This is a genomic window from Variovorax sp. P2_H12 (assembly GCF_056403395.1).
Window position 1 is genome coordinate 57173 of the sequence record NZ_JBFUFO010000019.1, and the last position, 56431, is coordinate 113603.

Genomic DNA, 56431 nt, shown 5'->3' on the forward strand with positions numbered 1-56431 from the left:
CACGCGTCGACCTCAATGAAGTGGCCGAACGCGCCATTCTCTGGGTGTCCAAAGGCTCATCGCGGCCCCTGCAAGTCGACTGGCAGCCCATCTCTCCGTGTGTGGTCGAAGGAAGCCCCGGACAACTGCAGCAGGTCGTGATGAACCTGATCCAGAACGCCGTGGATGCGGCCAGCACGTCCCAGCCGCCGCGCCCGCCGCATCTGTGGATCCAGGCCCGGGCAGGGCCGAAGGGCAACGTCCTCACCGTGCGCGACAACGGACCTGGCATCGCGCCGGAACTTCTGTCGCGCATCTTCGATCCGTTCTTCACCACCAAGCCGGTCGGCAAGGGCACCGGTCTCGGCCTGTCCATCAGCTACGGGATCATCGAGCAGCATGGCGGAAAGTTGAGCGTTCGCAATCATCCGGAAGGCGGCGCGGAGTTCACTGTCGAACTGCCCGCCGCGAACTGACGGCGCTGAAGCCTTTCCGCCAGGCGCGGTTCGCCCACCTGGGGTCGCGATGTTGCCGCCCTTCGTCCCTGCACTGCGGACCTCGGTGGCGCAATCGTGCTGTAATCTCAGGACTTGCGAAAGTCAAGGCAGACCGGGTAGCCCAAGCGCAAATGGCGCAGGTGGCGAGGCACATGGCGCCAGCCCGGACTGCAAAACGGAATGCGAATCCCAGGTCAAACTCTCTTGTTGAAGGCAAAGCTCGCACTCCCGCCTGTTCAGCCGATGAGCTTGTCGCGTCCGCGGCTGCTTGATTTGATGTCCGGATCACTGAAGCGGCCGTTGACGCTTCTCTGCGCTCCAGCGGGATTCGGCAAGACCACGTTGCTCTCGGCCTGGGTCAACGAGACCGTGGATCGACCTGCCGTGGCGTGGCTGGGCTTGGACGAAGACGACAGCGACCCGGTGCGCTTCTTCGACTACCTGCGAAGTGCCTTGCAAGGTGCCGATCTCGACGTGGGAGGCACAGCGACGGCCCCCCTCTCCGGGGCAGGGTCGCCCAGCCCGAAGGACCGAATGGCATCGTTGCTGGACGATCTCACCGAACTGGACCACCCAGTGGTACTGGTGCTAGACGACTACCAAGCGATCGACAACCCGGAACTCGATGCGGCGCTGACCTTTCTCGTCGAGCACCTGCCAGAGCATCTGCGCCTGATCGTCGCGACCCGCAAGGATCCGCAGTGGCCGCTTTCCCGATGGCGTGCTCGGCAATGGGTCGCCGAGGTCGGAATCGACCAGCTGCGATTCACGCCAGACGAAGCAATGGCCTTCCTCGTGCGGAGCATGGGGCTGGCACTCGACACCGAATCGGCTCGGACGCTTGCAGCCCGCACCGAAGGCTGGGTGGCAGGGCTTCAGATCGCTGCGCTCTCGCTGCAGCGGCACGTGCAGTTGCAGGGAGAGGCGAACCTGGCACAGGTCGCCGCTGCATTCAGTGGTGAGCACAGGCACGTGATCGACTACCTGGCAACCGAGGTCATGCGCCAGCAACCTCAGATGCTGCAGGACTTCCTGCGGAAAACCTGCATCCTCGATCGCTTCTCTGCTGATCTTTGCGACGCGGTCACCGGGCGCACCGACAGCCGGCACATGCTGGTCCAGGTGGAGCGCGCCAACCTCTTCTTGCGGCGGCTGGATGACCAGGGCCGCTGGTTCCGGTATCACCAGCTGTTGGCGGATTTTCTTCGCGAAAGCCTTGCCGAGTCGGAGAAGATCGAGTTGCATCGTCGAGCCAGCGCTTGGTTCGAATCTCACGGGATGGGAAAGGACGCGATCAAGCACGCGCTCGCGGCCCGCAGCGACGTGGATGCAGTGCGGCTCTTTCGCAGTCTCGTGGAGGACATGCTCGCCCGTGGCGAACTGCCCACGCTGCTGGCATGGCTCGACATGCTGCCGACGTCCCTTGTGCGTCGACATCAGGACCTTGCGGGGTATCAAGCGTGGCTTCTGTTCATGAGTGGCCGCACCGTGGAAGCCGAGGAGTACTACGCTTTGACCAGCGCGCCGAATGTGGCGGAAAGCTCCCAGGAACACAAGGGCATCCTGTTTGCACTCCAGGCCTTTTTCGCGATCACGTCGGACAATCCGGCCCGTGCGATCGAGCTGTCGCGCCAGGCGCTGGATCAGCTGGGAAACAGCACCTCGTTCTTCCGGGTTTGGGCTCTTTTCTACCAGGGGCTGGGTCTGCTGCGCACCGGCCTTCCGAAGCCGGCCACCGAAATGCTGCGGCAGGCTCTCGAGCTGGGATGGGCCTTCGGGCATCGCATGACCGCGCTCGACGCGCTAGCCCATCTTGCACCGTTGATGAGCGCTCAGGGCCAATTGCGCGAGGCGCAGTTGCTCTGTCACGCGTCGCTGGAGCGTTGTTCGCCTTCTGACGAAGCGCAGGCGCCGATCAGCGGCCTCATCTTGGTACCGATGGGCATGCTGGCATTTGAACGCAACGAACTTCAGGGGGCGGTTGAATCGCTCGAAACAGGTGTCGCGCTATGCAGGCAGCTTGGCAATCTGTACCACACGCTGGCCGGAGAATGTTCCCTCGCCAAGGTCCACCATGCACGCGGTGCGCGTGAGCAGGCGTGGAACGCATTGGCGGCGGCCCAGGATCTGGCAGATCGCTCGCGCAACCCACGGCGCCAGCGCATGGTGAGCATCGCTATCGCGGACCTCCAGCTTCGCGAGGGCAACGTCGCCGCAGCGAAACAGACCTTCGAGGAGATTCGCACCGCTGTCGAATCATCTGTCGAGGGTCAACTCCTTCACGCTCGCCTGCTGCTCGCAAGCAACCATGCGCTTGCCGCGCTTCGCATGCTCGGCGCGGTCGAGGTGTCATGTCGAAGCCAGGGGCAAGCCGGCATGCTCGTCACGGTCCATGTGCTACAGGCGCTGGGGCATCGCGCCAACGGCGGCCGAGCTGCAACGCTCGAACATCTCGAGAAGGCCGTGTCATTGGCAGCTTCGGGCGGCTATGTTCGCCCGTTCCTCGACGGGGATGCGGCGTTGGCCGGACTGCTGCGCCAAGTGAGCAGCGCCGCTCCGGCATTCGTCAACGGCCTGCTCGAACAATTTCGTCTTCCCTCGGAAGAAAACGTTGTCGTGGCGAACACGGCAGGGCTCACCGCGACTCAACTCGAGGTGCTGCGCCTGGTCAACCAAGGGCTTGCCAACCAGCAAATCGCGACGCAACTCGTGATCACGTTGGGTACGGCCAAGTGGCACGTCAGCCAGATCTTCGAGAAGCTCGGCGTGCGCAATCGCGCGCAGGCGATCACCAAGGCGCGCCAGTTGAAGCTCTTGTAGGTGTTTACCCTGGGACGGGCGTCCAACCTATCTTTCGACAGGTGGCGGATAGGCGAAATTTCGCTGCCGGATCACTAAATTCTGCTCTCGCGGCGACGGTGGGTCGTTGCAAGAACAGGAGATACGGATGTCAGAGCCCAGGGCCAGCGACACGCGCGGCGATGCCGAGTCGCTGAAGTGCGACTTGCTCGTGGTCGGCTCCGGTGCCTCAGGCCTGGCGGCCGCCGTGACGGCCGCGTGGCATGGCCTCAAGGTCGTGGTGGTGGAAAAGGAAGCCGTCTTCGGCGGTGCCACGGCCTGGTCGGGCGGTTGGATGTGGGTTCCTGGCAATCCACTCGCCAAGCGCGCAGGTATCCATGAAGACCCGCAGCAGCCGCGAACCTATCTTCGAAATGAACTGGGCGCGCGATATGACGCCGCGCGGATCGATGCATTCCTCGACAACTGCCCGCGCATGGTCGCCTTTTTCGAGGAACATACCGCCCTGCAGTTCGTCGATGGGAACGGAATTCCCGACATCCACGGGAACGTGGCAGGCGCCGGCACACAAGGCCACCAGGTCATCGCCGCGCCATACGACGGCCGCGAACTCGGTCCGTTGGTCGAGCGCTTGCGCAAGACAATGCGCGAAACCTCGTTCCTGGGCATGCCGATCATGGCGGGCGCCGATCTCGCGGCCTTCCTGAACATGACGCGTTCGCTGAAGTCGCTGCTGCACGTGAGCAGACGCTTCATCCGGCACCTGATGGACCTGGCGCTGTATGGGCGCGCGATGCAATTGGTCAATGGCGTCGCGCTCATCGGCCGGCTGGCGAAGTCGGCCGAGAAATTGGGCGTGACACTCATCGAATCGGCCCCTGCAAAAGGCTTGATCGTGGAGGACCGCGCAGTGCGCGGTGCCATCGTAGCCGCGGCACGAGGCGATATCGAAATTCGCGCGGCCAAAGGCGTGGTACTCGCGGCAGGGGGATTCCCCCATGACGCGCACCGCCGCAAGGCGCTGTTCCCTCGCACACCGACCGGCGAAGAGCATCTCGCGCTGCCGCCCACCGCATGCTCTGGTGACGGTATCAGCCTCGGCGAATCGGCAGGCGGTTGCCTGGTGACGGATCTCGCGTCACCTGTGGCATGGGCGCCGGTGTCGCGGGTTCGACACGTCGACGGCAGCGTCGGGCACTTCCCACACATCATTGATCGCGCCAAGCCTGGGCTGATTGGAGTGCTGTCCGATGGCAAGCGATTCGTGAACGAAGCCGATGGCTACTACGACTACACCGCCGCTATGGTCGCGAGAGTGCCCGAAGGTCAGGAGGTGGCGTCGTGGCTGATATGCGATCACCGCTTTCAGAGGCGCTATGGCCTCGGCCATGCGCGGCCATTTCCGATTCCCGTGGGACCTTCCATCCGCAACGGCTATCTGCAGCGAGCCGACGCCCTCGAAGACCTTGCAAAGCTCTGCGGCATCGACGCCACGGGCCTGGTCGAGACCGTCAGGCGCTACAACACGCACGCACGCCGGGGCGAGGACCCCGAGTTTGGCCGTGGCTCTACACCCTACAACCGCAAGCAGGGCGACCTGGAACACGAGGGGCCGAATCCGTGCGTCGCACCGATCGAGCAAAGACCGTTCTATGCCGTGAAAGTGCTCCCCGGCAGTTTCGGAACATTCGCCGGCCTGAAGACGAACGGGACGGCGCAGGTGCTCGACCGCAGCGACATGCCGATCGCCGGCCTGTACGCAGTCGGGACCGATATGGCCAGCGTGATGGGCGGCCACTACCCATCGGGCGGCATCAATCTTGGGCCCGCCATGACGTTCGGATACATCGCAGGCCGCCACGCGGCAGGCTTCGAACATTCACAACACAGCATGAGGAACAGCCAGTGACCACGACAGAACTTCCCATTCAGACCGCCATCGTCACCGGTGGCGCCCGCGGCCTGGGGCTCGGCATCGCAAAGCGGTTGGCCTCTGAAGGACGCAGGATCATTTTGTGGGATCTGGACTTCGAGAACTTCGCCACATCCCAAGCTGGCTTCGAACCGTTGTTGATGCAGCAGGTCGATGTGGCCGATCTCGAATCCGTAGTGAAGGCCTTCAATGAGGCCTTGTCGACGGCCGGACGTGTCGACATCCTGGTCAACAATGCGGGCATCAACGGCCCCATCGCTGCGACCTGGGAGTACCCCGTCGACCAGTGGCAGCGCGTGCTCGACATCGACCTGACCGGTGTCTTCAACTGCTGCCGAACGGCCATCCCGCATCTGATCGCGAACGGCTACGGTCGCATCGTCAACGTGGCATCGATCGCCGGCAAGGAAGGCAATCCGAACGGAAGCGCCTATGCCGCAGCCAAGGCCGGGGTGATCGCGTACACGAAATCGATTTCGAAAGAACTCGCGCAATCCGGTGTGCTAGTCAACTGCGTGGCACCGACGATGGCGGAGACCGACCTGCTCAAGCAAATGACGCCCGAGTTCATCGCATCGATCAAGGCGAAGATTCCGATGCGGCGATTCATGGAGATCGAGGAACTCGCGGCAATGGTCGCGTGGATCGCGAGCGCGGATTGCAGCTTCACGACCGGCTTCACCTTCGATCTGACGGGTGGGCGGGCAACATACTGACAGGCATGGCTGGCACGTCGAGCGGACAAAGCCTGCGCAATTGTTTGCTCAAGCGCCTGAACTCCGCGCTGCCACCCGAACTCTCGCATCAACCATGACCAAAGAAATCAAACTTCAGCACATCTCTCTGGCCAACCTCACAGTAGGTCGCACGGCGCAGACCGAATTGATTCGGGCGGCAGCCGGGGCGGGATTCGGCAAGGTCGGCTTGTCGATCATGACCGCGACCGCACAGCCGCTGCAGCATGAAGTCATCGGCCGGCCCGATGTGATCCGGGAGATCAAGGCCGCATCCAAGGACACAGGTGTCGGCGTCTTCGACGTGGAGGCCTTCGTCCTGTCCCCGCAAACCGATATCGAGCGATTCAGGCCTGCGCTGGAGCTCGGGGCCGAACTTGGCGCAACGCACATCTCTTCGATCGGTACGGAGTTTGCGGGCGGCGCGACCTTCTTGTCGAGGGAAAAGCGCATCGACCTGTTCGGACGCCTGTGCGACGAGGCCGCCCAGTTCGGACTCACTGTCGGCGTCGAGTTCATGATGTATCGCGACATTCAGACCTGGCAAGACGCCCTGCAGATGATCGTCGCGGCGGGCCGCGCGAATGCCGGCCTGATCCTGGATGTCTTGCACTTCTTCCGCGCCGGTGCGGCGCCGTCCGATCTGCTGCAGGTGCCGGCGGAGAGAATCGCCTACGCGCAGCTGTCCGACTGCGTCGCAGCGCCCTTGCCGGTGGAGAAGCTGGCCACGGAAGCGCGTTCCTCCCGGCTGCACCTTGGCGAAGGCGCGATACCGCTGCAACAGATACTCGATCTGCTCCCGGCCGGCCTTCAATTGGTCATCGAGACACCCGTAGGGGCCGAAGCCAATTCCTCGACGTTTCAGCGGGCCAAGTCGGCCGCTAAGCACACGACGGACTTCTTCCACGCGTATGCCTGCGCGCCACGTCACCTGACCGCACCACATCCCTAAGTCAATTCAAGAACCTCAACGCACCGGAGACAACAATGGTCATTCGCACACCACACAGTTCAATGCAGTCGATCCTCAGAGGGGTCGCAGCCACGCTTGCCTGCGGGCTGGCCCTGCTGGGGAGCCCTGCGCAAGCCCAGATCAGGGACCACAAGGTCAAGCTGGCATTCGTCACGGCCGCTGACACCGGTGCTCTCAACGGCGTCGACAAGTTCGTGGAACTCGTGAAGCAAAGGAGCAACGGCAAGATCGATATCAAGGTGTTCCCCAACGGCACACTCGGAGGCGATGTCCAGATGATCTCGTCAATGCAGGGCGGCACCATCGACATGGGCGTGATGGGTACCAATGCGCTTGTCGGCGTCGTCAAGGAATTCGGACTTCTCGACTTCCCGTTTCTGTTCGACAACGAGAAAGAAGCCTCCGGCCTCATCGATGGGCCCGTGGGCAAGCAGATGTTCGACAAGCTCGCGGCCAAGGGCGTGGTGGGCATGCCGATCTCGGCCTTCGGATTCCGGCATCTTCACAACAGCAAGCGGCCCATCAACAAGGCGGAAGATGTCCAGGGATTGAAGCTGCGCGTTATCCAGAGCCCTGTGTACGTCGATCTGATGGGTGCGCTTGGAGCCAATCCGGTGGCCATGTCTTTCACGGAGGTCTACAACGCGATGGAGCAGAAGGCCATCGACGGAATGACCAACACCGCGCTGATCGCGTCGAGCATGAAGGCGTACGAAGTGCAGAAATACATGTCGCTGACAGCACATATGTACAACTACATCGTTCTGCTTGTCAGCGGCAAGACCTGGGATCGGTTCAACGACGACGAAAAGGCGCTGATCATCCAGGCCGCGACGGAAACGAAGGAGTTTCAGCGCAAGAAGATTCCCGAATACACCTCCCAGGCATTGGCGGAGCTTGCGAAAAACGGCATGGTCGTGAACGAGGTGCCGAGTGCCGAACGCACCAGGCTGCGCGAGAGAGCCAAGCCGGTCGTCGACAAGTACGCCGGCGTCGTGGGCGAAGCGCTGGTCAGGGAGGCCAACGCCGAACTGGCAAAGATGCGCAAGTAATCGACTGGACCTCCATCGTGAACAGACTCATCGACGCCTTTTGCCGTCTCCTCGAAGCACTGCTGGTCATCTTGCTTGCACTGATGGTAATCCTGGTGTTCGGCAACGTGGTCCTGCGATACGCGCTGAACTCGGGCATCGCAGTGAGCGAAGAAGTCTCCAGATGGCTGTTCGTCTGGATGGTCTTCCTGGGCGCCATCGTCGCCCTGAAGGACCACGGACATCTGGGGACCGACATGCTGACTTCGCGCCTGCCACTGGCGGGGAAGAAGGTGCTCGCGGTGGTTGCCCACGTGATGATGCTTTATGCCACATGGCTGCTGCTCTCGGGCAGCTGGGCCCAGGTCGTCATCAATCGCGAGGTACTTGCACCTGTCTCAGGCGCCTCGATGGCGATCTTCTACGGATCCGGTCTGGTCTTCGCCGCCTGCAGTGCGATCTTGCTGCTTCTGCAGCTGTGGCTGATCGTCTCGGGAACTGCCACTGAAGCCGACCTGAGCTTGAGCCAGGAAAGCGAAGACATGGCCCAGGTTGAAGCGCTGCACCTCGATCAGAGCCAAACCTTCAAGAAGCATTGAGCGCGCGGAGACAGACGACATGACTATATTCATCTTCATCGGCTCACTGCTGGGCGTGATGGCACTGGGCGTTCCGATCGCGTATGCCTTGCTCCTTTCCGGCGTGGCTTTGATGTGGCACCTGGACATCTTCGATGCTCAGATCCTGGCCCAGAACGTCATCAATGGCGCCGATTCGTTCCCGCTGCTGGCCGTCCCGTTCTTCATGCTCGCTGGCGAAATCATGAACGTAGGGGGTCTTTCACGACGCATCGTCAACCTGGCGCTCCAACTCGTCGGTCATCGACGCGGCGGCCTTGGCTACGTGGCCATTGTGGCAGCCTGCATCATGGCGGCGCTGTCGGGCTCGGCCGTGGCAGACACGGCGGCGCTGGCTGCGCTTTTATTGCCGATGATGATACGGGCGGGTCATGACAAGGGCCGCGCGGGCGGGCTCATCGCATCCGCGGGCATCATCGCGCCAATCATTCCGCCGTCCATTGGCTTTGTGATTTTCGGCGTTGCGGCCAATGTTTCGATCTCCAAACTGTTCCTGGCCGGAATTGTGCCGGGGCTGCTGATGGGATTGGGCATCGCCGTCACGTGGTACCTGGTGGCCAACAAGGAGGACATTGTTCCGCCGCCCAGGGCAACCTGGCCAGAGCGCATCCAAGCGCTGAGGGAGTCCACTTGGGCGCTGGTCCTGCCGGTCATCGTCATCGTGGGCTTGAAGTTCGGCGTATTCACGCCGACCGAAGCAGCAGTAGTTGCCGCCGTGTATGCGCTGCTGGTGTCTACATTGGTGTACCGAGAACTCTCACTGACGCAGCTGTATGGGGTGTTCGTGAGCGCCGCCAAAACGACGGCGGTGATCATGTTCCTGACCGCAGCCGCGATGGTGTCGGCCTGGCTCATCACCGTCGCCGATATCCCGGCGCAAACGGTGGATCTGCTGAAGCCATTCATGAACAATCAGACGATGCTGCTGATCGCCATCATGGTGCTTGTCATGATGGTCGGCACGGCGATGGACATGATCCCGACAGTACTCATTCTGACGCCCGTGTTGATGCCCGTCATCAAGGCCGCGGGCATAGACCCGATCTACTTCGGTGTTCTCTTCATCATGAACAACGCCATTGGCCTGATCACGCCCCCAGTGGGTACGGTTCTGAACGTGGTGGCTGGAGTCGGCCGGATGAAGCTGGACGAGGTCACTAGAGGTGTGCTTCCCTTCATGCTGGCGGAGTTCGTCGTGATGTTTGTGCTGGTATTTTTTCCGTGGCTGGTAACAGGCCCCGCGAGGTGGCTCGGCGGTTGACCCGGCGAAATGGCTCTCAAGGGCCTTGTCACGTGGCGATGGTGGATTGAAAGAGGCTGGAGACGGATCTCTCAGAAGGCGGCGTACGAGTCTCGGGCGACGTCGGTGAAAAGGCGCCATGCGTCGAAGCGCATGGCCAGTTGCTTGTGGCAAAGCGATGCGCACAGCGGATGGCGAACGCCGACGAAGGCATCCTTTATGCAGACGCTGGCGTATAGACATCCCCGCATTCGATCGCATTGACTTCATCGCCCGGTCCGACGAGATGGCATTGAGCCCCTACTTCGAACAACTCGTGCTGCAGCGTCGCCGCACTCCGGGCGTCGACCTCGTGAGCCGGTTGCTGCGAACAAATTGCGGTGCTGCGGCTTCGCTAGGGGCGAACCAAGCGCGCTTGGGGCGGTAGGCGTGGTGCAGCCAGGCAGATCCCTTCGCAAGCCTCTTGCATCCGTGTTTCGAGGAGTTTCTGACTCGCGGCGCGTGGGCATCGTGGCCCTGGCCAGGCGGCTGCTCATCGCGCTGTGGCGCTATCTGGACCGCGGCGAAATCCCGACTGGGGCCGAACTCAGGCCGCCTGCCGTTTGAGCCTCGCACCACTCGGCACGGATTGAATCGTCATGATCGAAGGTCGGCGCGCCCACAGTATCGTTGGGTCACCTCAGCGTGACCGCCAGCATGCGGTGCGGGGATATTGCACGACCCGCACAGATAGAAGGTCGTCCGAGCACACTGGCTCGAACGCCGATCACACCCCCACCTCGAATCAAGACAAATCGAAACCGTGCCGCGCAGCGGAGAGGGGGTCGACATGAAATCCTTCTAACCGACGCCATCGAAGGTGTCTTGACCATTTGGTTCACATAGAAGCGATAGTGCGCCCACTCGGCTGTCCGCAGTGGCACGCTGAGTACCGTGCATCTCAGCCTTCTCCGGGCTTTGGACCTACACCACGGAATGGGACGCGACCGCCAGCCGCCCTTTTCGAGTTTCACTTAGGATCGAGCTTCTAAGGCAGGCCGTCATGCACCTCCACGTCAACGAAGAGATCACATTCCGCAGGCTCGAGATCCTCTTGGTCTTCATGGAGACCGGCAATCTCTCGCGCGCGGCCGAGATCCTCGAGATCAGCCCTGTCAGCGTCCACCGCGCCTTGCATGCGCTCGAAACAGGGCTGCGCTGCGCCCTGTTTCGGCACGAAGGCCGCAACCTGCACCCGACCGAGGCCGCGCAAGCCTTGGCGGAGGTTGCCCGGGACGTGCTGCGCGCGATGGCCGAGGGCGTGCGTTCGACGCGCGAAGTGGCGGGCTATTCGGCCGATCGCATCCGCATCGGGTCGCTGTATTCCCTGACCAATCGCACGGTGCCGACGCTGGTCATGGCGATGAAACTGCGCAAGCCCGACATCCAGACCGAACTCGTCCTGGGCTCCAACGCCGACCTGCTGCAGAAGCTGCGTGACGGCGCCATCGATGCGGCGCTGATGGGCACGCCCGACGCGGCCCCAGACCTCGAGTCCGAACCCCTGTTCGAGGACGACATCTACTTCGCCGCGCCTTTGGGTTCGCGCTATGCGTCGATGGAACAGGTGGACCTGGCCGCCTGCGCCCATGAGCGTTTTGTCACCCTGAGCGAAGGCTTCGTCACCTACAGCGGCTTCGTGGACTCGTTTCGCGTGGCTGGCTTTACGCCCCACGTGGTCATGAAGACCGGCGACATCTTCTCCCTGATGAACCTGGTGGACGGTGGCGTCGGCTGCACTCTGCTGCCGGGGCGCGTGCGCTCGGTGATGCCGCAAAGGGTGCAACTGATTCCGCTGCAGTCCCGGTACCTGATGCGCCAGACCATCTCGCTCAATTTCCTGCGCACGCGCGAACGCGATCCCAACCTGCTCGCGCTGCTCTCGGTCTGCCGCATGGCGAAGGCGGACCTGGGCTGAGCATCCACGAGATCGATGCTCGGGTTAACCCTCGATCGTTTCAGTTCGCGTAAAGGTCAGCCACGCCGCTTAGTTGATCGTTCCGTAGGGGGTGCGTACTGTTCGTACCCAGACGTGCTGGCACCGCGTGTCGAACCCAAACACCTCCCGGAGACGCATTGATGAGTTCTCATTGGATTTCGATTTACGCCCTGATCGGCATGTTCGTGCTCGCCACCGTGCTGCCGATCAACATGGGCGTGATCGCCTTCGTCGGCGCGTTCCTGGTCGGCACGCTGGTCGCCGGCATGAACGCCAAGGCCATCATGGGCGGCTTTCCCGCCGACCTGTTCCTGACACTGGTCGGCATCACCTACCTCTTTGCGCTCGCGCAAAACAACGGCACGATCGACTGGCTCGTCAAACTCGCAGTGCGCGCGGTGCGCGGGCGCATCGCGGCCATTCCGTGGATCATGTTCTTCATCGCCGCGTTGCTCACCGCGGTGGGCGCGGTCAGCCCGGCGGCGGTGGCGATCATCGCGCCGATCGCGCTGGGATTCGCGGCCAAGTACGGCATCAACCCGCTGCTCATGGGCCTGATGGTGGTGCACGGCGCGCAGGGCGGCGGCTTCTCCCCGATCAGCATCTATGGCGGCATCACCAACAAGATCGTGGCCCGGGCCGGCTTGCCGCTCAGCGAGATGGCGACGATGATGGCCAGCCTCGGTGTCAACCTGGCGGTCGCGCTCCTGCTGTTCTTCCTGTTCGGCGGGATGAGGCTAGTTCGGCAGAAGGCCGACCACACAGGCGCCATGCCGACCGTGCGCCGCGTCGCCCATGGACAGGGCGGTGCGCAGGTGTACGGGGATGCGGAAAGCGAGTCGTTCGCGGAAGAGCGGCGCACCGCCAACCCTGACAACGATTCGCTGATGGACGCGTCGCCGGCAATCCCTGCCGAGCAGGGCTCGCGCCTCTACCAGATCGCCACCGTGCTGGGCCTGCTGGCACTGGCCGTGCTGACGCTGTTCTTCAAGCTTGACATCGGCTTCGTCTCGATCACCATCGGCCTGCTGCTCACGCTGATGGCGCCCAATCTGCAGAAGCGTGCGCTGGGACAGGTGTCGTGGCCGGAGATCATGCTGATCGTCGGCGTCAGCACCTATGTCGGCGTCATGGAAAAAATGGGGACGATCGATTTCGTCGGCCACAGCGTGGCGGGCCTCACCTCCCCGCTGATGGCAGCACTGCTGCTGTGCTTCGTCGGCGCGGTGGTGTCCGCATTCGCCTCATCGACCGCCGTGCTCGGCTCGTTGATTCCGCTGGCGGTGCCCTTCCTGCAAGGGGACACCGGTGTCAGTGCGATCGGCTTCATCGCGGCGATGGCCGTGTCCTCCACCATCGTCGACGTCAGCCCGTTCTCGACCAACGGCGCGCTGGTGTTGGCCAACGCGAAGGGCGTGGACCGCGATGTGTTCTTCCGCCAATTGATGATGTATGGCGCCCTCGTGACGGTGGTGGCCCCCGTGGTGGTGTGGCTTCTCTTCGTGGTGCTGTAAGGCGCCGCTTTCAATGACTTCACTCAACCCATTCAACCCATGAACTCCAGCTCCTGGACCACCAGGGCCGATGACCGCGCCGCCCGGCTGGCGCGCGCGGCCGCCGCACTCGGCACGCGGCTCGCCGGCAAGCAAGTCGCAACAGAGGCCATCGGCACGCTGCTCGAAGCGGTGCTTGCGCCCGGCGACCGCGTCTGCCTCGAAGGTAACAACCAGAAGCAGGCCAATTTCCTCGCGCAGGCCCTCGTGCAGGTCGATCCGCAGCGCGTGCACGGCCTGCACATGGTGCAGTCGGTGCTAGCATTGCCGGAACATCTCGACGTGTTCGAGAACGGTGTGGCCTCGCGCCTGGACTTCAGCTTCTCGGGGCCGCAGGGCGCGCGCCTGGCCAAGCTGGTCTCGGGCGGGCGCATCGAGATTGGCGCGATCCACACCTACCTCGAGCTGTTCGCGCGCTACTTCGTGGACCTCACGCCCAAGGTGGCGCTGGTCGCCGCGCATGCGGCCGACGCCGAAGGCAACCTCTACACCGGCCCCAACACCGAAGACACGCCGGCCATCGTCGAGGCCACGGCGTTCTCGGGTGGCATCGTGATCGCGCAGGTGAACGAGCTGGTGGACGGCCAGCGCACGACCTTGCCGCGCGTCGACATCCCGTCCGATTGGGTCAGCTTCGTGGTGAAGGCGCCGCGGCCGAATTTCATCGAGCCGCTGTTCACGCGCGACCCGGCGCAGATCAGCGAAGTGCAGATCCTGATGGCAATGATGGCGATCAAGGGCATCTATGCCGAATACGGCGTGCAGCGCCTGAACCATGGCATCGGCTTCGATACCGCGGCGATCGAGCTGCTGCTGCCGACCTACGCCGAGTCGCTTGGGCTCAAGGGCCAGATCGCGAAGCATTGGGCGCTCAACCCGCATCCGGCCCTGATCCCGGCGATCGAGGCCGGCTGGGTCGAGTCGGTGCACTCCTTCGGTTCCGAACTCGGCATGGAGGACTACATCCGGGCCCGCTCCGATGTCTTCTTCACCGGGCCCGACGGCAGCCTGCGCAGCAACCGGGCCTTCTGCCAGGCAGCCGGCCACTACGCCTGCGACCTATTCATCGGCTCGACCCTGCAGATCGACCTCGACGGCAACAGCTCGACCGCCACGCTCGGGCGCATCGCCGGCTTCGGCGGCGCGCCCAACATGGGCGCCGACGCGCGCGGCCGTCGCCATGGCAGCCCGGCCTGGCTCAAGGCCGGGCGCGAGGCGCGCGAGGGCCGCCGCGGCGCCGCGGGCACGCCGCGCGGCCAGAAGCTGGTGGTGCAGATGGTCGAGACTTTCCGCGAACACATGCAGCCGGCTTTCGTCGACCGCCTCGATGCCTGGACCTTGCAGGAGCAGGCCGGCATGGACCTGCCGCCCATCATGATCTACGGCGACGACGTGACCCACATCCTGACCGAGGAAGGCATCGCCAACCTGCTTTTGTGCCGCACCGACGCGGAGCGCGAGCAGGCCATCCGCGGCGTGGCCGGCTACACGGCGGTGGGCCTGGCGCGCGACCGGCGGGCGGTCGAGAACCTGCGCGACCGAGGCGTGATCCGCCGGCCGGAGGACCTGGGCATCGACCCCCGACAGGCCACGCGCAACCTGCTGGCCGCACGCAGCATGCGCGACCTCGTGCGCGCCTCGGGCGGGCTGTACCAGCCGCCCAAGCGCTTCAGAAACTGGTAGCAGGAGATTCAACGATGAGCGACGTTCCCGCAGGGCTCGAAACCCTGGACTTTTTCTTTGCCGGTGTCCGGCCCGCGGGCGCTTTTGCGCCGGTGCTGGTCGGCGTCGTCGGGTCCGGCAACCTCGAGGTGATGCTCGAGGCGACCGACGACAATGGTTGCGCAGTGCGCGTCGAGACCTCCGCGCGCGGCTTCGGGCCGATCTGGCAGGCCGTGATGAACGACTTCCACGCGCGCCATCCACTGGGCGGCGTGCGCGTCTCGATCAACGACATGGGCGCCACACCTGCGGTGGTGAGCCTGCGGCTCGACCAGGCAGTGGCCGAGATCAGCGGAGGCCGACCATGATCAGCTATGCGGAATGCTCGGCGCGCGAGCGTCTTGCCCTGCTGCTCGACCCAGGCAGCTTTCACGAATGGCTGCCGCCGAGCGAACGGGTGACAAGCCCGCACCTAGCGCAGCTTGGCGTGCCTTCGGCCTTCGATGATGGCGTGGCGGTCGGTCGCGCGACGCTCGATGGGCGCAGCGTGTTCGTGGCGGCCCAGGAAGGTGCGTTCATGGGAGGTGGCGTCGGCGAGGTGCACGGGGCCAAGCTGGTCGGCCTGCTGCAGCGCGCGCTGCGTGACCGGCCTGATGCCGTGCTGCTGCTGGCCGAGTCGGGTGGCGTGCGCCTGCACGAGGCCAACGCCGGGCTGATCGCCGTGTCGGAAGTTATGCGCGCGCTGCTCGACGTGCGCGCCGCTGCCATCCCGGTGATCGTGCTGATCGGCGGCGCCAACGGCTGCTTCGGCGGCATGGGCATCGTCGCACGCTGCGCCGATCACATCGTGATGAGCGATGTCGGACGGCTCGCCATGTCGGGCCCCGAGGTCATCGAAGCGTCGCACGGCGTCGAGGAATTCGATTCGCGCGACCGGGCGCTGGTCTGGCGCACCACCGGAGGCAAGCATCGCTGGCTCATCGGCGACTGCGACAACCTGGTCGAAGACGATGTTGCCGCCTTTCGCGAGGCGGCCATCGCCGCTATCGGCCAAGCGAAGCCATTGACCCTGGCAGCACTCGAAGACGAGCACGCATTGCTCACCAGTCGACTGCTCGCCCTGCCGGCCGGGGACACCGGCGGCGATGACGCGGTGCTGCTGTGGCGCGCACTTGGTGTCGTCGATGCTGAGCAGGTGCCGGATTTGTCGGTCAACGCCGTGCGTTCCCTGCGCGTCATCTAACCCAGGAGTACTCCATGCAGTGGAATTCCCTTGTCACCCAGCTCTTTGGCTCCTACCACGGCATGCGCGCCGCGGGCGACTTCCTCCAGGGCGAAGTGATGTTCGATGGTGCGCCGCTCACGGTGATCGGCACCACGAACCATGCGCCGATCGGCGTCAGGCTAGCGCTCGCCCAGGCGCGCGTGGTGCTCGATACGATCACGCAGCATCCCGGCCGAGCGATCCTGCTGCTCATCGACACCCAAGGCCAGCAGCTGCGTCGACGCGACGAGTTGCTCGGCATCAACCGGGCGATGGCGCATCTTGGCGCAACCATCGACCTGGCGCGACGACGCGGCCATTGCGTGATCGGGCTGGTGTATGACCAGGCCCTGTCCGGCGGCTTCATCACCTCGGGGCTGATCGCCGATGCTTGCTATGCCTTGCCGGACGCCGAGATCCGGGTGATGCGCATACCCGCGATGGCGCGCGTGACAAAGCTGCCCGAGGAGAAACTCGCCGCGCTGTCGCAGTCCAACCCGGTGTTCGCGCCCGGCGTGCAGAACTACGTGGCGATGGGCGGCGTGCGTGCGCTCTGGCAGGGGGACCTGCAGGCCGCGTTGCGCGACGCGCTGGCTCATACGCCGACCGAAGACCTGCGTGCGCGCGATGGCGCCAAACGCGGCGGACGCCAGCTGGCCGCCCCTGTCGTGCAGCGCGTGCTGGACGCGGCCTGAAGACCGCCGCGCGCCATGGCCCGCCTGCGACGCCATCAACTTGCCCGGCTCACCGACGCCGGCTGGCACACCCTCCTGCAACGACCCTGGGACGTGCAGGCGCGCGCGTGCCTGACGCACTGGGCGATGCAACGACTGCCGCTCGTGGTAACGCGCCAGCCGCTTGATGCCGTCCCTGACGGTTGGATCGCGTTGGGCCTTCCGGCTCCGACGCCCTGGGACCGGCGCCGGCTCGCGCTGCGAGTACCGCTCGCCGCCGTGCGTCGCTTCGACGAGTTTCCCCGCCTTGCCGCAGTGCAGGCGCTGCTGCCGCCGTCGGCGCAGCGGGGGCTGCGCGAGCTCTTGGACGCGCTCGACACCGGTGGCGCGACAGCCCACGTCTTCGGCAGCTACGGCTGGCAGACGATCAGCGGCCTCACGCACGTGCGGCCGGAGTCCGACCTCGATCTCTGGGTCGCCGTCGACGGGATCGGTCAGGCCGATGCCGTCGCGCAGGTACTCCAGTCCTTCGGCGACACACGACCTCGGCTGGACGGCGAACTCGTCTTCCGCGACGGTGCCTCGGTTGCCTGGCGCGAATGGATCGAATGGCGTGCCGGACGCGCGCGTGCCGTGATGGTCAAGCACCTGGACGGCGTGACCCTGCAGCGCGACTCCGCATGGTGCGGCCGCGCGATGTTGGCGGAACCGATGGCATGAAGACCTCCGCACTCCGCATGCGCCGGCAACCGCACCTCACGCCCGCCGCAATCGGGCGCGCCGCCACGCTCGCACTGCACGACGAACTCGCGCTAACGCCCAAGCCGGGACTTGTGACCTTGATCGACCGCGGCAGCCACGACGACATGGACGCGCACACCTTCATGCGCAGCCTGTTCTCGCTGCGCCGCTACTTTGCACAGATCGCGGAAGCCGGATCGGGGCTCGCGGCGTTCGCCGTACTGGAGCAATGCGGCATCGAAGCGGAAGCACGCATGCTCGCAGCCACCGGCGGCATCAACACGCATCGTGGGGCTGTCTTCATGTTGGGGCTGCTGTGCGCCGCGGCGGGCGCGACCCTGCGCGAGGAGGGCGGTGCATTGCGACCGGATGCACTGCGTGGTGCCTTGCGCTGTCATTGGGGCGCTGCGCTCGCCGGGCGCAGCCAACGCGCGTCGGCCTTGCCCGGCGGCATAGCCGCGAAACGTTTCGGCCTGCGCAGCGCATCCGAAGAAGCGGCACTCGCCTTCCCGGTGCTGTTCGATACGGCGCTGCCCGCGCTGACCGCGGCACTGGCCCGCGGCCTGACGACGCAGCAGGCACGACTCGACACGCTGTTCCACACCATGGCGGCCCTGGATGACAGCAATCTCGCGCACCGCGGCGGTCTCGCCGGCCTACGCTACGCGCAGCGCACGGCGCAGGCGTTCCTGGACCGGGGCGGTGTCGCCCGGCCCGACGGACTGCAGGAGGCGCACGCCATTGCGGGCGAGTTCGTGGCACGGCGCCTGTCGCCCGGCGGCGCGGCCGACACGCTCGCCGCAGCCTGCTGGATCACGCGCGTGTGTGGCGGCGCATGAGCTTCGCGCTGCTGTTTTCCGGCCAGGGCCACCAGCATCCCGCGATGCTGCCGTGGTTGGCCGCCGATTCCATCGTGCACGACATGATCGCGCGCCTCGGCGTCGAGGACTGGCGAGGCGCACTGGCCGATCCGGCCTGGGCCGAACGCAATGACCACGCGCAGACCTTGCTGACCGGCCTCGCGCTCGCCGCGTGGAACCAACTCGCACCCCTCGTGGCGCCTCCGACGGCCATCGCGGGCCACAGCGTCGGGGAACTGGCCGCTTTCAGCGCGGCCGGCGTGCTCGAAGCCGAAGCCACCCTCGCGCTGGCGCAGCAGCGTGCCGCGGCCATGGATGCCTGTGCGGCGCAAGCCCCCGGCGGGCTGCTGGCGGTCACCGGTCTTTCCCGGCCCAGGGTGCAATCGCTGTGCGTCGAAACCGGCCTCGCCCTCGCGATCCGCAACGGCCCGGACAGCGTGATCCTCGGCGGGCCGAGCGCCGCATTGGCGCAGGCGCAGCGCACCGCCTTGCTCGAGGGTGCACAGTGCACACGGCTGCGCGTCAACGTCGCTTCCCACACGCCGTGGATGCGCGAGGCGGCGGACCGCTTCGCACGGACCCTCGAAGGCGTTGCCTTTCAGGCACCGCAAGTCGCGCTGTTCAGCAATGCTGCGGACCGCATCCGCGATGCAGCGTCTGCGCGTAGTGCCTTGGCCGCGCAGATCGCCACCACTGTCCGCTGGGACGAGTGCATGGACAACGTCATGGCCCGACAGGTCCGCTGCGTGCTCGAGATCGGGCCCGGCCAGGCGCTGGCGCGCATGTGGAACCAGCGCTACCCCACCGTCCCGGCGCGCGCCTGCGACGAATTTCGCAGCGCCGCTGCGATCGCCGCCTGGTTGGTCCGCCATGACGACCCTTGACCCCCTAAGTTTCGACGCCCTAACCCCTATCCGACCCTCCAGGAGATTCACCGTGAGCTCGAACGAAGCAAAGACCCGACTGATTCCGGCCCCCGACTGGAAAGACGCTCATGTTCCCGGCATGGCGGCCTACGACCAACTCGTCGCCGAAGCAGAGGCCGACTACAGCGGCTATTGGTCGCGCCTCGCGCGCGAGTTCCTGAGTTGGAAAACGCCGTTCACCCAAGGGCTCGACGACAGCCAGGCGCCCTTCTTCAAATGGTTCGAGGATGGCACGCTGAACGTGTCCCACAACTGCCTCGACCGCCAGGTCGAGCGCGGCTTGGGCGACAAGACCGCGATCATCTTCGAAGCCGACGACGGGAAGGTCACGCAGGTCAGCTACCGCGAGTTACTCGCACGCACCTGCCGCATGGCCAATGCGCTGAGGACGCACGGCGTGAAGAAAGGCGACCGCGTCGTCATCTACATGTCGATAAGCATCGAGGGCGTGGTCGCCATGCAGGCCTGTGCGCGCATCGGCGCCACGCATTCGGTGGTGTTCGGCGGCTTCTCGGCGCAGAGCCTGCGCGACCGCATCCAGGATGCCGGCGCCGTGATGGTCATCACCGCCGACGAACAGGTGCGCGGCGGAAGGCAGCTGCCGCTCAAGGCCATCGTCGACGATGCCATCGCGCTGGGCGGCTGCGAGAGCGTGAAGAGCGTCATCGTCTACCAGCGCACCCGCGGGCCAATCGGCTGGGAGCCATCGCGCGACCGCTGGCTGCACGAAGAGACGCAAGGCCAGCCAGAGACCTGCGAACCCGAATGGGTGGGCGCCGAGCATCCCCTGTTCGTCCTCTACACCTCTGGGTCGACCGGCAATCCTAAGGGCGTTCAGCATTCCAGCGGCGGCTACCTGCTGCATGCGGTGCTGACCACCAAGTGGACCTTCGACCTGAAGCCGGACGACGTGTTCTGGTGCACCGCGGACATCGGCTGGGTCACGGGCCACACCTACATTGCCTACGGCCCGCTGGCATTGGGTGCGACCGAGGTCGTGTTCGAGGGCGTGCCCACCTACCCCGACGCGGGCCGCTTCTGGAAGATGATCCAGGACCACAAAGTGAGCGTGTTCTACACCGCGCCGACGGCCGTCCGCTCGCTGATCAAGGCAGCCGAAGGCAACGAAGCCGTGCACCCGAAGCGCTACGACATGTCGAGCTTGCGCATCCTGGGCTCGGTCGGCGAGCCGATCAATCCGGCAGCCTGGGAATGGTTCCATGAGAACGTCGGCGGCAGCCGCTGCCCGATCGTCGACACTTTTTGGCAGACGGAGACCGGCGGCCACATGATCACTCCCCTGCCGGGCGCCACGCCGCTGGTGCCGGGTTCCTGCACCCTGCCCTTCCCGGGCATCGCAGCGGCCATCGTCGACGAGACCGGCACCGACGTGCCGAATGGCCAGGGCGGCATCCTTGTGATCAAGAAGCCCTGGCCGAGCATGATCCGCACGATCTGGGGCGATTCGGAGCGCTTCAAGGCAAGCTACTACCCGCTCGAACTCAAGGGCTTCTACCTCGCGGGAGACGGCGCGATCCGCGATGCGAAGACCGGCTATTTCACGATCACCGGGCGCATCGACGATGTGCTCAACGTCTCGGGCCACCGCATGGGCACCATGGAGATCGAGTCCGCGCTGGTGTCGTACACCGCCCTCGTCGCCGAAGCCGCGGTGGTCGGGCGCCCAGACGACACCACAGGCGAGGCGATCTGCGCCTTCGTCGTGCTGAAGCGCGCTCGCCCGACAGGGGACGAAGCGAAGAAGATCGCCAACGAGCTGCGCAACTGGGTGGCCAAGGAGATCGGCCCGATCGCCAAGCCAAAGGACATCCGCTTTGGCGACAACCTGCCCAAGACGCGCAGCGGTAAGATCATGCGCAGGCTGCTGCGGTCCGTCGCCAAGGGCGAGGCCATCACGCAGGACACCTCGACCCTGGAAAATCCGGCAATTCTGGAGCAGTTGGCCCAGAGGAATTGAATCTGTCGATGTGGCCTCGGGCGCGACCGAGGATCTCTCGAAAGTATGCCGCGAGTTTTTGCTCTGTGAAAGTTCGCCTACCCATCAATCAACGACATCTCATGCCGTTTCGCAAAATATCCCCCCGGCAAAAACATCCCCGACGCCTTCAACGTCGTGATCGAAATCCCGATGAATGCCGACCCGATCAACTACGAAGTCGACAAGGAATCGGGTGCGATCTTCATCGACCGCTTCATGACCACGGCAATTTACTAACCGGCCAACTCCAGCCACATGCCGCAGACGCTTTCGGGCGACGGCGACCCCGTCGACGTGCTGGTGATCGCGCCGTATCGGCTGCTGCCGGGGGTCGTGGTGCCATGCCCCCGCTCGGCATCACGATGATGGAAGACGAAGCCGGCGTGGACGGCAGGGTGCTCGCCATGCCCACCGACAGGGTGCTGCCGATCTACAGCCACTGGAAGTCGGTCGACGGCGTGATGCGCCTGAAGGCCATCGGCCACTTCTTCGAGCACTACAAGGAACTGGCAGCCGGCAAGTGGGTCAAGGTGCTGGGCTGGGAAGGCATCGACGCCGCCAAGAAGGAAGTCGTCGACGGCATTTCGCGCAACATCCAACGCAGGCCGGAGACACCATGAGACTGATTTTGTTGGGCGCCCCCGGGGCAGGAAAAGGCACGCAAGCGGCCTTCATTTGCCAGAAATACGGCATCCCCCAAATCTCGACCGGCGACATGCTGCGCGCCGCCGTCAAGGCCGGCACGCCGCTCGGGCTGCAGGCCCAGGCCGTCATGGCATCGGGCGCGCTGGTGAGCGACGACCTGATCATCAACCTGGTCAAGGAGCGCATCGCGCTGCCTGACTGCGCCCAGGGCTTTCTCTTCGACGGCTTCCCGCGCACCATTCCGCAGGCCGAGGCCATGCGCGCGGCCGGCGTCAAGCTCGACTACGTGCTCGAGATCGACGTGCCCTTCTCCGACATCATCGAACGCATGAGCGGGCGCCGTTCACACCCGGCGTTGGGACGCACCTACCACCTGAAGTTCAATCCGCCGAAGACCGCGGGCAAGGACGACTTCACGGGCGAGGACCTGATCCAGCGCGAGGACGACAAGGAAGAAACCGTGCGCAAGCGGCTCGAGGTCTACAGCCAGCAGACGCGTCCGCTGGTCGACTACTACTCGAACTGGGCCAAGGCCGACCCGGCCGCGGCGCCCAAATACCGCGCGATCAGCGGCGTCGACACGATCGACCGGATCATGTCCTTGGTTCGGGCGGCGCTCAGCAACTGATTACGCAACAGCTCTGTCGGAACCTCACGCCCGAGTTGTATAGCCGAGCCACGTCGGCCAGCGTCACGTGGGTCTGGCGATACGGTCGACAGCGGCGCACCGCCTGACGCGTCCGCCGCAAGGCATCATCACTTTGCATCGTCTGCTGCGAGCGGCGTGGGGCACGGCTCGTCTTTGCTTGGATTGGCCTGCCGTCCTTGGCCGCGGAATTCCGAGCAGCGGTGGTTGTGATCCAAGCGCAAGGCCTGTTGGCTCCACGCCTGTGGAGTACAAAAACTTTTTGGCACAAGACTTCAAAGTGCAGGCTGAACGGGTGAAATATCTGGCGCCACACTGGACTGATCGCCCATTTGCGCGAACGCTATGTCCCGGTTGAATTTTGTGCAACAAGGGCAAGGCCCGCTGGTGGTGCTGAGCCATGCGCTGGGTTGCGACCTGACCATGTGGAACGACGTAGCCATCGCGCTGGAAGACCGCTACACCGTGCTGCGATACGACCACCGGGGCCATGGTCGCAGTCCGGCCAGCGCCGGTACGTACCCCATCGAGGACGCGGCAGACGACGCGGCCGAGTTGATCCGCACCCAAGGGGTGGGACCAGTGCATTTCGTCGGTCTTTCGATGGGCGGCATGACGGCCCAGTCGCTGGGCGCCCGACACCCGCGACTGGTACGCAGTTTGGTGATTGCCAACTCTGCCAGCAGCTACGACGATGCCGCACGCGCCATGTGGCAGGCCCGTATCACCATGGTGTTGACTCACGGTGTCCGGTCGATTGCCGCGGGTGTCGTTCAGCGCTGGTTTACGACGGAATTCCATCGACGCGACCAGGCTCTCGTGACTGCATTACGAGCCGTTCTGGAAGCCAATTCAGCTGAGTCCTACGCTGCCGCGTGCGGGGCCGTGGCCGATATCGACCTCGACGATGGCAACTGCAGCATCGTGTGTCCCACACTGGTGGTCGCCGGTAGCAGTGACGAGGCGACGCCGCCGGTGATGTCGGAGGGAATTGCCCGGCACATCCCAGGCGCGCAACTGCGCCTTCTTGACGCAGCACATTTGAGTGCAGCGGAGCAGCCCGATGCCTTCGCGAACCTGCTTACCGATTTCTGGGCAGGACTGGCTGCCTAAAGGCAGGCAAGGAGAGGATGCTTACGGTTTGCGCTTGCGTGACTACGCAGCCAACGCCCCGGCCAAGGCCTGGGCCAGATCCTCTCGTAAATCGTCAGCGCTCTCCAGGCCGATCGAAAAGCGCAACAGATGCCCGGCATAGCCCTGCTTGCCGCTGCGGATGCTTCCCATGTCGTAGGGCATGACCAGACTCATGGGCCCGCCCCAGGACAGCCCGATCCCGAACAAATGAAGACGGTCGCAGAAGGCATCGACTTGTGCGGGGGTACGGGACTCATCGATGAGCACCGAGAAGAGACCGGCGGCAGCGCTGCAGTGCGTCGCCCAGTATTCGTGCCCGAGGCATGATTCAAACGCTGGGTGCAGGACCCGGTGAACTCCATCTTGCTTGGCCAACCATGAGGCGAGTGCTCGAGCCGTGGCGTCGTGCAGGTCGTAGCGGGCCTTGATCGATGCCAAGCCCCGCAGCACCAGTTCTGCATCGTTGGCACCAACGCCCATTCCCAGATCCAGATAGGCGATGCGGAGCTTGTCATGCAAGCTGCCGTCGTTCGTGATGATCGAGCCCATCAAGACATCGGCGCCGCCTGAAGGGTACTTTGTCAGGGCGTGGACACTGATGTCCACTCCCATCTCGAAGGGGGCGAAAGCGATGCCTGCACCCCAGGTGTTGTCGAGCGCGACCAACGCGCCCGCGTTCTTGGCCGTTGCCACCAAGGTGCGAAGGTCCGGAAATTCCATGGTGATCGATCCTGGCGCCTCGACCCAAACGAGCCTGCTGCGAACGCTCAGCTTGGCCTGCAGGTCAGCGACGTCCATGGGGTCGTAGCACTGATGGGTGATGCCCAGTTGCGAGAGCGTCATTCGCGCATGGCGCAGCGAGGGCCCATAGACGTTGGTGGGCAGAAGCACCTCGTCACCGCTGGACAGCAGGCCGAGGTTGACCGCGGCAATGGCTGCCTGCCCGCTCGGGCATAGCAGGCAGTGTCGACCGCCTTCGAGCGTACACAGACGCTGTTCCACGGTGTACGTTGTAGGCGTGCCATAGAGGCCGTAACTGTACCCGTCACGGTGGCCGAATGCCTTGGAACGTTCGCGCACCGTTGCCGCGTTCGGAAACAAGACTGTAGACCCCTTGAATACGCCCGGAGGAACCGCGTGGTAGCCGGCAGGCGGGATGTAGTCGTTGTGGATCAATTTGGTGCTGATGTCTTGAGGCATGGCGAGAAGTCTTCTGCATTCAGGTGCTTCAATGTATCGGAACACAAGGCAGCCACCCATGCCCCGCCCCGGCAAAAACGCACACAGGGTTGCGCCTATGCACGCTCCATTGCCCAGCTTTACATTGCGTATGTCCCGCCACGATCTGCATACTGCAAACGCCGCCAGAATTCCGCTGTGCAGCAAATGAGCCGCTCCTTGTCGGCATCGACGAAAAAGACATGACATCAAAGCTTATCCAGAACGCGCCAGCAGAAGCCTATGGTCCGCCAGAGCGCAGGTTTCCCCTGTGCAAGCGTGAGGGCTTCGTTCCCCAAGTGCAGCGCTGGTCATTCCAGCTGCCGCCTGACTGCATGCAGATGCGCGTGGCGTTCCTGGCGGTGCAGGGAGTGGATGACGCAGAGCTTGAGCGAAGTGCGTTCTTCCGATGGGCGCCGGATGCACTGTCGCATGCCGCCGGTCCGACGAGCTTCGATCACGCCCGCTTCACCGATATGCAGGGATTGCGCAACCAAGTCATCGCCGCTGGTTGACGAGGGCCAGTTTGAACGTTGGCGCTCCGACGACGTACTGCAATCGTGGTGGGCCTCGAAAGAGCGCCTGCACGACCAGACGGGCGCGTGGCGCGAGATTCTTCGTGTGCCGCGGTAGCGCCAGGAGAGCATCTACTGGCAGGACTACCCGGCAGGGTTGACATCAAGCGAGGCAGTTGCGATCTACCCTACTCCCTACTGTGGCTACTACGGAGCGATGCACGACCGAATTCCCCTGGCTGCGCACGATCCTCTGGATGCACCGGAAGGCGCCATGCTGGTCGCGCAGTGCGGGCGTGCCGGGTACGGCGAACGCTGGCGGATCACACCACCTCACAATCTCGCCGTGATCCGATCCGCCAATACGTGGGGGCGCATGGACGAAGAGCAACTGGCCGACTACAAGAAAAATCTTCAGCAGCCGCTGCAAGACGGCATGGCATATCTGCGCAAATCACCGTTGCCAACGGGCTGTGCCTCACTGCGGATGCAGCGCAAGTTCGACGCGTGGGGACAACCGTTGCCCGAGGACCATGCGCTGGGACATTTTCTATCGCTGCGGCACATGGAGGCGTGGGCGGAAAACCACGCGACGCACGCGGCCATCTTCAATGCCGCGATTTCTCGCTACCAGCGCTACGGCAAGGACAACCAGTTGCGCACCTGGCATGAAGTCTATGTACTCCCTGCCGGCGATCAGCTCTTCGAGTACATCCATTGCGGTCCGGAGACCGGTCTGCTGCGATGGTTCGATGGTTCGATGGCGAGCGTGTGGGCTGAGCAGTCCCTTCACGTTGGGCAACCCATTTGAAATTCGACGGGGCCATTTTCCTTGTACTGTCCGACACCCCGCGGGTAGACGCGCGGCCCCTGCGGCGCTACGAGACCGCATCGAACCACTTGGCGTCACCACCAAAGAGGTCGGTCAGCTTCCGCGCCCCGGCGAAAAGCGCCTGAAGCATCGGCCCCTGATCGATGTTCTCGAAGCGATAGCGCGGCCCGGAAATTGTCAACGCGCCGACCAACTGTCGATTCACGCTCAGCACAGGCACCGACAAGGCCGCGATCTCCGCGTCGTACTCGCCGAACGAGGCACAAAACATTTCGGCACGGACGCGGTCATATTTCTTTCCGGTCTTTTTCTCACCGAAAGCCAGAAGCACCTGCGGGGCGGCGCCCTTGTCGATTGGCAAGCGGTCCCCTTCGCGGATGGCATCCCGGATCATGCGGGCCGAGTCGACCCGATGGAGACACACCGCGTGCTCACCGTCCCGGATATAGAACGATGCGCACTCGTAAGTGGCCTCGACCACTTCGCGCAGTACCTCGGGGACGTGTTCCGAGGTACGGCACTGCCGCTGGTAGATCGCGCCGAGCCGCAGTGGCGCGGCACCCAACTGAAATGAGCCGTCGGCCAGGCGCTTGAGATAGCCCATGCGCTGCAGCGACTCGGCCAACCGCAGGATCGTGCTCTTGTAGAGCCCCGTGCGGCGCGCAAGATCGGCGAGCGTCAACGCATAGTCCAATTCGTTGAAGGCGTCGAGCAGGCTCAACGCTCGTTCCACCGCGCTCACCCCGGAATCATCAGCCATCGAATGCCACCCAGAAGAAGATCGACCGAGTTTAGCGCGACCCTCCCGGACACCACGCGCGCCTTGAACACTCTCAATGCGCGTCGACGTCCAGGCCCAGGAACCTTTCGAGCACCGTGGCATCGGCATCGAGATCTTCGGTGCGGCCTTCGTAGACAACAACGCCTTCCTCGAGAATGTAGTGCCGCCGGGCAAGCGCGCGGCAGACTGCAAAGCTCTGCTCCACAAGCACGATCGAGATGCCCGATGCGCCGACGCCGCGAATGAGTTCCGTGAGCTCGTCCACGATCACGGGCGCGAGGCCTTCCGTCGGTTCGTCGAGCAGCAGCAGCCCGGGGCCCTGCACGAGCGCCCGCGCGATGGCGAGCATCTGCTGCTCGCCGCCGGAGAGCGCACCCCCGAGATTGCGGCGACGCTCGCGCAGACGCGGAAACTCGTCGTAGACGCGCTCCAACGTCCATGCCGCGTGCTTTCTCTGTGCGATCTGCAGGTTCTCCTGCACCGACAGCAAGGTGAAGATGCCACGGTGTGCGGGCACCAGCGAGATGCCGCGGCGCGCGATGTCGTCGACCGCCATGCCGACGAGGTCGAAGCCTTCGAAGCGCACCGAGCCGGCATGCGCACGCAGCAGCCCGACGATCGTGCGCATCGTCGTCGTCTTGCCCATGCCGTTGCGCCCGAGCACGCTCACGATCTCGCCCGCATTCACCTGCATCGACACGCCATGCAGCACATGGCTCTTGCCGTAGGAAGCATGCACATCCTCCAGCACAAGGATGGCTTCGCTCATGACTGGCTCCCCAGATAGACCCGTCGCACCTGAGCGTCCTCGCGGATTGCCGCCGGGGCACCTTCAGCGATGACGTTGCCCTGGAACATGACGGTGATGCGATCGCTGATCCCCATGACCACGCGCATGTTGTGCTCGACCAGCAGCACCGAATAGCGGGCCTTGAGTCGCTGCAGCAGTTCGGAAATGCGGGGCACGTCGGCAAGGCCGAGTCCGGCCAACGGCTCGTCCAGCAACAGCAGGCGCGGTCGAGCGGCAAGGCACATTCCGATCTCCACCACGCGCTGCACGCCGTGCGCGAGTGCGGCGACCGGTGTCGCAGCATGGCGCGTCAGTTCCAGCTCGCGCAGCACATCCATGGCAACGTCGAGCCTTTGCGTCTCGCGCGTCCAGTTTCTCCAGAATCTGAAGGATCTCGACGGCTCGACGCCCATCGCCGCCATCTGCAGGTTTTGCAGCACGCTGCTCTCAACGAACAGGCTCGTCACCTGGAAACTCCGCGCCATGCCGAGCCGGGCTCGCCGATGCGCTCCGGAGCGCGTGATGTCCCGCCCCTCGAAGATCAAGCTGCCGCGGCTGGCCGGCAGGCGGCCGCTCACGATGTTGAAGAACGAGGTCTTGCCCGCGCCGTTCGGGCCGATCAGCGAGTGCAGGCCGGTCGTGCCCAGCTCAAGGTCGATCTTTCCGACCGCCGTGAAGCGGCCGTAGTCGAGTCCAAGCCCGCGTGCGCTGAGGAAGGGGTTGCCCGCGGTCATGCGTGATCTCCCACGCGCGCGCTTCGTCGAGCCCGCCAATGCACCCAGACACCGCCGAGCCCGCGGGGCGCGAGCAGCACCACGGCAATCAGCACAAAGCCGACGATCATCTGCCAGCGCGGCCACCACTGAGACAACTGCTCGGCCATCAAGGTCATGGCGAGCGCGCCGAAGGCTGCGCCAAGAAGCGACCGGCGTCCGCCGAGGATCGCCATGATGAGGATAGTCTCGGACGTCATCAGGTCAATGTTGGAAAGCGGGGCCGAGCGCAGCTGCAGAGCATAGAGCGCGCCCGCCAGCGCGGTGATGCCCCCGGAGAGGCAGAAAGCCAGCAGCTTGAGCTTCTGAACGTCGTAGCCGGCGGTCTGCGCGCGCACCTCGTTCTCGCGCACCGCATCGAGTGCGCGGCCGAATGGCGAGCGCACCACGAGGCGCAAAAATGAGATTGCAAGCACGAAAACCACAGAGATCAACGCATACTGGCCAGCGCCTTCGCCGACGATGTCCTCGAGGCCCGTGGCGGGGCGCGGAATGTCTAGCAATCCGTTCTCGCCACCGGTGAGTTGGGGGAACGACAGCGCGGCAAAGTATGCGAGCTGCGCCATTGCAAGCGTGATCATCACGAAATAGATGCCGCGCTGGCGAATGCTCAGTACGCCGATGGCCAGGGCCACGATCATGCCGGCCACGATGCACACGAGCAACGCCGCCATGCCCGCGTCCGGTGCCGCCTTCAGCACCATGCCGATGGCATAGGAGCCCACGCCGAAGAAGCTGCCCTGCGCGAAGCTCAACAGGCCAGCGTAGCCCAGCAACAGGTTGCAGGCGGCCGCCGCAATCGCGAACACCAGCACCACGCCGGCCGTGGCCGTCGAGCCCATCACCAGGGGCATGACGAGCGCAAAGGCAGCCAGCGCCAGGCAAAACAGGCCGGAAGATTGTTTGATCTTTTCAAGCACGGCCGAACAACCCTTTGGGCATGACGAGAAGGATGGCCGCCATGACAATAAAGATGGTCAGGCGTGCGCCCTCGGGCCAGATCGCGCTCATCATGCTTTGCGTGACGCCGATGATCAGTCCGCCCACCAAGGGCCCGCTGAAGCTGCCGATGCCGCCAAGGACAACGACGACGAAAGCGATCACGATCGCCTCCGCACCCATCGAGGGATCGGCGCCGCGCAGAGGTGCGGCGAGCCCTCCCGCCAGTCCGGCCAACCCTGTTCCCAATGCGAAGGTCAAGGCATAGACCCTGCTGACCCTGATGCCGAGCAGGTTGAGCATCTCGGACGATTCGTTGCCCGCGCGAACCCGAGCACCGAACAGCGTGCGCTCGAAGAGAAACCACAGCCCCAGCCCAACCACTGCACAGACCCCGAAGATGAAGATGCGGTAGACCGGGACCGGGTAAGCACCGAGCATGAACACGCCGGCGAGCATGTCGGGCATGGGCACCTGCTGCGACTCGGGCCCGAAGATCATCACCACGCCTTCGGTCAGGATGAATGTCAGGCCGACCGTGATGAGGATCTGCGACTCGTGCGGCATGCGATAGGTTCGCCGCAGGAGCGAGCGCTCCGCCACCACTCCGATGACGGCCACAGCGGCGAACGACGCCGCAAGGCCGAGCAGGAAGCTGTCGGTCTGGGCGGTGACGAACATCGCGGTGTACGCCCCGATCAGGAACAGTGCACCATGCGCAAAGTTCACGAAGCCGAGCAGCCCGAAAATGATGCTCAGGCCCACGGACAGCAGGAAGTAGACCATGCCGACTCCGAGCCCATTGAGCGCCTGGAACAGGTAGATGTTCATGGCCCGCTCACACCAGCTTGCAATCGGACTCGGCCTGGGGAACCAGCGCGCGCGATGCGGACAGGATGTCGGCGTAGTCGTCCGCGTCTTTCATCGCCGCTTTCTTCTTGCCCCGCACCAGCAGGTAGTTCTTGGACACCTGGTGATCGAAGGGGCGGATCTGCTCGTCGCCGGTGAGGCCCTGGTAGCTGTGGCCTTCCAGCGCCTTCACGATCGCGGCGGGCTCGTCGGTGCCGGCGCGCTTGGCGGCGTCGAACATCAGCGTGGCAACCTGGTAGTCGGCGGCCGAGTAGAAACGCGGATTCTCCTTGAATTCACCCTTGTAGACCCGCACGAAATCCCTGTTCGCGGGGGTGTCCAGCGTATGCCAGTACTGCAACCCGAAGTACATGCCGTCGGTCACGTCGGCGCCGAGAGCCTGGAAGGTGTCGAGTCCCGAAAACCACACGACCACCACGGCCATGCGCTGCTTGAGGCCGAAGGTCGCGGCCTGGCGCAGCAGGTCGAGCGTGTTGGCGCCGAAGTTCAATACCACCAGCACGTCGGCGCCAGACCCCATGGCGTTGCCGAGGTAGCCCGAGAACTCCTTTTCGGCCAGCGAGTGGTAGCTGTTGCCCACGTGTTCCAGCTTCGTTTCCTGCATCACCCCCTTCGCGTTGCGCAGCAGCGCCTCGCCGAACACGTATTGGCCGGTGATGGTGTAGACCTTCTTCCACTTTGGGTTCTGCTGTATCAGGGGCCGCATCACCGTGTTGACCGCGCCGTAGGTCGGCAGACCCCAGCGGAAAGTGGAGCGATTGCAGTCCTTGCCGGTGACTTCGTCGGCACCGACATAGGTGATGTAGACGCCCCTGTTCTTGTCGATCTCCTTCATGATGGCGAGGGCCTCGTTCGACAGCGCAGCGCTGCCGAAGTGTCGCGCCTTGTCCTGGTCGATGGCCTGCTGCACCTTGCGCACCGCGATGGCGGGGTTCCCTTCGCTGTCGATCTTGCGGTAATCGATGGGCCGGCCCAGGCCGTTGCCGAAGGCTGTGACAGCCGCGCGCACGCCAAGATCGCTGTACTTGCCGCTGGTTGCGAAGTAGCCTGAGAAGGCGTTGACGCTGTAGTAGCTGAAAGGCCTGGCCTGTGCGATGGCGAAGCGCGGCAGCATCAAAGAGCCGGTCGCTGCGCTGCCCGCGACGGTGAGAAAGGAACGACGGTCCATGTTTTGTCTCCGTTGGTTTTTGCAAGTGGGTGCGCGCGCCGTTGCGCAGCTCAGGCCGGCTGCGCGGCCGCGGCATGCTGGCCCGCGCGGCGGCCGAAGACCAGGCCACGCAGCACCGAGGTCGAGCCTGTGTAGACCTGGTGATAGATGCCCATGGTTTCGCCTGCGGCATACAGCCCCGCGATGACCCGGCCATCCTGGTCGAGCACCTGCGCGTCGCTGTTGACCTTGAGGCCACCGAAGGTGAAGCAGTTGGTCGAAATGATCGGGTAGGCTTGGAACGGACCTTTGTCGATCGGCCGCGACCAGTGGCTCTTGCGCACCGCCAGACCGGTGGTGCCGCGGTGGTCGACGTGCAGCGGATCGAAGTCGCCCTGGTCTTTCGGACAGGCCGCATTGAACCCGTGCACGGTGCGCTCGAGGCTGTCCGCGGGCACGCCGATCTGGGCGGCCAATGCCTCCAGCGTGGGCGCGCTGATGGACGGCTGATCAGAGCGGATGCTGGTTCGCCAGCGCGGGATGTCTTCGACCTTCGCGTCGAAGATCACGTAGCTGATGCCGTCGGGCTGATCGGCAATGCAGCGTGAGATGTTGTCGTAGTGGGCATCCACCGTGCCAGGGGCCTCGTCGGTGAAACGGTGTCCGTTCTTGTCGATCAGGATGCCGTAGGGATAGATGAAGACCACCGCTTCGGCCAGCTTCGAGCGTGGGTCCACCGGCTCCGCATGGTACGAACCGTACTCGCCGGCGGGCGCCGCGCCGGCATCCAGCGCCATTTGAATGCCTTCGCCCTTGTTGTAGTAGCCGCCGAGGGCCACAGGGCGGATGTGCTTGCTGCGAAGTCCTACGTAGCGGGTCATCATCTCGGGGTTGCCCTGGAAGCCGCCGCTGGCGAGCAGCACCCTCTTGGCGCGCAGCACCTCGCGCACGCCGTCGGGACGGATCGCGACGACGCCATTCACTGCGCCCTCCTCCCCGCGCACCAGGTCGATCGCAGTGGTCCGATATCGAATCTCGCCACCCAGCGCGAGTGCCTTCGCGCGCAGGGTTTCTATCAGCGCCAATCCTCCGCCCATTGCCGCGATGCGCGTGGTGTTCTGGGTCAACAGATAGATTGGCTGGGGGCCGAACTTCATCCCCAGTTCCTTCAGCCACGCCAGCGTCGATGGCACCGACTGCGCGAAGGTCGAGATCACTTCCGGATCGGGCAGCGAATGCGCTTTTGCGAATGCCGGCTGAAGCGCCGCGTCGTCCGTCAATGCGTTGAGCACGTTGGGATCGATGTTCCAGCCAGCGTTGTGAGCGAAATGCTCTTCGAAGTCGTCCGAGACTTCCGAGTCGTTCTTCATGCGCATGTAGGCTTCGGTCCAGCGCGAGTTGCCGCCGAAGTGCTCTTCCTCCGCGCGCTCGAGGTTGACGACCTTGAGGCCCGCTTCCAGGGCAGTGACCGCGGCCGAGAGGCCCGCGACGCCGCAGCCGACGATCAGCAGGTCGGTTTCCGTCTTCGAATTCATGTTGTCTCCGGTGTGGCGCGCAGGCGCCGGGTTGAGGGTCAGCCGAGCACGAACGCGTTGGTGCGCGACGGTTGCGTGGTGATCCAGACGCTCTTGCTTTGCAGGTATTCCTTGATCGCGTCGACGCCGCCCTCGCGCCCGATGCCGCTGCGCTTGTAGCCTCCGAAGGGCGTGGTGAAACTGGTGGCGCGGTAATTGTTGACCCACACCGTGCCGGCCTTCAACCGGTCCGACATGTGGAACGCGCGATGCAGGCTCCGCGTCCATACGCCGGCTGCGAGACCGAACTGGGTGTCGTTGGCGACGCGCAGCGCATCAGCCTCGTCGTCGAAAGGAATCACCGAGAGCACGGGCCCGAAGACTTCTTCCTGGGAAATGCGCATATCATTGGTGACGCCGGTGAAGATGGTGGGCGCCACGAACTGGCCTTGCCCGTAGCCTTCGCCGGTGAGCGCATGGCCGCCGAGCACGCACTTGGCGCCGCCGTCCTTGGCGATCTCGATGTAGTCCAGGATTTTGTGGAACTGGGCTTTTGTAGCGATGGGGCCGACCTGGGTTTCCATCTTTGCCGGATCGCCCACGATGGCATTGCTTGCCACGTCGATGAGCATCGCAACGAAGCGGTCGTGAATGCCGCGCTGTACCAGAAGCCGCGAGCCGGCCATGCAGGTCTGCCCGGCCGCACCGAAGATGCCAGCCACCGCGCCCATCACGGCCTGGTCCAGGTCCGCGTCGTCAAACACGATGTTGGCGGACTTGCCTCCGAGTTCCAGCGTGACTTTCTTGAAGTCCCTGGCGGCAATCTCGTTGATCTTCTGGCCGGCGGCGTCGCCGCCAGTGAAGGCCACCTTGGCCACCAGGGGGTGGCTCACGAGCGGCTCCCCGACTTCAGTGCCAAAGCCGGTGATGACGTTGAAGACGCCCGGCGGGAAGCCCGCCAACTTCACCAAGGCAGCCAGCTCCAACAACGAGCTCGACGTGTACTCCGAAGGCTTGATCACCATGGTGTTGCCCGCTGCAAGCGCCGGGGCGATCTTCCATACCGTCAGGGCGAGCGGAGAGTTCCAGGGTGTGATCGCCGCGACCACACCCAGGGGTTCGTACTTGACGTAGTTGAAGACGCCGGTCTTGTTGATCGGCACCACTGCGCCCTGAACCTTGTCTGCCAGGCCCGCGTAGTAGTGAAACCACTGCGCAACGTTATGGACTTGCCCGCTGACCTCGGCGATGAGCTTGCCGTTGTCGCGCTGCTCGGTTTCTGCCAGAACATTGATGTTATGGCTCACCAGGTCAGCAAGCTTGCGCAGCAAGGCTCCGCGCTGCGTTGCTGTCAGATCGCGCCAAGCAGGTGCTTCAAACGCGTCATGCGCGGCGCGCACCGCGAGGTCGACATCTGCCACCCCGCCCCTCGGAACCTCGGCCCATGGTTTGCCAGAGTAGGGCTCGGTCGATTCGAACCAGGCACCGGAGGCCGGATCGATCCATTCATTGTTAATGAACAGCTGATATCGCTTCATGCGCATGTCTCTCGTGTGTCGATGCCTGAAAGTCTATGGCAATTCTAAAATAACATCAAGCATTCTGTTCAGCAGAACGCCAAACGGTGACAACCGTGGCTGCGCTTAACCTAGCTAGGCGTTGTCATTGATGGTCCTGTTCTCGAAGGAAGCGCTTGGTTCACGCTGGGCGCAACTCGGCAATGTGCGGCAGCTGGAAGCCGCGCTGCTGCGCTTTCTGCTCTCGGGCGAAGCCGGGCTGCCAGATCAGCCCGCCGCAAAGCGCCCGCAGGCCATTGCCGGCCGGGACGGAACGACACCAACGACCACGCTGCAGGGCACACCTCCACCGCGAGCGCGATGCCTGCATACGAAAGACCCTCGCAGAGACTGCAGGCGACAAGGACGAGGCCGCGCGCCGGCTGGGCATCAGCCGCGTGACGCTGTACCGGGAGCTTCGACGCTCGACCGATTTGTCCTAGCGACCGTCACTTCCCGGCTTCGCACCCCGCTCGGCGATCACCGCAGCCAACACACGCATCCCCTGATCGATCTCCTCGACCGACAGGCTGGCATATCCCAGGATCAGTCCAGCCGGCCGAGATTGAGCGTGCGATGGCGGTCTGGCGAACAGCGGCGACACCATGTAGACACCGACACCCTTGCAGCGCACGGCAGCCACCAGCGCCGGCTCGTCGTGCGGCCCCAGGAACGGTAGCCAGAGCACCATATGCAGTCCGGCCGCCGTGCCGGCGACCGTGGCGCTGGCAGGTAGGTGGCGCGCAATGGCATCGAGCAAGGCCGCCCGCCGGCGTTCGTGTTCGCGACGCGTGCGCCGCACGTGGCGCTCGTAGGTGCCGCTGTCGATCAACGACGCCAACACTCGCTGCTCCAGCACGGGGGCATGGCGGTCGGCCAGCCGCTTTGCCTGCCGGAACACCGGTACCAGTTCAGCAGGAAGCACCAGATAGCCCAGTCGAAGCTGCGGCGACAACGCCTTGGAGAAGGTGCCGATGTAGATCACGCGGCCGTCGGAATCGATCGACTGCAGTGCGTCGATCGGGCGCTGACCGTAGCGAAACTCGCCGTCGTAGTCATCCTCGATCACCCAGGCGCGGTGCGTTCGCGCCCAACGAAGCAGTTCCAGGCGCCGGCCGATGGGCAGCACACCTCCCAGCGGAAACTGGTGCGATGGCGTCACGTAGGCCAAGCGTACGTGTTCGTCTTTTGGCAGCCTCGCCGTGTCCAAGCCTTGGGCGTCCACCGGTATCGCCAGGGCCTCCGCGCCCGTAACCTCGAAACACCGACGCGCCATCAGGTAGCCGGGCTCCTCGAAAGCGAAGGTGTCGCCAGGATTGAGCAGAAGCCGCGCGCACAGGTCGATGGCCTGCTGTGAGCCGTGCACCACGAGGATCTGTTCGGCATCGCAGGCCAGGCCCCGTGCGCGCCTCAGGTATCCCTGCAGCGAGCGTCGCAGCAACGCGTCGCCTTCGGGCGCGGCGTAGTAGAGCCTGCGTTGATGGCGCAGCAGTTCGGCCTGGTAGGCCCGCCGCCAGGCCAGCGCGGGAAAATCGCGAGAAGCGACAGCGCCGTACAGGAAGTCGATGCGGCAAGGTTCCGCAGGAGCAAGCCCGGGCATGTCGATTGCCGCCACGCGACGGCCAAAGGCCGAGAGCGTCGGCGCAGTCCCGGTTCGCCGCTTCAGCTTGGTGTCGGACCGTGCGCGTGCAGCCATCGGACTCGCGACGCGGGCAACGCGCCCGGGCGACGTGACAAGAAAGCCCTCGGCCGCGAGCTGCTCATAGGCGGCGGTGACGGTGGTGCGCGACACTCCCAGATCGGCGGCCAAGGCACGCGTGGACGGCACCTGCGCGCCCGCGGCAAGCGTCCCGTCCGCAATCTGGAAACGCAGCAGGTCGTAGACGTGGCGTCCGGGGCTGCTGGCACCGGAACTCAGGCTCGGCGGCTTACGAAACTGGTCCATGCAAAAGGATTAAAACTGGTCCTTCCCATTGTGCCGGTTCCGCACGACAGTACCAGTTGCCACAGCATTCCCCCTCCCCCGATGTACATCCCCACGCACTTCGCCGAAGCGAGACCCGAGGAATTGACCCGCATCATCCGCGAGCATCCGCTGGGTGCACTCGTCACGCATGGGGCCACGGGCCTGGACGCCGATCACCTCCCGTTCGAGTTCGATCCTGACGTGGGAGCGCACGGATTGCTCTCGGCGCATCTCGCTCGCGCCAATCCGCTGTGGCAGCGCTGCCCCACCGCAACTCCAGTGATGGTCATCTTCGGCGGCGCCCAAGCCTACATCTCGCCCAGCTGGTACCCATCCAAGCACGAGGCGCACCGCCAAGTGCCCACCTGGAACTACGAGGTGGTACACGCGCACGGCGTGCTCACCGTGCACGACGACGAGCGCTTTGCGCGCGGCATCATCGCGCGCCTGACGCGGCGCCACGAGGCGGCCGAACCAAAGCCCTGGAAGATGGGTGACTCCGCGCCCGAGTACATCGACAGCATGGTGCGCAACATCGTGGGCATCGAGATCGCCATCACCTCGCTCGTGGGCAAGGCCAAGCTCAGCCAAAACAGGGAAGCGCGCGACCGTCTCAACGCTGCGGAAACGCTGGAGACGCGCGGAAGCAAGGAACTGGCCGAATCGATGCGCAGGGCCGGCGGAACGAACTGACGAGGCCAGCACAAGCTCATGTACACGTCAACCTTCACTTTCGCAAAGCGCCAGCTCGACGACGAGTTCCATGCCTTGGACGAAGTCATTGCCCAGATTGCAAGATCCATCACCGGCTATCTCGGCGAAGAGAATTGGGAGAACCCCGCGACGGGGCTCATCTCAACCGTGTACTACTGGGAAACGATGGATGCGCTTCAGGAACTCATAGGGCACCCAGCGCACATCGCCGCAAAGCAGCGGCAAGCGCTCTGGCTCAACGGCTATCAGGTGGTCATCGCACAGATCGTCCGCTCCTATGGCGATGGCGGCATTCAGCACCCGCTCGCTGGCGAAACGCGATCAGTACCTTGTGTCCGCTGAATCTTGGCGGCTTTGTGAACAGCGACGGAGTCGATCGGATGCGGCGTCTGGATCGCGGAGTGGAGAATCATATGGCCTGGATGCTTCTGCTTATCGCCGGTCTTCTTGAAGTGGGCTGGGCCATCGGCCTAAAGTACACAGATGGATTCACCAAGTTGTGGCCAAGCATCTTCACGATTACGTCCATGGTCATCAGCGTCGTGTTGCTAGGGATCGCGATGAAATCCCTACCCGTTGGCACCTCGTACGCCGTCTGGGTCGGAGTCGGGGCAGTCGGCACAGCAATCCTAGGCATTGTCCTGTTCGGGGAATCCGCAGCACCCGGTCGGTTGGTCAGTCTGGGGCTCATCGTTGCCGGTATCGTCGGCCTCAAACTGACAAGCTCGGCGTAGTCTGCTCGGCTGCAAGTGCGAGCTGCCGAGTACACCGCGTGCCTGCATCATCAACGCCGTGCACCGCACGCACCACAGTCTTTTTGGAGGTACTGAGAATGGAAATGTACACTTCTGCAATCAAGCCGGAATCGTGGCTCGTCACGGCAGGCCGTGCCTCTGAGCCGGGCGCTCCGTTGAACGTGCCGCTTATCCCAGCATCGAACTTCATCATCGGCAGGGGGCGCGAGTACTCGCGTGATGACGGTACGCCAACCTGGGAAGCACTCGAAGAAGTCGTCGGAGGGCTTGAGTCAGGCAAGGCCGTAGCGTTCGCCTCCGGCATGGCCGCCATTGCCTCGGTGTTCGATCAACTTGCGGCTGGTGCCAATATCGTGCTGCCAGATGATTGCTATCAAGGTGTTGCAGGCCTTGCCGAAGCCGGCGTTGAAAGAGGGCGATGGTCCATGCAGCGGGTGGCGGTGGACGATACAGCAGGTTGGATTCGTGCTTGCGCCGCCGCTGACCTGATCTGGCTTGAATCGCCCTCGAACCCCCTGCTGACCGTGGCGGATTTGGAAGCTATTTGCACTGCACCACGCAAGCCAGGAGCCATCGTGGCAGTGGACAACACCTTCGCCACGCCCTTGAATCAGAAGCCGCTCGACTTCGGTGCCACGGTGTCTCTGCAATCGGCAACCAAGTTCATTGGCGGCCATTCCGACCTGCTGGCGGGTCTCGCCACGACAAGGGACGATGCACTGTGGCGCACCCTCAGGAAGTCCCGCGAACTGACTGGCGCGACACCGGGAGCGCTCGAAGCCTTTCTTGCCGTCCGCGGCGCGAGAACCCTCGCGCTTCGACTTCAACGGGCCCAGCAAACTGCCATGCTGCTTTCGGAACGGCTCGAGGCGCACCCGTTGATCGCTCGTGTCCGGTATCCAGGCTTGCCCTCGCATTCGACGCATGCCATTGCCAAACGTGTGCTCAAGGGCTTCGGAACGATCATCTCGTTCGACATGTGTGGAGGGGCTGGTTTTGCTGATAGTGTCTGCAAAAATGTCAGGCTGATCCGCCATGCGACAAGTCTCGGTGCCGTGGAATCAACGATGGAAAGAAGAGCTGCGATCCCCGGACAGGGCCACCTTCCACCTTCGCTTCTGCGACTCAGTGTCGGCATCGAGGATGCGGACGATCTCTGGAGCGACCTCGACTCGGCAATACGTTCCGCTGCACCATAACAGCCAATTTCGCACGTACTTCGACCACGTACAGAGCGACCAACCAAGAAATACCATGGCGATCGAAACACTTGACCGCCCGCTGCGGTATTTCCTATGCATCGCGGAACTGGGCTCACTCTCCAAGGCTGCCGACAAGCTCGACCAGACACAGTCCGGATTGAGCAAGCAATTGGGCGCACTCGAATCGAACCTGGGCCAGCCACTGTTTGTCCGGACGGGTCGCGGCGTCGAGTTGACCGAAGCCGGCACGAAACTCCACAGCGCCTTGGCGCCGGCCTTCAGAGAGATCGATCGCGCTGTCGACAGCGTGCGCCGGCAAGGGGTTACGCACGGCACGGTCCGCCTGGCGACGGTCCATACGCTCAGCTACTACTTTGTCGCTGAAGTCTTCTCGCTCTTCGTCAGCACGCACCCAGATGTGAATCTTTCGCTGCTGAGCCGCAGTTCGCCCGAGGTCGTCGCTCTGGTCGAAAACGGCAAGGCAGATCTGGGTTTCGTCTACGACTCCGCGGTGGATTGCGGAACCTTGGCATCGAAGCCGCTGTTCGAGGACGAAATGGCGTTGGTCGTCCTCGACAACAGTCCCCTGGAATCGCCCCAGGACCTGTCGACTCTCAGCCTGCGCTTGGTCGGCTTTCCCGCGCACTACGCTCTGAGGCGGATGATCCATAGCGCTGGGCTGCAGGCCACCCATGTTGCCGAAGCAGAAACCATAGACGCCATGCTCAAGCTCGTTTCTTCCGGGGTCGGCCATTGCATCTTGCCGTCGCGCATTCCCGACAGGCTGCTTGCCGACTACGGGCTTCGCAAAGTTTCCATCGAGCGCCCCGCTTTGCGCCGCCGAGTGGTTGCCATCTCGAGCACGGGCAAGGCAATGGCACCGTTGACCTCCGATCTGCTCGTTTGCGTCTTGCAGGTCGCCGAACAACTGCAACGCTCGACCTGATCCTTTCAGTTCCGAGAACCGGTGTGAGCCGATTCAGAATCAGTCTCTCCAGCGCCGCAACGTTCGCCTTTGGGATGCCGCCGCTCTCGCTACTGCAACGAGTCAAGTGCCTGCCGAAGGTCAGCGAGGATGTCATCCACATCTTCCAGCCCGACAGACAACCGGATAAGGTCCATCGTCACGCCGGCGCTGAGATGCGCGGCAGGCTCGACCTTCTGGCGCGCCAGGATCAGGGTGCCGGGATGGGTGATCAGGGTTTCCGTGTCGCCCAAGCTGATGGCCCGCGATATGAGCTTCAACCGGTCGATCATCGCAATTGCACCATCGACCCCGGCGTGCAGCTCAAAGGACAACATCCCACCACCGGCACTCATCTGCGAGAGGCCGAGTCGATGATCGGGGCTGCCCTCGAGGTAGGCATAGCGCACGAGCTTCACCGCCGGGTGGGATTCCAGCATGCGGGCGACCTTCAGCGCGCTCTCACTGTGCTGCCGCATCCGCAGCGTCAACGTCTTCAGCCCTCGCATGACCAGGAAGCACAGCATGGGCGAGAGCGTCGCGCCGGTCATGTACTTGAGGCCCTCCGACCTGATCCGCTTGATCGTGGGCAGATCTCCGAGCACGACCCCCGCGAGCAGATCGCCGTGCCCGTTGATGTACTTCGTCATGGAGTGCACCACAAGGTCGGCCCCGTGCTCGATCGGCCGCTGCAGCGCGGGCGAGCCGAACGTCGAATCGACAAGCACCCGAACGCCCGGACGGCTGTGCGCCACTTTTGCAAGCTCACGAATGTTCAACAGCTGAGCCGTCGGGTTCACGGGCGTTTCGAAGTACACGAGCCGCGCGCGCTCGGACAATGCTTCTTTCAACTTCTCGGGCCTGGTGAGGTCGACCTTCGTGACCTTCACCCCGAAGCGCGGTAGGCCCTCGTCGACCAATGAAGTCGCCGTCGAGTACATCGTGTGATGCACGATCAACTCGTCTCCGGCGGAGAGGAGCGTTAGCAAGGTGGAGCAGATAGCACCCATGCCCGAGCCGGTGGCCAGTGCTGCTTCGGCACCTTCGAGCTCTGCGAGCCTCGCCTCCAGGAGATGCTGCGTCGGGTTGTGCTGCCGGCCGTAGACGTACCGGTCGCTTTCTCCAGAGAACACTGCTGCCGCCTCCGCCGTGTTGTCGAAGGCGAAGGTGGAGGTCATGTAGATCGGCGGAGAAACGGCTCCATAGGGATCAGATCTGTCGTGGCCATGATGCAGCGCGCGAGTCTGAAATCCCAGGCCTTGCGAAATCTCTTTCATGCTTGACTCTTTCATTGTTGAACCTGTCGATATAAACAAGCCAGCGTCCCGGCGGCAGCGGCAGCGCCTAGTGGACGATCTGGTTCAGGAATTGGCGGGCACGATCTGTCTGCGGGTTGCCGAAGAAAAGCTCTGGAACGTTCTCTTCGACGATCTCCCCTCGGTCCATGAAGATCACCCGGTCCGCCACCTTGCGGGCGAAGCCCATCTCGTGCGTCACGCAGAGCATGGTCATCTTCGTCTCCTGGGCCAGGCTCACCATCACGTCGAGCACTTCCTTGACCATTTCGGGGTCGAGCGCCGAAGTGGGCTCGTCGAACAGCATGACCTTGGGCGACATGCACAGCGACCTCGCGATCGCAACGCGCTGCTGCTGTCCCCCGGACAATTGGCCTGGGTATTTGTGCGCCTGGTCGGGGATGCGAACCCGCTCCAGGTACTCCATTGCGATCGCCTGCGCTTCGGCGAGCGGTTTCTTCAGAACCCAGGTCGGTCCCAGCGTGAGGTTCTCCAGAACGGTGAGGTGAGGAAACAGGTTGAAGTGCTGAAACACCATGCCGACTTCCTTCCTGATGGCCTCGATGCGCTTCAGGTCGTGGATCAGTTCAACGCCGTCCACCGTGATGAGCCCCGACTGATGCTCCTCGAGCCGGTTGATGCAGCGGATCATCGTGGACTTGCCCGACCCGGACGGTCCGCAAATCACGATGCGCTCTCCTTTGTGCACGTTCAGGTCGATATCCTGCAGGACATGAAAGTCCCCATACCATTTGTTGACCTTCTGCAGACTGACGATGACTTCGCTCATTTGATGCTCCCATTGCGCTCTAGCGCTTCAGATTCCGTTCGAGCGATCGGCTGTACCTCGATATGGAATAGCAGAAGACGAAATAGATCAGGCCGATGAAAAGGTAGGCCTCCACGCCGAAACCTGTCCATGCGGGATCCGCAAGAGCCGCCTTCGCTGCTTGCGTCAGGTCGAAGATTCCGATGATGACGACAAGCGATGTGTCCTTGAACAGTGCGATGAAGGTGCTCACCAGCGGCGGAATCACTACCTTGAGGGCCTGGGGTAGGACGATCTTTCGCGTCTGCTGCCAGTAACTCAGTCCGATGGACTCGGCGCCCTCGTATTGGCCCTTGGGAATGGCCTGGAGTCCGCCGCGGACAATTTCCGCAATGTAGGCCGCCGCAAAGAAGATGATCGCCAGCTGTGCCCTCAACAGCTTGTCGATGCTGAATCCCTCCGGCAAGAACAGGGGCAGCATCACCGACGACATGAACAGAAGGCTGATCAAAGGCACGCCGCGTATCAGCTCGATGTATGCGACGCACATTGCCTTGATAGCCGGCATCCGGGAGCGGCGTCCCAGGGCGAGCAGGATGCCGATGGGAAAGGCAAACGCGATTCCGAATGTTGACAGTATCAGTGTCAGAGGCAAGCCGCCCCAGCGCGTGTTCTCGACGAACTCTAGGCCGAGGAAGCCGCCCCACATCAACGTCGCCACCGCCAGGATCGTGAACACCCACAGCCCGACAATCTGGAGTCCGGCCAACCGGCGTGTGGCCGTCCAGACGATCGACGCGACGAGCAGCGCCGTCGCGAGCAATGGCCGCCATTGCTCGGCGTGCGGGTAAGTACCGAAGAGAATCAACCGATACTTCTCCCGAATGAAAGCCCAGCAAGCCCCGCCCGCCTCCCTGCAGGCCTGTGCGTCAGGGGCCCGGAAGCTCGCCTTGACCAACAGCCACTGCACCAAGGGGGGTGCCAGCATCAGGACGAGCCAGATCGTCAGGATGGTCAAGACCGCACTCGCCGGGGACTGGAAAAGGCTTTGGCGCAGCCTGGTCACGAGCTTGGCCCGGACTCTGGACGGCGCGAACTGGACGGGCCGGTCCGTGTGGGTGGTGGTGCTCATGCTTATCTTTCCACCAGCGCGATGCGCTTGTTGTACCAGTTCATCAACAGCGAGACGGTCAGACTCACGGTCATGAAGGCCGCCATGATGATCAGGACGCCCTCGATCGCCTGGCCGGTCTGGTTGAGGACGGTGTTGACGACGGAAACCAGGTCGGGGTAGCCGATCGCGACGGCGAGCGAGCTGTTCTTGACCAAATTCAGGTACTGGCTCGTCGTGGGGGGAACGATCACGCGGAGCGCCTGGGGCAGGATGACGAGCCGAAGCACGCGCGACCGTGGCAGTCCGAGCGTCTGTGCCGCCTCCCATTGACCATTGCTCACCGATTGGACGCCGGCACGGACGATCTCTGCAATGAACCCGGCTGTGTAGGTGACGAGACCGACCAGCAAGGCGAACAGTTCGGGCGAGAGCGCCCAGCCCCCTTCGAAGTTGAATCCGCTCCGATGGGGTATGCTGAGCTCGAATTCGCGCCCTCCGACCAGCCAGCCGACCATTGGCATGAGCAGCAAGAGCATCAGGGCGAAAGGCCAGAGTCTCGTAGGGGCGCCGGTCCGGCGCCGGCTGGCTCGCTGCCAGCGGGCTACCGCCACGATGGCGACTGCGGCGAGCACCAATCCCCAGAGCATTCCCGCGATGGCCGGTCCATCCACCGATGGCATCAGCATGCCGCGGTTCGACAGGTAGATGCCCGGAAGCGGATGAAAAGCCGCCTTTGGACCCGGCAGCAGTTCACCGATGACGGCATACCAGATCAGGAGCTGCAGCAGAAGCGGCACATTGCGGATCAGTTCGACATAGGCACCTGCCAGCCGCACGATGAGCCAGTTGCTCGACAGCCGGGCGATCCCGACAACGACGCCGAGCATCGTGGCCAACACCAATGCGACGGCGGAGACCCGCAGGGTGTTGGCGAGCCCCACGAGAATGGCGCGGGCGTAGGTGTCCGAAGGCGAATACTCGATCAGGGACTCGCCGATGGCGAATCCCGCTTCCCTTTCCAGGAATGCAAAACCGGTCGCGATGTTGCGCGTCGCGAGGTTGTGCAAGGTGTTGGAGGCAAGGTAGTACGCCACGAGGGCAGCCAGGCCCACGACGACGAACTGATAGGCAAGCGCCCTGAACTCCGGATTGTTCCAGCTGAACTTGAGCGAAGCGCGTCGAGGTGAGCTCATGGGAATGTAGGGTGCGGGTTTGGCGCGATCGCGGCGGTGCGCGCACCACATGCGCGACGCATCTGCCCATGGGCTTTGAGCTATCGAATGGGCCACCCATACATCAAGCCGCCCTTCGTGTACAAGGCATTCAGGCCGCGATCGAGCTTCATCGGACTCCCAGCGCCCAGGCTGCGGTCGAACATCTCACCGTAGTTGCCGACCTGCTTGATGATGTTGTATGCCCACTTGTCGTCAAGCCCGAGTCCCTTGCCCATGCCAGGAGAGGTACCGAGGATCCGCTGGATGTTGGGCGGGATGCTGCCCTTCGCGATCTCATCGACGTTCTTGGACGTCAGGTTGTATTCCTCCGCCTCCAGAAGCGCATTGAGGGACCAGCGCACAACGTTGAACCAGGCTTCGTCGCCTTGGCGGACCATCGGTCCGAGAGGCTCCTTGGACAGCGGCTCCGGCAGGATCACATACTTGTCTGTGTTTCCAAAGGCGATACGCGCCAGCGCCAGCTGCGACTTGTCCATCGTGATGCCATCGCAGCGGCCCGCCGCGAACGCGCGCTTGATTTCGTCGACGGTGTCCAGCAGCACCGGCTTGAAGCTTTGCTTGAGACCGCGGAACCAGTCGGTGAGATTCAGTTCGGTCGTGGTTCCGGGCAGGACGCAGATGGTTGCGCCGGCGAGATTCTTCGCGCTGCTGACGTTGGCATCCTTGGTCACCATGATGCCCTGGCTGTCATAGAAGTTCACGCCAACGCCGATGAGGCCCAGGGTGGTGTCGCGCGACATCGTCTGGGTGGTGTTGCGCGTCAGCACGTCGACTTCGCCGGACTGCAGCGCGGTGAAGCGTGCTTGTGTGGTGAGCGGGATCACCTTGAACTTGGCCGCATTTCCGAACATCGCGGCTGCAATGGCGCGGCAGGTGTCCACGTCGATGCCCTGCCACTCTCCCTTGCTGTCGGTGAATGCGAATCCAGGGAGATTCGTCGAGACACCGCACTGCACGAAGCCGCGCTTCTTCACCGTGTCGAAAGTTTGGCCGGCATGGCTCATACCTGAGAGACAAAGGCCCATCAGGGCGGCGGCCGCGAGGCGGACAAGTTTCATGGCGATCTTCCTTGTGGACTGGGAGTTTTCAGCGAAGACGCTGAACGTGGAGAAGCGGGCGGGCGAACGGGTCTGGGACGAACATGCCAGATGCATGTCCATCGAATTCAACGCCGGAAGGCGGGGGTTCGGGCGAGTGCTCTAGGGGCGCGGCCGGTTGGCGAGCAGCGGCGCCAAGCCTGCTTCGGTCTGCCGGCACCAATAGTCGAAGGTGCTGTTCACGATCGACGGCTTCAGCAGATAGTCGTGCGCCTCGCGCGCCAAGGCGTCGTCCACCGGCGTCAACGGGCCGAAGGCGGCTTGGGCCCGGATCTGCATCCGCGCGGCACGCTCGAGATATACCGACAGGTAGGTGGCTTCCTGGGTCGTCTTTCCCGCCGTCAGGTAGCCGTGGTGTGCCAAGACAATGGCTCGTTTCGATCCGAGCGCCCGCGAGATGATGACCCCTTCGTCATCCGCAATGGGCACCCCCGGCCACTCCCCGAGGAACGCGCAATCGTCATGCAGGGGGGTCATGTCCATCTGGGCGATGACCAGTGGCTGCTTGGCTGCAGCGAGCGCGGAGGCCCAGGGCGAATGCGTATGGACGATCGACTGAACGTCGGGCCGCGCCTCGTACACCCACAGGTGGAACCGCGTCGCGGGGTTCGGCATGCCGCTGCCCGTCAGCGTGTTCAGGTCGCCATCGACTTCGATGAAGTCGTCCGGCGTGGCTTCGTCGAAGCCGAGGCCGAACCGGAGCGTCCAGTACGCGCCTCCGCGGTCGGACCGCGCGCTGATCTGGCCGGCGAGACCCGCCTCCTGCCCGGTCATGGCGAGAATCCGGCAAGCACAGGCCAAGGTCTCCTTCATGGTCCGGCGAGGTGACACCAGATGCTTGGCCATGTCCCTGGTTGCACGATCGTCGAAGTAGTCCTTGGACCGCAAGTCTTCAGCCATGTGGTTTGTCTCCGTGACTTTGCAATGACACAAAGTATCCTTGGCTGAGGCACGGGACACCATGCAGCACAGCTCATAGCAGCTATGAGTTTCGCGCGGCGACACGCTGGAAGACTGAACAGCGGCTCACTCCCACTTGAGAGAGCGCTCCACCGACATGTCCGGATCGCTGCAGACTTCGATCAACGCCGGTCCCTCGACTCTCATGGCTTGCTCGACGATGCCTGCGGCATCCCTGGAGTGCTCGATCCTGAATCCGCGGGCGCCGAATGCCTCGGCAAGTCTTGCGAAGCCGGGATTCGCCAGGTCCGTGCCGCTGATGCGATGGGGAAAGTGCCGCTGCTGGTGGGTGCGGATCGTGCCGTAAGACGCGTTGTTGGACACCACCACGCGCAGGTTCAGCCCTCTGTCGACCGCGGTGATCAGTTCGTTGCCGTTCATGAGAAATCCTCCATCGCCGACGAAGGCGAGAACTTCTCGCTCCGGATGGCGCAAGGCAGCCGCTATGCCGGCCGGGACCCCCGTTCCCATGGCTCCGCAAGCCGAGCCGAGCAGCCGGTTCGCCGGCGTCATCCTGAAGATGCGGTGAACCCAGGCTGCAAAGTTGCCCGAATCGGTCGTCAAGACCGCATCGTTCCGGGCCAGACGCGCAAGCGCCATGATCGAGTGGCCCAAAACGTCGTTCGCCACCACATTCTGTGGCTGCCAGCCGTGCGCACGGTCGGCCGCCGCGCGCACCCGCTCGAGCCACTGGCTCGACACTGTTCCAGAGCCGCCATGGCGCAATGCGGCACGCACGAAGCCATGCGCCGTCGAGACGATCGGCAGTTCCGCCGAAAAATGGCGCCCGATCATGGACGGATCGGGATACACGTGAACGAACTTCTGCGGATTGGTGCCTTGCCGCGGAAAGGCGAACCCCAGGGACGACACATCGCCCATGCGGCTGCCGATCGCGACAAGCAAGTCGGCTTCGATGAAGAGCGCCGTGTGTGCGGGCGAGGTGAAGAAGCTCAGTTGGCCAACCCAGCGGGGGTCTGTGTTGGAGAACTGGTCCTGGTTCTTGTTGGTGACGGCAACGGGAAGGCGCCACCGGCCGACGAGCTCCTGGAGATCATTGCGGAAATCATCGGTCCGGCACTCTCCGCCCACAATCAGGATCGGGCGGCTGGCCTTGGAAAGCAGATCATGTACGCGCGCCGCGTCTTCCAGGGTCGCCTCGGCGCGTGCCACGCCGTGAACCCGCGCGGGCTGCCGCTCGACCACTTCGGTCAAGACGTCTTCGGGCAACTCGACGGCGACCGGCCCCGGCGTTCCCGAGGCAGCCGCGGCAAAGGCGCGGGCCATCACTTCGGCGGCGCTTGCCGCCTTGTCGATGCGACCGGTCCATTTCAGCAGGCCGGAGAACGCTTTGGCGGAATCGATTTCCTGAACGGCGCCGCGGCCCAAGTTCGGCGTTTCGACCTGGCCAATCAAAAGGATCAGCGGAACCGCTTCTTCGGCCGCCACGTGGACGCCGATCGCAGCATTGAATGCCCCGGGCCCCCTGCTCGCCATGACGATTCCGGCGCGGCCCGTCAGCTTGGCGTCCGCAATCGCTGCAAGGGCCGCCGATCCTTCGTGGCGACATGTCACCAGATCGAAGTCGCGCCGCGCGTAAAGCGCGTCCAGGAGCGCCAGGAAGCTTTCACCGGGTACGCTGAATGCACGGTCCGCGCCATGCGCGACCATGCTGTCGACAATGGCCTCGGCAACTCGATACGTCATGACCGCCCCTTTTTTCATGCCGCGTTCACGTCGACGACCAGGCGGCCCCGAATCTCGCCCCGCATGAGCCTGGCGGCTGCATCGATCGCTTGCGGCAGCGGAATCTCGGTCGCAATGTCTTCCAGGATCGGGCCATGCAGATCGCGCGCCAGCCGCTCCCACGCCGCGACACGGTCTGCCTTCGGCCGCATCACGCTATCAACGCCGATGAGGCTTACACCGCGGAGGATGAACGGCGCGACCGACCCAGGCAGGTCGAGCCCCTGGGCCATGCCGCACGCAGCGACCACGCCGTTGTATCGAAGCTGCGCGCATACGTTGGCCAGCGTGTGGCTGCCAACGGAGTCCACGGCGGCGACCCAGCGCTCCTTCTGCAGCGGCTTGCCCGGTTCGCTCAACTCCCTGCGATCGATCACGTCGGTGGCGCCGAGCCGCCGAAGATACTCGGACTCGTCAAGCCGCCCCGTGGACGCCGTGACCGTGTACCCGAGCTTGGCCAACAGGGCGATCGCAACGCTTCCGACGCCGCCGTTCGCACCCGTCACGAGCACCGGCCCATCGCCCGCCATCAGCCCGTGCCGCTCCAGGGCCATCACGCACAGCATGGCTGTATACCCTGCGGTACCGATTGCCATGGCATCCCTGGCGCCGAAACGCTTTGGAAGCGGAATCAACCAATCGCCCTTCACGCGCGCGCGCTGTGCAAGCCCGCCCCAATGGGTCTCGCCAACGCCCCAGCCGTTAAGCACCACCGTGTCGCCCGGCTTGAACTCAGAATGGTCGCTCTGCTCCACCACGCCCGCAAAGTCGATGCCCGGCACCATGGGAAAGCTCCGGACGACGGGACCCTTTCCGGTGATGGCCAAGCCGTCCTTGTAGTTCAGCGTGCTGTATTCGATTCGGACCGTGACGTCGCCTGTGGGCAGGCGGTTTTCATCGATCTCGGCCAGCGAGGCGCGGTAGCCTTCCGCGTCTTTTTCCACGACGATGCCTTTGAACATGTTTTCGCTCCAATAAGAATTCAGTGATCCGCTGCGTTGCGCGGCGAGGCCTGGGCGCATACACCCAGGCTGGACAGAAATGCCTCGATGAAGGTCTTCAGGGGTCGGTCCGTCTGCACCAGCCTGGCTCGAAGCACGGCCCCTTCCCAGGCGATCCAGAAGAACTCGGCGAGCTGCTCGACGTCCAGCGCTGCCGAGATGGTTCCTGCGGCCTGAGCCTCCTTGAGGCAGCGTGCCACCCGCTCCTGCCAACCGACAAGAATGGCGTCGAGGCGTTCGCGAAAATCCGGAGGAAGGGCACCCAGCTCCTGGCTCAGGTTGCCGACCAGGCATCCCCGTGTGAAGCGGTGCTTGCGCATGCCTCTGGAGGCATCGGCGATGAAGTCGGCAAGCCGATCGAGCGGTGCGCGCTCCTGGTTCGACAACCATCGATCGAGCTTTCGCTTGAAGTAGTCGTCATAGGCGTCCATCACGGCCGCTCCGAACGCATCCTTGTTCGCGAAGTAGTGATAGAACGAACCCTTGGGCACAGTCGCCCGCTTCAGCACGGCATCCAAGCCCGTCGAACTGAAACCCTGCTCGGTGAGCAGCTCCATCCCGCATCGGATCAGTACATCGCGCGTTCCCGCATACGCCGGCGACGGCCGTCGGCCGCGTGCCACAGCTACTTTTGGTTTTTCGGTCATGCGTCAATTTTAGACCGATCGTCTATGGAACATCTACTGCTTTATCCGACATGCGCGCACCCACGGAGATCGCACCAACATGCGGCCACGCGCGCACTTTCATTGGGAACTTCGCACTTTATTGCGAGGCATTCGGATCAAATCCGTTGATTTTTCCAGGCTTCGTCGTTGGCCCGAGTCTTGCTGGTAAACCCCAATGCGAGTCCTAATTGACACAATGGGTCCTGTAGCCAATACTTTCGCCACCTCCTCACTTCTGCAGAAGGAAGCCCCATGAAGCCCCACTCCGTCAAGAATTGGCTTGTCGCCGCCGGCCTCGCCTGCCTGGCCATCACCACCGCGCTGGCCGACGAGCCGTATCCGTCTAAGCCGATCAAGCTCGTTGCGGGTTTCCCGCCAGGGGGGCCCACGGACATCATTGCCCGCGTGATTGCGCAGGCCCTCGGCAAGGAACTCAATGGCACGGTCATCATTGACAACCGCGCTGGCGCCGGCGGCGTCATCGGTGCCGAAGCCGTCGCCAGGTCGAAGCCAGACGGCTACACCCTGCTCGTTGCGGTGGAGTCCTCGCAGACGCGCGGCCAAGCCCTCAACCCGACGCTTTCCTATGACCAGCTCAAGGACTTCGCCTATGTCAGGAACGTCGCCAAGCAGCGCAATCTCGTCGTCGTAAATCCCGACGTGCCGATCAACAGCATCAAGGAACTCATCGCCTACGCCAAGGCGAACCCCGGCAAGCTGAATTTCGGCGGCACCTTCGGCGCCACGTCGCACATCGGCGGAACGCTCTTCGACGCGGGCAACGGCACGCATCTGACGTTCGTGAACTACAAGGGCGGCGCACAGCCCATCACCGACCTCCTGGCCGGCGTGGTGCAGGTCGGCTTCTTCACCGAGGCGACGGTCGCCCAGCACATCCGCGCCGGAAGGATCAAGGCCCTTGCGGTCGCCGCGCCGGAGCGCTCGCCCGCGTTCCCGGACCTGCCCACGCTCCAGGAAGCCGGCAGCAAGCCGATCGATCTTTCACCGTGGTTCGGTATTGCGGCGCCTGCCGGCACGCCGGGTCCTGTCGTCCAGAAGATTGCGGCGGCGCTCGACAAGGTGGTGACGAGCCCCGAGTTCCTGGCGCAGCTGGAGACGCTCGGCGCCGTTCCGGTGAAGGTGTCGACACCCGATCTGTACACCAAACAGGTGGCCAAGGAGATCGTGTTCTGGAACGATTGGGCGAAAACATTGACGACTCCCTTGGCCCGCTGAGCGACTGCCGACCGCGCATTCGAACCCGATGAACTTCTACGACCTCTACGACGAGAGACTGTCCGCGGCGGAAAGATCGCTCGTCCAGGCCGCCAGCAACTTCTGCCGCGGCGAATTCAGCGCCCATCTCCTGGGATCTCACACGCAGGGCCACGCCTACGATGTTTCATGGATCGACAGGTGGGCAAAGGAAGGCTTTCTGGGACTTCAAGCGCCAAGGGAATTCGGCGGCCACGATGCCTCGTTCCTCTGCAAGATCCGCGTGGCCCAGACGATGGCGGAGCATGGCTTTGCCGCCGCCTTCGCCATCAACAATCTGCAAGGCTCCGTGACTCGCGTGGCGCGCTTCGGTTCCGAGAGGCAACGTGCCGAGCTTCTCGGCGCCATGCTGGGCGGGCGAACGTTGTGCGCCCCCGCGATGTCCGAGCCCGATGGCGGCAGCGACCTGGCCGCGCTGAAGACGAGGGCACGGCGCGTGGACGGCGGATGGCTGATCAGCGGCACGAAGTCGTGGATCACCAACGGTTCGATCATCCAATGCGCAAACCTGCTTGCAAGAGTTGACCCAGCCGGCGCGGAAGCAGTCGGCGATATCGCGTCTTTTCTGGTGCCCCTGGTTGACGGGCCGACGCTGCGAAGGGAAGAACTCGTCATGCCGGGCGCCCGGTCCTTCCGACTGGCATCCCTGGTTTTCCAGGATCATTTCGTTCCCGACTGGTGTCTCTTCGACCCGCCAGGGCGGGCCTTCAAGTCTTCCATGGCATCGGTCAACGCCGCACGCGTTCATGTCGCGGCGATGTGCGTCGCCTCTGCCAGAGCGGCCTTGGCAGAGACGGTGGGCTACGCGGAATCAAGGCAAGCCTTTGGCAAGCCGCTACTCAGGCACCAGGGATTCGGGTGGGAGCTCGCGGAGGTCTCACTGCGCCTGGAGGCGGCCAATGCACTCGTGCTGCGCGCAGCGATTGCCGTGCAAACAGGAAAGGCGGCGCTGACGCTGGCCGCGCAGGCGAAAAAGTTCGCCGTCGACGTGGCCGTCTGGACACTCGACCAGTGCCAGCGTGCAATGGGCGCCACCGGCGCGAGCGCCGATCACCGCCTTGCCATGCTGTCGTGCGAAACACGGCTGGCGGCATTCGGCGATGGCACCAGCCAGATGCTGCTCGAACGCATAGCCAAAGGTCTGGCCAAAGACTATGGGCCCGCCCGCACAGAAGGAATCTGATCAATGAGAAATGTGGTCGTCAAGGACGCAAACGCGGCAGTCAGCGGTCTGCGCGACGGAGACACGGTGATGGTCGGGGGCTTCGGCGGCGCGGGGGTTCCGCGCGGGATGATCGAGGCAGTCTTGGACCTGCGGGTGCGCGAACTGACCGTCATCTCCAACAACGCAGGCTCCGGCGGCCAGGATCTCTCCCTGTGGTTCGGTGCGCGCATCGTCCGGAAGATCATCTGCTCCTATCCGCGAAGCGCAGACGTGTTCGCCGATCAATACCGGGCCGGCGAGGTTGAACTCGAGTTGGTTCCGCAGGGCACGCTGGTCGAGCGCATCCGGGCCGGAGGCGCAGGCCTCGGCGGATTCCTGACTCCGACGGGCGTGGGCACCGTGTTCGAAAAGGGCAAACAGAAGGTCGTGGTCGATGGCCGCGAGTTTCTTCTGGAGAAGCCCTTGCGCGCGCAGTTCTCATTGCTCAAGGGCCGGCAGGCCGATGCGCTCGGCAACCTGAACTACAACAAGACGGCACGAAATCATTCTGTGGTGATGGCTACGGCCGGAGAGGTGGTCTCAGTGGAAGTCGACGAACTCCGGGAGCCCGGCGAGCTCGACCCCGAAGGCATCGTCACCCCGTGCATCTTTGTCGATCGCGTCTTTCTCTCGAGGCCCGCATGAACTCTCTATCCAGACTGGAACTCGCGCGCCTGGTCGCACACCAGCTTCCCAAGCAAGGGTTCGTCAACCTCGGCATCGGAGCACCGACGAGCGTGGCGGACTATCTTCCCTCCGATACATCGGTCATGCTCCACAGCGAGAACGGCATCCTCAACGTCGGTCCCAAACCGGCCCAGGGAGAGGAAGACCTGGATCTGATCAATGCCGGGAAGGTGCCCGTCACGCTCGCCCGCGGCGGGTCCTTCTTCGACTCGAGCCTGTCGTTTTCGATGATGCGCGGAGGGCACCTCGACATTGCCATCCTCGGTGCGTTCCAGGTATCCCAGCACGGCGACCTGGCCAACTGGACCACCGGCGACCTGAACGGTGCGCCGCCGGCCATTGGCGGAGCCATCGATCTGGCCGTGGGAGCAAAACAGATATGGGTGATGATGGAGCACACCACGCGCGACGCCCAGCCTCGCCTGGTAGAGCGTTGCACCTTGCCACTCACGGCGGTGGGGGTTGTGGCCAAGGTGTTCACGAACCTCGCGATCATCGACGTCACCGGCGATGGATTCGTCGTGCAGGCGCTTTTCGAGGGTGCATCGCTCGAATCCGTGCAGCAACTCACCGGGGCGCCGCTGAAGCTGGCGCCAACGGTGAGGCGATTCTCCTCGGAAGGGGTGCTGGCGCCGCCCCCCTGAGGCCGGATTCAGGCTGCGGGTCGAGCCGCGGCTCTGAACCTATGCGGTGGCGGCGATCACGACAAGCGCCGAAGCTGGTTCGTCGGTGAGCGCGGTCAGCTTGTGCGGAATGGTGGAGTCGAACTGCACACAGTCGCCTGGCTCCAGGCGCTCCTTGCGTGCCCCGATCTGCATTTCGATGTGGCCGGTCAGGACAAAGAGGATTTCTTCGCCCTCATGATGGCTCATGATCCGGCCGCGCTTCTGGGTTTTCCCCGGACGCACGATGAACGCCCGCATCACGCGGTCGTTGCGAAGGCCCGCGACCAGCGAGAGATGCATCGTCGGATCTCCTGCAATGGACCCATTGCCCCGAACAATCGAAACGACATCCACTTCCGACTGCTGCCCAAAGAGCCGGTCTACCGTCACACCTAGGGCCTTGGCGATATTGAGCGCCGACTCGATCGACGGCGTGGATACGCCCCGCTCAATCTTCGACAAATAACTGCGCGTCAGCCCTGAATCCCGGGCCAGATTCTCCAGCGTCAGTCCGCTTTGGACGCGCAGGTACTTCAGATGTAGTGCCAAGACTTTGAAGGGATTCTCGTCAGACTGCGCAGCTGTACGGGAATCACTGGAAATTGCTGTGGGGCCTGATTCTGGCACGAGTATGGCGCCCATCGCCTCGCCCAGGATCGGCGCAACCACTTGTCCACTGCTTTCCAAAGCCGTCGCCTACAGATCGAGAACCAGGCGCGGTCCAGCACACTCCGCAACGCACACGATCACTTCATGCGCGCGTTCCTGGGGACTCAGGACGCGGTCGCGATGGATCGGCGGCCCCTCGATCCAGCGCGTACGACATGCACCGCAGATACCGCCTGCGCATGACACTGAGATGTCGGCCCCCATAGCTTCGAGGGTGGCCAGAAGGCCCACCTCAGGACGAACCTCTAGCTCACGTCCGCTCTTGGCCAGCACAACGCTATAGGATTGCGCGTCCGGGGTGGACGCCAACTTTGGCGCGCTGAACCGTTCCACATGCTTGCGGCTTTCGGGCCATTCAGCGACAGCGGCCTCGAATGCGTCGAGCATCCCAGCGGGTCCGCAGCAAAAAGCCTTTGCGTCCTGTCCAGATGCCTCCATCAGGGATTGGATGTCGGGCGGATTGACCTCGAGCGTGTTGTAGAGATGGACGCGTCCGCCCTTGACCGCCGCCTCCAGCATGTCGATCAGGCTCGGATTGCCCATGCTGGCCCAGTGCAGCTGGTAGTTCGCCTTTCCTTCACGCTCCAACGCCAGAATTGCAGAGACGAATGGTGTGACGCCTATGCCGCCCGCAACAAAGATGTTCATTCCGGTGGACAAGAGCTCCAGCCCGCTACGAGGTACCGAAACACCAATCACTTCGCCGGCACGAAGCTCGTCGTGTATGTGGCGGGTCCCGCCGCGCCCCTCCTCCTCGCGCTTGACGGCGACGACATATCTCCTGCAGTCGGCGGGATCGTTGCACAACGAATAGGTGCGAACGAGCCCGTTGCCCAAATGGAGGTCGATGTGCGCTCCGGGCCTGAACGCAGGCAAACGCCAACCGTCCTGGTCGGTCAGTACCAGCCGCTTGACCCCCGGCAAGGGCTCGTCGATTTCCCGAACGACAGCTTGGAGATGCTTGATGGCCTTAGGCATGTCACACCCCGCGGACGGCGTCGCCCACTCGGATGACGCCGCCTGTCAGAATCCGGCAGTTGAGCCCTGACCTGTTGATCAATGGATCGAACACGGCCTTGCCGAGGATCTCCTCGATGTGGCGACACGGCGTGGACAGCCGCGTTGCCTCGAGAAGCGTGTCTCCGACCCAGAACTGGCGCCCGACGAGATGATTGAGCGGCACACCTTCCACGGTCACGTTTCTACGATGCTCCTCGGGCAGCATCTGGATTTTTGCATCGCGCGCCAAGGCTTCCAGTGTCTCGATCTCGAACAGCGTGATCTGTCGTCCCTCCTCCGGCTTGTGGGAGTAGAAGCCGGACTCCCGTCCGATCAGGTACCGGTCTCCCTCGATGCCTTTGCCGGCCACGAGCTTCAGTTCGTCGAACGACTCCATGGGAAGGAAGGCGCGAGGCGTGATGTGCAGATATCGAACGACCCCCTTCCAGGCAGGAACGACTTGCCGTTCCTCGTGTTGGGGCGGTTGGTCTGTGGCAGTAAGCATGGACGCTCCTTGATAACGGCGATGCCGCCGGTCTGATGAAGGAACGCCATTATAGGACACTTTGTGTCCTATGGAACTCGCAAAAGCATTTTCGGTCGAT

The 56431-nt window shown here is 63.7% G+C and carries 55 protein-coding genes and 1 pseudogene (1 of these 56 only partly in view); 34 read left to right on the forward strand and 22 right to left on the reverse strand.

Annotated features, from left to right (window positions below; translation table 11 throughout):
* The 21 genes and pseudogenes from AC1DYK_RS15435 to AC1DYK_RS15535 all read left to right on the forward strand — a co-directional run.
* Window positions 1-455, forward strand: partial view of a sensor histidine kinase gene (locus AC1DYK_RS15435; RefSeq protein ID WP_478157781.1) — the 3' end only. Its footprint begins 886 nt before the window's first position; only the last 455 of its 1341 coding nucleotides appear in the window; its start codon lies off the left edge, out of view; the stop codon is at window positions 453-455.
* A gap of 228 nt (window positions 456-683) precedes the next feature.
* Window positions 684-3296, forward strand: coding sequence for a winged helix-turn-helix domain-containing protein (locus AC1DYK_RS15440; RefSeq protein WP_478167132.1), 2613 nt, complete (start codon window positions 684-686; stop codon window positions 3294-3296).
* A gap of 127 nt (window positions 3297-3423) precedes the next feature.
* On the forward strand, window positions 3424-5184 hold the full coding sequence (locus tag AC1DYK_RS15445) for an FAD-dependent oxidoreductase (protein WP_478167133.1): 1761 nt from the start codon (window positions 3424-3426) through the stop codon (window positions 5182-5184).
* The gene (locus tag AC1DYK_RS15450; protein ID WP_477650329.1) at window positions 5181-5924 is read left to right on the forward strand and encodes an SDR family NAD(P)-dependent oxidoreductase; all 744 of its coding nucleotides are present in this window, start codon (window positions 5181-5183) and stop codon (window positions 5922-5924) included. The genes AC1DYK_RS15445 and AC1DYK_RS15450 overlap by 4 nt, the downstream gene beginning before the upstream one ends.
* A 94-nt stretch (window positions 5925-6018) precedes the next feature.
* On the forward strand, window positions 6019-6894 hold the full coding sequence (locus AC1DYK_RS15455; protein ID WP_477650328.1) for a sugar phosphate isomerase/epimerase family protein: 876 nt from the start codon (window positions 6019-6021) through the stop codon (window positions 6892-6894).
* Window positions 6895-6929: 35 nt separating this feature from the next.
* Window positions 6930-7967 (forward strand): DctP family TRAP transporter solute-binding subunit, encoded by a 1038-nt coding sequence (locus tag AC1DYK_RS15460; protein ID WP_478157717.1) that lies wholly within the window; start codon window positions 6930-6932, stop codon window positions 7965-7967.
* A 17-nt stretch (window positions 7968-7984) separates the two neighbouring features.
* On the forward strand, window positions 7985-8545 hold the full coding sequence (locus tag AC1DYK_RS15465) for a TRAP transporter small permease (protein ID WP_477650689.1): 561 nt from the start codon (window positions 7985-7987) through the stop codon (window positions 8543-8545).
* 19 nt (window positions 8546-8564) lie between these two features.
* Window positions 8565-9845 carry a TRAP transporter large permease subunit gene (locus AC1DYK_RS15470; RefSeq protein ID WP_478157716.1) on the forward strand — a complete coding sequence of 427 codons (1281 nt, stop codon included), beginning with the start codon at window positions 8565-8567 and terminating at the stop codon, window positions 9843-9845.
* A 1021-nt stretch (window positions 9846-10866) separates the two neighbouring features.
* On the forward strand, window positions 10867-11781 hold the full coding sequence (locus AC1DYK_RS15475; protein ID WP_478093552.1) for a LysR family transcriptional regulator: 915 nt from the start codon (window positions 10867-10869) through the stop codon (window positions 11779-11781).
* 161 nt (window positions 11782-11942) lie between these two features.
* The gene (locus tag AC1DYK_RS15480; protein WP_478157715.1) at window positions 11943-13316 is read left to right on the forward strand and encodes an SLC13 family permease; all 1374 of its coding nucleotides are present in this window, start codon (window positions 11943-11945) and stop codon (window positions 13314-13316) included.
* Between the two features lie 39 nt (window positions 13317-13355).
* Window positions 13356-15038 (forward strand): malonate decarboxylase subunit alpha, encoded by a 1683-nt coding sequence (mdcA, locus tag AC1DYK_RS15485; RefSeq protein ID WP_478167134.1) that lies wholly within the window; start codon window positions 13356-13358, stop codon window positions 15036-15038.
* 14 nt (window positions 15039-15052) lie between these two features.
* Window positions 15053-15385, forward strand: a complete 333-nt coding sequence (gene mdcC / locus AC1DYK_RS15490; protein WP_478094777.1) for a malonate decarboxylase acyl carrier protein — start codon at window positions 15053-15055, stop codon at window positions 15383-15385.
* A complete protein-coding gene (locus AC1DYK_RS15495; RefSeq protein ID WP_478094779.1) occupies window positions 15382-16260 on the forward strand; it encodes a biotin-independent malonate decarboxylase subunit beta in 879 nt (292 codons plus the stop codon). The genes mdcC and AC1DYK_RS15495 overlap by 4 nt, the downstream gene beginning before the upstream one ends.
* 14 nt (window positions 16261-16274) lie before the next feature.
* The gene (locus tag AC1DYK_RS15500; protein ID WP_478157713.1) at window positions 16275-16976 is read left to right on the forward strand and encodes a biotin-independent malonate decarboxylase subunit gamma; all 702 of its coding nucleotides are present in this window, start codon (window positions 16275-16277) and stop codon (window positions 16974-16976) included.
* Window positions 16977-16991: 15 nt separating this feature from the next.
* Window positions 16992-17675, forward strand: a complete 684-nt coding sequence (mdcG, locus tag AC1DYK_RS15505) for a malonate decarboxylase holo-[acyl-carrier-protein] synthase (protein WP_478167135.1) — start codon at window positions 16992-16994, stop codon at window positions 17673-17675.
* Complete coding sequence (locus AC1DYK_RS15510; protein WP_478093767.1) at window positions 17672-18535, forward strand: triphosphoribosyl-dephospho-CoA synthase; 864 nt, start codon at window positions 17672-17674, stop codon at window positions 18533-18535. The genes mdcG and AC1DYK_RS15510 overlap by 4 nt, the downstream gene beginning before the upstream one ends.
* Window positions 18532-19440, forward strand: coding sequence for an acyltransferase domain-containing protein (locus AC1DYK_RS15515; protein ID WP_478093769.1), 909 nt, complete (start codon window positions 18532-18534; stop codon window positions 19438-19440). The genes AC1DYK_RS15510 and AC1DYK_RS15515 overlap by 4 nt, the downstream gene beginning before the upstream one ends.
* A gap of 121 nt (window positions 19441-19561) precedes the next feature.
* Entirely contained in the window at window positions 19562-21460 is a 1899-nt protein-coding gene (acs, locus tag AC1DYK_RS15520) for an acetate--CoA ligase (protein ID WP_478167162.1), read from the forward strand.
* A gap of 96 nt (window positions 21461-21556) precedes the next feature.
* Window positions 21557-22101, forward strand: a pseudogene (gene ppa / locus AC1DYK_RS15525) (inorganic diphosphatase).
* Window positions 22098-22754: an adenylate kinase gene (adk, locus tag AC1DYK_RS15530; protein ID WP_478167136.1), complete on the forward strand. Its 657-nt coding sequence runs from the start codon at window positions 22098-22100 to the stop codon at window positions 22752-22754. The pseudogene ppa and the gene adk overlap by 4 nt, the downstream one beginning before the upstream one ends.
* Before the next feature lie 363 nt (window positions 22755-23117).
* On the forward strand, window positions 23118-23885 hold the full coding sequence (locus AC1DYK_RS15535; protein ID WP_478167137.1) for an alpha/beta fold hydrolase: 768 nt from the start codon (window positions 23118-23120) through the stop codon (window positions 23883-23885).
* 42 nt (window positions 23886-23927) lie between these two features.
* Here AC1DYK_RS15535 and AC1DYK_RS15540 read toward each other — a convergent pair whose 3' ends face one another.
* Window positions 23928-25106 carry a PLP-dependent transferase gene (locus AC1DYK_RS15540; protein WP_477650574.1) on the reverse strand — a complete coding sequence of 393 codons (1179 nt, stop codon included), beginning with the start codon at window positions 25104-25106 and terminating at the stop codon, window positions 23928-23930.
* A 221-nt stretch (window positions 25107-25327) separates the two neighbouring features.
* On the opposite strand from AC1DYK_RS15540, the gene AC1DYK_RS15545 reads away from it, so the two are divergent.
* Together AC1DYK_RS15545 and AC1DYK_RS15550 are read left to right on the forward strand one after the other, a co-directional pair.
* Window positions 25328-25639 carry a hypothetical protein gene (locus tag AC1DYK_RS15545; protein ID WP_478158313.1) on the forward strand — a complete coding sequence of 104 codons (312 nt, stop codon included), beginning with the start codon at window positions 25328-25330 and terminating at the stop codon, window positions 25637-25639.
* A 130-nt stretch (window positions 25640-25769) separates the two neighbouring features.
* Window positions 25770-26450, forward strand: a complete 681-nt coding sequence (locus AC1DYK_RS15550; protein ID WP_477649888.1) for a phenylacetaldoxime dehydratase family protein — start codon at window positions 25770-25772, stop codon at window positions 26448-26450.
* A gap of 67 nt (window positions 26451-26517) precedes the next feature.
* On the opposite strand, the gene AC1DYK_RS15555 is transcribed toward AC1DYK_RS15550, so the two are convergent.
* The 8 genes from AC1DYK_RS15555 to AC1DYK_RS15590 all read right to left on the reverse strand — a co-directional run bounded on the left by AC1DYK_RS15555 (window position 26518) and on the right by AC1DYK_RS15590 (window position 34823).
* Window positions 26518-27231 carry an IclR family transcriptional regulator gene (locus AC1DYK_RS15555; protein ID WP_477649885.1) on the reverse strand — a complete coding sequence of 238 codons (714 nt, stop codon included), beginning with the start codon at window positions 27229-27231 and terminating at the stop codon, window positions 26518-26520.
* 73 nt (window positions 27232-27304) lie between these two features.
* A complete protein-coding gene (locus AC1DYK_RS15560) occupies window positions 27305-28021 on the reverse strand; it encodes an ABC transporter ATP-binding protein (RefSeq protein ID WP_478167138.1) in 717 nt (238 codons plus the stop codon).
* Window positions 28018-28776: an ABC transporter ATP-binding protein gene (locus AC1DYK_RS15565; protein ID WP_478158314.1), complete on the reverse strand. Its 759-nt coding sequence runs from the start codon at window positions 28774-28776 to the stop codon at window positions 28018-28020. Before AC1DYK_RS15565 ends, AC1DYK_RS15560 begins: the two co-directional genes overlap by 4 nt.
* Entirely contained in the window at window positions 28773-29735 is a 963-nt protein-coding gene (locus AC1DYK_RS15570) for a branched-chain amino acid ABC transporter permease (protein ID WP_477649882.1), read from the reverse strand. Before AC1DYK_RS15570 ends, AC1DYK_RS15565 begins: the two co-directional genes overlap by 4 nt.
* A complete protein-coding gene (locus tag AC1DYK_RS15575; protein WP_477649881.1) occupies window positions 29728-30585 on the reverse strand; it encodes a branched-chain amino acid ABC transporter permease in 858 nt (285 codons plus the stop codon). The genes AC1DYK_RS15570 and AC1DYK_RS15575 overlap by 8 nt, the downstream gene beginning before the upstream one ends.
* Window positions 30586-30592: 7 nt before the next feature.
* Entirely contained in the window at window positions 30593-31792 is a 1200-nt protein-coding gene (locus tag AC1DYK_RS15580; RefSeq protein ID WP_478167139.1) for an ABC transporter substrate-binding protein, read from the reverse strand.
* 50 nt (window positions 31793-31842) lie between these two features.
* Complete coding sequence (locus AC1DYK_RS15585; protein WP_478167140.1) at window positions 31843-33306, reverse strand: FAD-dependent oxidoreductase; 1464 nt, start codon at window positions 33304-33306, stop codon at window positions 31843-31845.
* Window positions 33307-33344: 38 nt separating this feature from the next.
* Window positions 33345-34823, reverse strand: a complete 1479-nt coding sequence (locus AC1DYK_RS15590; RefSeq protein WP_478167141.1) for an aldehyde dehydrogenase — start codon at window positions 34821-34823, stop codon at window positions 33345-33347.
* 182 nt (window positions 34824-35005) lie between these two features.
* Between AC1DYK_RS15590 and AC1DYK_RS15595 the strand changes: the two genes are divergently transcribed.
* Window positions 35006-35284 carry a helix-turn-helix domain-containing protein gene (locus tag AC1DYK_RS15595; RefSeq protein WP_477649887.1) on the forward strand — a complete coding sequence of 93 codons (279 nt, stop codon included), beginning with the start codon at window positions 35006-35008 and terminating at the stop codon, window positions 35282-35284.
* Here the strand turns inward: AC1DYK_RS15595 and pdxR are convergent.
* On the reverse strand, window positions 35281-36786 hold the full coding sequence (gene pdxR / locus AC1DYK_RS15600; RefSeq protein ID WP_478167142.1) for a MocR-like pyridoxine biosynthesis transcription factor PdxR: 1506 nt from the start codon (window positions 36784-36786) through the stop codon (window positions 35281-35283). The two genes, AC1DYK_RS15595 and pdxR, sit on opposite strands and share 4 nt — an antisense overlap.
* A gap of 81 nt (window positions 36787-36867) precedes the next feature.
* Between pdxR and AC1DYK_RS15605 the strand changes: the two genes are divergently transcribed.
* The 5 genes from AC1DYK_RS15605 (at window position 36868) to AC1DYK_RS15625 (ending at window position 40424) form a co-directional block, all read left to right on the forward strand.
* The gene (locus AC1DYK_RS15605; RefSeq protein WP_477649876.1) at window positions 36868-37500 is read left to right on the forward strand and encodes an FMN-binding negative transcriptional regulator; all 633 of its coding nucleotides are present in this window, start codon (window positions 36868-36870) and stop codon (window positions 37498-37500) included.
* Window positions 37501-37518: 18 nt separating this feature from the next.
* On the forward strand, window positions 37519-37863 hold the full coding sequence (locus AC1DYK_RS15610; protein ID WP_477649875.1) for an antibiotic biosynthesis monooxygenase family protein: 345 nt from the start codon (window positions 37519-37521) through the stop codon (window positions 37861-37863).
* 71 nt (window positions 37864-37934) lie between these two features.
* Window positions 37935-38255 carry a quaternary ammonium compound efflux SMR transporter SugE gene (gene sugE / locus AC1DYK_RS15615; RefSeq protein ID WP_477649874.1) on the forward strand — a complete coding sequence of 107 codons (321 nt, stop codon included), beginning with the start codon at window positions 37935-37937 and terminating at the stop codon, window positions 38253-38255.
* Between the two features lie 98 nt (window positions 38256-38353).
* Complete coding sequence (locus AC1DYK_RS15620; RefSeq protein ID WP_478167143.1) at window positions 38354-39475, forward strand: trans-sulfuration enzyme family protein; 1122 nt, start codon at window positions 38354-38356, stop codon at window positions 39473-39475.
* A gap of 61 nt (window positions 39476-39536) precedes the next feature.
* Window positions 39537-40424 (forward strand): LysR family transcriptional regulator, encoded by an 888-nt coding sequence (locus AC1DYK_RS15625; RefSeq protein ID WP_478158348.1) that lies wholly within the window; start codon window positions 39537-39539, stop codon window positions 40422-40424.
* Window positions 40425-40513: 89 nt separating this feature from the next.
* Here the strand turns inward: AC1DYK_RS15625 and AC1DYK_RS15630 are convergent, their stop codons facing one another.
* The 5 genes from AC1DYK_RS15630 to AC1DYK_RS15650 all read right to left on the reverse strand — a co-directional run bounded on the left by AC1DYK_RS15630 (window position 40514) and on the right by AC1DYK_RS15650 (window position 45913).
* Entirely contained in the window at window positions 40514-41719 is a 1206-nt protein-coding gene (locus AC1DYK_RS15630) for a trans-sulfuration enzyme family protein (RefSeq protein ID WP_478167144.1), read from the reverse strand.
* A 67-nt stretch (window positions 41720-41786) separates the two neighbouring features.
* On the reverse strand, window positions 41787-42527 hold the full coding sequence (locus AC1DYK_RS15635) for an amino acid ABC transporter ATP-binding protein (RefSeq protein ID WP_478158318.1): 741 nt from the start codon (window positions 42525-42527) through the stop codon (window positions 41787-41789).
* A 19-nt stretch (window positions 42528-42546) separates the two neighbouring features.
* A complete protein-coding gene (locus AC1DYK_RS15640; protein ID WP_478167145.1) occupies window positions 42547-43638 on the reverse strand; it encodes an amino acid ABC transporter permease in 1092 nt (363 codons plus the stop codon).
* Window positions 43639-43640: 2 nt separating this feature from the next.
* The gene (locus AC1DYK_RS15645; RefSeq protein ID WP_478167146.1) at window positions 43641-44813 is read right to left on the reverse strand and encodes an amino acid ABC transporter permease; all 1173 of its coding nucleotides are present in this window, start codon (window positions 44811-44813) and stop codon (window positions 43641-43643) included.
* An 80-nt stretch (window positions 44814-44893) separates the two neighbouring features.
* Window positions 44894-45913 (reverse strand): amino acid ABC transporter substrate-binding protein, encoded by a 1020-nt coding sequence (locus AC1DYK_RS15650; RefSeq protein ID WP_478167147.1) that lies wholly within the window; start codon window positions 45911-45913, stop codon window positions 44894-44896.
* On the opposite strand from AC1DYK_RS15650, the gene AC1DYK_RS15655 reads away from it, so the two are divergent.
* On the forward strand, window positions 45912-46058 hold the full coding sequence (locus AC1DYK_RS15655; RefSeq protein WP_478158320.1) for a hypothetical protein: 147 nt from the start codon (window positions 45912-45914) through the stop codon (window positions 46056-46058). The two genes, AC1DYK_RS15650 and AC1DYK_RS15655, sit on opposite strands and share 2 nt — an antisense overlap.
* On the opposite strand, the gene AC1DYK_RS15660 is transcribed toward AC1DYK_RS15655, so the two are convergent.
* From AC1DYK_RS15660 to acuR, 4 genes are all read right to left on the reverse strand, one after another.
* Window positions 46055-46852, reverse strand: a complete 798-nt coding sequence (locus AC1DYK_RS15660) for an aldolase (protein WP_478167148.1) — start codon at window positions 46850-46852, stop codon at window positions 46055-46057. The two genes, AC1DYK_RS15655 and AC1DYK_RS15660, sit on opposite strands and share 4 nt — an antisense overlap.
* Window positions 46853-46978: 126 nt before the next feature.
* Window positions 46979-48637 carry a thiamine pyrophosphate-dependent enzyme gene (locus AC1DYK_RS15665; RefSeq protein ID WP_478167149.1) on the reverse strand — a complete coding sequence of 553 codons (1659 nt, stop codon included), beginning with the start codon at window positions 48635-48637 and terminating at the stop codon, window positions 46979-46981.
* A complete protein-coding gene (acuI, locus tag AC1DYK_RS15670) occupies window positions 48634-49620 on the reverse strand; it encodes an acrylyl-CoA reductase (NADPH) (RefSeq protein ID WP_478167150.1) in 987 nt (328 codons plus the stop codon). The genes AC1DYK_RS15665 and acuI overlap by 4 nt, the downstream gene beginning before the upstream one ends.
* Before the next feature lie 20 nt (window positions 49621-49640).
* The gene (acuR, locus tag AC1DYK_RS15675; protein WP_478167151.1) at window positions 49641-50306 is read right to left on the reverse strand and encodes an acrylate utilization transcriptional regulator AcuR; all 666 of its coding nucleotides are present in this window, start codon (window positions 50304-50306) and stop codon (window positions 49641-49643) included.
* Between the two features lie 426 nt (window positions 50307-50732).
* Here acuR and AC1DYK_RS15680 point away from each other — a divergent pair, with 426 nt between their 5' ends.
* Genes AC1DYK_RS15680 through AC1DYK_RS15695 form a run of 4 tightly spaced genes read left to right on the forward strand, consistent with a single transcriptional unit; the run spans window position 50733 to window position 54137 of the window.
* Window positions 50733-51563 carry a Bug family tripartite tricarboxylate transporter substrate binding protein gene (locus AC1DYK_RS15680; RefSeq protein ID WP_478167152.1) on the forward strand — a complete coding sequence of 277 codons (831 nt, stop codon included), beginning with the start codon at window positions 50733-50735 and terminating at the stop codon, window positions 51561-51563.
* Window positions 51564-51591: 28 nt separating this feature from the next.
* A complete protein-coding gene (locus AC1DYK_RS15685; RefSeq protein ID WP_478167153.1) occupies window positions 51592-52785 on the forward strand; it encodes an acyl-CoA dehydrogenase family protein in 1194 nt (397 codons plus the stop codon).
* Window positions 52786-52788: 3 nt separating this feature from the next.
* Window positions 52789-53451, forward strand: a complete 663-nt coding sequence (locus AC1DYK_RS15690; protein WP_478167154.1) for a CoA transferase subunit A — start codon at window positions 52789-52791, stop codon at window positions 53449-53451.
* On the forward strand, window positions 53448-54137 hold the full coding sequence (locus AC1DYK_RS15695) for a 3-oxoacid CoA-transferase subunit B (RefSeq protein WP_478092208.1): 690 nt from the start codon (window positions 53448-53450) through the stop codon (window positions 54135-54137). Before AC1DYK_RS15690 ends, AC1DYK_RS15695 begins: the two co-directional genes overlap by 4 nt.
* 39 nt (window positions 54138-54176) lie before the next feature.
* Here AC1DYK_RS15695 and AC1DYK_RS15700 read toward each other — a convergent pair whose 3' ends face one another.
* Genes AC1DYK_RS15700 through AC1DYK_RS15710 form a run of 3 tightly spaced genes read right to left on the reverse strand, consistent with a single transcriptional unit; the run spans window position 54177 to window position 56331 of the window.
* Complete coding sequence (locus AC1DYK_RS15700) at window positions 54177-54827, reverse strand: helix-turn-helix domain-containing protein (protein WP_478167155.1); 651 nt, start codon at window positions 54825-54827, stop codon at window positions 54177-54179.
* Window positions 54828-54854: 27 nt separating this feature from the next.
* Window positions 54855-55805, reverse strand: coding sequence for a PDR/VanB family oxidoreductase (locus AC1DYK_RS15705; protein WP_478167156.1), 951 nt, complete (start codon window positions 55803-55805; stop codon window positions 54855-54857).
* A 1-nt stretch (window position 55806) separates the two neighbouring features.
* Window positions 55807-56331: an MOSC domain-containing protein gene (locus AC1DYK_RS15710; RefSeq protein WP_478158326.1), complete on the reverse strand. Its 525-nt coding sequence runs from the start codon at window positions 56329-56331 to the stop codon at window positions 55807-55809.
* Window positions 56332-56431: the final 100 nt, after the last annotated feature.

Excerpts from the sequence above, each read along its gene's own strand:
- AC1DYK_RS15630 (WP_478167144.1), bottom strand. The coding sequence starts at position 41,719 with ATGAAAGAGATTTCGCAAGGCCTGGGATTTCAGACTCGCGCGCTGCAT.
- AC1DYK_RS15665 (WP_478167149.1), bottom strand. The coding sequence starts at position 48,637 with ATGAAAAAAGGGGCGGTCATGACGTATCGAGTTGCCGAGGCCATTGTC.
- AC1DYK_RS15650 (WP_478167147.1), bottom strand. The coding sequence starts at position 45,913 with ATGAAACTTGTCCGCCTCGCGGCCGCCGCCCTGATGGGCCTTTGTCTC.
- AC1DYK_RS15585 (WP_478167140.1), bottom strand. The coding sequence starts at position 33,306 with ATGAATTCGAAGACGGAAACCGACCTGCTGATCGTCGGCTGCGGCGTC.
- AC1DYK_RS15470 (WP_478157716.1), top strand. The coding sequence starts at position 8,565 with ATGACTATATTCATCTTCATCGGCTCACTGCTGGGCGTGATGGCACTG.
- AC1DYK_RS15565 (WP_478158314.1), bottom strand. The coding sequence starts at position 28,776 with ATGACCGCGGGCAACCCCTTCCTCAGCGCACGCGGGCTTGGACTCGAC.
- AC1DYK_RS15455 (WP_477650328.1), top strand. The coding sequence starts at position 6,019 with ATGACCAAAGAAATCAAACTTCAGCACATCTCTCTGGCCAACCTCACA.
- AC1DYK_RS15580 (WP_478167139.1), bottom strand. The coding sequence starts at position 31,792 with ATGGACCGTCGTTCCTTTCTCACCGTCGCGGGCAGCGCAGCGACCGGC.
- AC1DYK_RS15510 (WP_478093767.1), top strand. The coding sequence starts at position 17,672 with ATGAAGACCTCCGCACTCCGCATGCGCCGGCAACCGCACCTCACGCCC.
- AC1DYK_RS15535 (WP_478167137.1), top strand. The coding sequence starts at position 23,118 with ATGTCCCGGTTGAATTTTGTGCAACAAGGGCAAGGCCCGCTGGTGGTG.
- AC1DYK_RS15460 (WP_478157717.1), top strand. The coding sequence starts at position 6,930 with ATGGTCATTCGCACACCACACAGTTCAATGCAGTCGATCCTCAGAGGG.
- AC1DYK_RS15555 (WP_477649885.1), bottom strand. The coding sequence starts at position 27,231 with ATGGCTGATGATTCCGGGGTGAGCGCGGTGGAACGAGCGTTGAGCCTG.
- AC1DYK_RS15620 (WP_478167143.1), top strand. The coding sequence starts at position 38,354 with ATGGAAATGTACACTTCTGCAATCAAGCCGGAATCGTGGCTCGTCACG.
- AC1DYK_RS15705 (WP_478167156.1), bottom strand. The coding sequence starts at position 55,805 with ATGCCTAAGGCCATCAAGCATCTCCAAGCTGTCGTTCGGGAAATCGAC.
- AC1DYK_RS15610 (WP_477649875.1), top strand. The coding sequence starts at position 37,519 with ATGTACACGTCAACCTTCACTTTCGCAAAGCGCCAGCTCGACGACGAG.
- AC1DYK_RS15655 (WP_478158320.1), top strand. The coding sequence starts at position 45,912 with ATGGCGATCTTCCTTGTGGACTGGGAGTTTTCAGCGAAGACGCTGAAC.
- AC1DYK_RS15560 (WP_478167138.1), bottom strand. The coding sequence starts at position 28,021 with ATGAGCGAAGCCATCCTTGTGCTGGAGGATGTGCATGCTTCCTACGGC.
- AC1DYK_RS15475 (WP_478093552.1), top strand. The coding sequence starts at position 10,867 with ATGCACCTCCACGTCAACGAAGAGATCACATTCCGCAGGCTCGAGATC.
- AC1DYK_RS15545 (WP_478158313.1), top strand. The coding sequence starts at position 25,328 with ATGACATCAAAGCTTATCCAGAACGCGCCAGCAGAAGCCTATGGTCCG.
- acs (WP_478167162.1), top strand. The coding sequence starts at position 19,562 with ATGGCGGCCTACGACCAACTCGTCGCCGAAGCAGAGGCCGACTACAGC.
- adk (WP_478167136.1), top strand. The coding sequence starts at position 22,098 with ATGAGACTGATTTTGTTGGGCGCCCCCGGGGCAGGAAAAGGCACGCAA.
- AC1DYK_RS15575 (WP_477649881.1), bottom strand. The coding sequence starts at position 30,585 with ATGAACATCTACCTGTTCCAGGCGCTCAATGGGCTCGGAGTCGGCATG.
- AC1DYK_RS15595 (WP_477649887.1), top strand. The coding sequence starts at position 35,006 with ATGTGCGGCAGCTGGAAGCCGCGCTGCTGCGCTTTCTGCTCTCGGGCG.
- AC1DYK_RS15495 (WP_478094779.1), top strand. The coding sequence starts at position 15,382 with ATGATCAGCTATGCGGAATGCTCGGCGCGCGAGCGTCTTGCCCTGCTG.
- acuI (WP_478167150.1), bottom strand. The coding sequence starts at position 49,620 with ATGTTCAAAGGCATCGTCGTGGAAAAAGACGCGGAAGGCTACCGCGCC.
- mdcC (WP_478094777.1), top strand. The coding sequence starts at position 15,053 with ATGAGCGACGTTCCCGCAGGGCTCGAAACCCTGGACTTTTTCTTTGCC.
- AC1DYK_RS15645 (WP_478167146.1), bottom strand. The coding sequence starts at position 44,813 with ATGAGCTCACCTCGACGCGCTTCGCTCAAGTTCAGCTGGAACAATCCG.
- AC1DYK_RS15515 (WP_478093769.1), top strand. The coding sequence starts at position 18,532 with ATGAGCTTCGCGCTGCTGTTTTCCGGCCAGGGCCACCAGCATCCCGCG.
- AC1DYK_RS15660 (WP_478167148.1), bottom strand. The coding sequence starts at position 46,852 with ATGGCTGAAGACTTGCGGTCCAAGGACTACTTCGACGATCGTGCAACC.
- AC1DYK_RS15685 (WP_478167153.1), top strand. The coding sequence starts at position 51,592 with ATGAACTTCTACGACCTCTACGACGAGAGACTGTCCGCGGCGGAAAGA.
- AC1DYK_RS15640 (WP_478167145.1), bottom strand. The coding sequence starts at position 43,638 with ATGAGCACCACCACCCACACGGACCGGCCCGTCCAGTTCGCGCCGTCC.
- mdcG (WP_478167135.1), top strand. The coding sequence starts at position 16,992 with ATGGCCCGCCTGCGACGCCATCAACTTGCCCGGCTCACCGACGCCGGC.
- AC1DYK_RS15635 (WP_478158318.1), bottom strand. The coding sequence starts at position 42,527 with ATGAGCGAAGTCATCGTCAGTCTGCAGAAGGTCAACAAATGGTATGGG.
- AC1DYK_RS15710 (WP_478158326.1), bottom strand. The coding sequence starts at position 56,331 with ATGCTTACTGCCACAGACCAACCGCCCCAACACGAGGAACGGCAAGTC.
- AC1DYK_RS15690 (WP_478167154.1), top strand. The coding sequence starts at position 52,789 with ATGAGAAATGTGGTCGTCAAGGACGCAAACGCGGCAGTCAGCGGTCTG.
- AC1DYK_RS15695 (WP_478092208.1), top strand. The coding sequence starts at position 53,448 with ATGAACTCTCTATCCAGACTGGAACTCGCGCGCCTGGTCGCACACCAG.
- AC1DYK_RS15605 (WP_477649876.1), top strand. The coding sequence starts at position 36,868 with ATGTACATCCCCACGCACTTCGCCGAAGCGAGACCCGAGGAATTGACC.
- AC1DYK_RS15480 (WP_478157715.1), top strand. The coding sequence starts at position 11,943 with ATGAGTTCTCATTGGATTTCGATTTACGCCCTGATCGGCATGTTCGTG.
- sugE (WP_477649874.1), top strand. The coding sequence starts at position 37,935 with ATGGCCTGGATGCTTCTGCTTATCGCCGGTCTTCTTGAAGTGGGCTGG.
- mdcA (WP_478167134.1), top strand. The coding sequence starts at position 13,356 with ATGAACTCCAGCTCCTGGACCACCAGGGCCGATGACCGCGCCGCCCGG.
- AC1DYK_RS15500 (WP_478157713.1), top strand. The coding sequence starts at position 16,275 with ATGCAGTGGAATTCCCTTGTCACCCAGCTCTTTGGCTCCTACCACGGC.
- AC1DYK_RS15590 (WP_478167141.1), bottom strand. The coding sequence starts at position 34,823 with ATGAAGCGATATCAGCTGTTCATTAACAATGAATGGATCGATCCGGCC.
- acuR (WP_478167151.1), bottom strand. The coding sequence starts at position 50,306 with ATGACCGAAAAACCAAAAGTAGCTGTGGCACGCGGCCGACGGCCGTCG.
- AC1DYK_RS15445 (WP_478167133.1), top strand. The coding sequence starts at position 3,424 with ATGTCAGAGCCCAGGGCCAGCGACACGCGCGGCGATGCCGAGTCGCTG.
- pdxR (WP_478167142.1), bottom strand. The coding sequence starts at position 36,786 with ATGGACCAGTTTCGTAAGCCGCCGAGCCTGAGTTCCGGTGCCAGCAGC.
- AC1DYK_RS15540 (WP_477650574.1), bottom strand. The coding sequence starts at position 25,106 with ATGCCTCAAGACATCAGCACCAAATTGATCCACAACGACTACATCCCG.